Source organism: Bacillus pumilus, from assembly GCF_009937765.1.
GTDB classification, from domain to species: domain Bacteria; phylum Bacillota; class Bacilli; order Bacillales; family Bacillaceae; genus Bacillus; species Bacillus pumilus_O.
Map to the genome: position 1 here is coordinate 2306018 of NZ_CP047089.1, position 56997 is coordinate 2363014.

The 56997-nt window shown below is 40.6% G+C and carries 65 protein-coding genes, 1 other RNA gene and 1 riboswitch (2 of these 67 only partly in view); of the genes, 16 read left to right on the plus strand and 50 right to left on the minus strand.

Annotation, left to right across the window (positions count from 1 at the left end; all coding sequences use genetic code 11):
- The 4 genes in view from GPS65_RS11335 to cgeC are tightly spaced (at most 17 nt apart) and all read right to left on the minus strand, a layout consistent with a single transcriptional unit that may run on beyond the window.
- On the minus strand, window positions 1–935 hold the 5' portion of the coding sequence (locus tag GPS65_RS11335; protein ID WP_119125014.1) for a sigma-54 interaction domain-containing protein. The gene continues 442 nt to the left of window position 1, outside the view; only the first 935 of its 1377 coding nucleotides appear in the window; its start codon is at window positions 933–935; its stop codon lies beyond the left edge, outside the window.
- A 16-nt stretch (window positions 936–951) separates the two neighbouring features.
- Window positions 952–1080: a hypothetical protein gene (locus GPS65_RS19630; protein ID WP_260857661.1), complete on the minus strand. Its 129-nt coding sequence runs from the start codon at window positions 1078–1080 to the stop codon at window positions 952–954.
- A gap of 13 nt (window positions 1081–1093) precedes the next feature.
- Window positions 1094–2389 (minus strand): glycosyltransferase family 2 protein, encoded by a 1296-nt coding sequence (locus GPS65_RS11340; protein WP_119125015.1) that lies wholly within the window; start codon window positions 2387–2389, stop codon window positions 1094–1096.
- A 17-nt stretch (window positions 2390–2406) separates the two neighbouring features.
- On the minus strand, window positions 2407–2727 hold the full coding sequence (gene cgeC, locus GPS65_RS11345; protein WP_144457540.1) for a spore maturation protein CgeC: 321 nt from the start codon (window positions 2725–2727) through the stop codon (window positions 2407–2409).
- Between the two features lie 207 nt (window positions 2728–2934).
- Between cgeC and GPS65_RS11350 the strand changes: the two genes are divergently transcribed.
- Together GPS65_RS11350 and GPS65_RS11355 are read left to right on the plus strand one after the other, a co-directional pair.
- A complete protein-coding gene (locus GPS65_RS11350) occupies window positions 2935–3336 on the plus strand; it encodes a hypothetical protein (protein ID WP_012010286.1) in 402 nt (133 codons plus the stop codon).
- A 15-nt stretch (window positions 3337–3351) separates the two neighbouring features.
- Complete coding sequence (locus GPS65_RS11355; RefSeq protein WP_119125017.1) at window positions 3352–4314, plus strand: CgeB family protein; 963 nt, start codon at window positions 3352–3354, stop codon at window positions 4312–4314.
- A gap of 34 nt (window positions 4315–4348) precedes the next feature.
- Here GPS65_RS11355 and GPS65_RS11360 read toward each other — a convergent pair whose 3' ends face one another.
- On the minus strand, window positions 4349–5065 hold the full coding sequence (locus GPS65_RS11360; RefSeq protein ID WP_119125018.1) for an acylneuraminate cytidylyltransferase family protein: 717 nt from the start codon (window positions 5063–5065) through the stop codon (window positions 4349–4351).
- 243 nt (window positions 5066–5308) lie between these two features.
- Here GPS65_RS11360 and GPS65_RS11365 point away from each other — a divergent pair, with 243 nt between their 5' ends.
- Window positions 5309–6337, plus strand: a complete 1029-nt coding sequence (locus GPS65_RS11365) for an SDR family NAD(P)-dependent oxidoreductase (protein WP_119125019.1) — start codon at window positions 5309–5311, stop codon at window positions 6335–6337.
- A gap of 51 nt (window positions 6338–6388) precedes the next feature.
- Here GPS65_RS11365 and msrB read toward each other — a convergent pair whose 3' ends face one another.
- Together msrB and msrA are read right to left on the minus strand one after the other, a co-directional pair.
- On the minus strand, window positions 6389–6820 hold the full coding sequence (gene msrB / locus GPS65_RS11370) for a peptide-methionine (R)-S-oxide reductase MsrB (RefSeq protein WP_012010290.1): 432 nt from the start codon (window positions 6818–6820) through the stop codon (window positions 6389–6391).
- A complete protein-coding gene (gene msrA, locus GPS65_RS11375; protein ID WP_119125020.1) occupies window positions 6817–7353 on the minus strand; it encodes a peptide-methionine (S)-S-oxide reductase MsrA in 537 nt (178 codons plus the stop codon). The genes msrB and msrA overlap by 4 nt, the downstream gene beginning before the upstream one ends.
- A gap of 155 nt (window positions 7354–7508) precedes the next feature.
- Between msrA and GPS65_RS11380 the strand changes: the two genes are divergently transcribed.
- The 3 genes from GPS65_RS11380 to GPS65_RS11390 all read left to right on the plus strand — a co-directional run bounded on the left by GPS65_RS11380 (window position 7509) and on the right by GPS65_RS11390 (window position 9023).
- Window positions 7509–7922: a MarR family transcriptional regulator gene (locus GPS65_RS11380; protein ID WP_370339267.1), complete on the plus strand. Its 414-nt coding sequence runs from the start codon at window positions 7509–7511 to the stop codon at window positions 7920–7922.
- Between the two features lie 54 nt (window positions 7923–7976).
- Window positions 7977–8237 carry a hypothetical protein gene (locus GPS65_RS11385; RefSeq protein WP_012010293.1) on the plus strand — a complete coding sequence of 87 codons (261 nt, stop codon included), beginning with the start codon at window positions 7977–7979 and terminating at the stop codon, window positions 8235–8237.
- A 120-nt stretch (window positions 8238–8357) separates the two neighbouring features.
- Window positions 8358–9023 (plus strand): DUF4397 domain-containing protein, encoded by a 666-nt coding sequence (locus GPS65_RS11390; RefSeq protein ID WP_119125021.1) that lies wholly within the window; start codon window positions 8358–8360, stop codon window positions 9021–9023.
- A 32-nt stretch (window positions 9024–9055) separates the two neighbouring features.
- On the opposite strand, the gene ypmT is transcribed toward GPS65_RS11390, so the two are convergent.
- The 7 genes from ypmT to ilvA form a co-directional block, all read right to left on the minus strand.
- Window positions 9056–9253: a protein YpmT gene (ypmT, locus tag GPS65_RS11395; protein WP_012010295.1), complete on the minus strand. Its 198-nt coding sequence runs from the start codon at window positions 9251–9253 to the stop codon at window positions 9056–9058.
- A gap of 22 nt (window positions 9254–9275) precedes the next feature.
- The gene (locus GPS65_RS11400) at window positions 9276–9842 is read right to left on the minus strand and encodes a YpmS family protein (protein WP_012010296.1); all 567 of its coding nucleotides are present in this window, start codon (window positions 9840–9842) and stop codon (window positions 9276–9278) included.
- Window positions 9843–9851: 9 nt separating this feature from the next.
- Entirely contained in the window at window positions 9852–10613 is a 762-nt protein-coding gene (locus tag GPS65_RS11405) for an SGNH/GDSL hydrolase family protein (RefSeq protein ID WP_238389093.1), read from the minus strand.
- Between the two features lie 69 nt (window positions 10614–10682).
- Window positions 10683–11273: an SCO family protein gene (locus tag GPS65_RS11410; RefSeq protein ID WP_088001637.1), complete on the minus strand. Its 591-nt coding sequence runs from the start codon at window positions 11271–11273 to the stop codon at window positions 10683–10685.
- Between the two features lie 24 nt (window positions 11274–11297).
- Complete coding sequence (locus tag GPS65_RS11415; protein WP_012010299.1) at window positions 11298–12140, minus strand: DegV family protein; 843 nt, start codon at window positions 12138–12140, stop codon at window positions 11298–11300.
- Between the two features lie 187 nt (window positions 12141–12327).
- Complete coding sequence (locus GPS65_RS11420; RefSeq protein ID WP_012010300.1) at window positions 12328–12579, minus strand: YpmP family protein; 252 nt, start codon at window positions 12577–12579, stop codon at window positions 12328–12330.
- 36 nt (window positions 12580–12615) lie between these two features.
- On the minus strand, window positions 12616–13884 hold the full coding sequence (gene ilvA, locus GPS65_RS11425; protein WP_012010301.1) for a threonine ammonia-lyase IlvA: 1269 nt from the start codon (window positions 13882–13884) through the stop codon (window positions 12616–12618).
- Between the two features lie 181 nt (window positions 13885–14065).
- Between ilvA and GPS65_RS11430 the strand changes: the two genes are divergently transcribed.
- Both GPS65_RS11430 and trhA read left to right on the plus strand, forming a co-directional pair.
- Window positions 14066–15034 (plus strand): sigma 54-interacting transcriptional regulator, encoded by a 969-nt coding sequence (locus tag GPS65_RS11430; protein WP_012010302.1) that lies wholly within the window; start codon window positions 14066–14068, stop codon window positions 15032–15034.
- 14 nt (window positions 15035–15048) lie between these two features.
- Window positions 15049–15687: a PAQR family membrane homeostasis protein TrhA gene (gene trhA / locus GPS65_RS11435; RefSeq protein ID WP_012010303.1), complete on the plus strand. Its 639-nt coding sequence runs from the start codon at window positions 15049–15051 to the stop codon at window positions 15685–15687.
- 36 nt (window positions 15688–15723) lie between these two features.
- Here the strand turns inward: trhA and GPS65_RS11440 are convergent, their stop codons facing one another.
- The 12 genes from GPS65_RS11440 to GPS65_RS11495 all read right to left on the minus strand — a co-directional run bounded on the left by GPS65_RS11440 (window position 15724) and on the right by GPS65_RS11495 (window position 26530).
- Complete coding sequence (locus tag GPS65_RS11440; protein WP_119125023.1) at window positions 15724–16347, minus strand: lysophospholipid acyltransferase family protein; 624 nt, start codon at window positions 16345–16347, stop codon at window positions 15724–15726.
- A gap of 19 nt (window positions 16348–16366) precedes the next feature.
- On the minus strand, window positions 16367–16852 hold the full coding sequence (locus GPS65_RS11445) for a dihydrofolate reductase (protein WP_119125024.1): 486 nt from the start codon (window positions 16850–16852) through the stop codon (window positions 16367–16369).
- Entirely contained in the window at window positions 16849–17643 is a 795-nt protein-coding gene (locus tag GPS65_RS11450; protein WP_119125025.1) for a thymidylate synthase, read from the minus strand. Before GPS65_RS11450 ends, GPS65_RS11445 begins: the two co-directional genes overlap by 4 nt.
- Before the next feature lie 103 nt (window positions 17644–17746).
- Window positions 17747–18274 (minus strand): phosphatidylglycerophosphatase A family protein, encoded by a 528-nt coding sequence (locus GPS65_RS11455; protein WP_034660983.1) that lies wholly within the window; start codon window positions 18272–18274, stop codon window positions 17747–17749.
- Window positions 18275–18292: 18 nt separating this feature from the next.
- Window positions 18293–18910 (minus strand): YpjP family protein, encoded by a 618-nt coding sequence (locus tag GPS65_RS11460; RefSeq protein WP_012010308.1) that lies wholly within the window; start codon window positions 18908–18910, stop codon window positions 18293–18295.
- A gap of 233 nt (window positions 18911–19143) precedes the next feature.
- Window positions 19144–19932, minus strand: coding sequence for a class I SAM-dependent methyltransferase (locus GPS65_RS11465; protein WP_144500116.1), 789 nt, complete (start codon window positions 19930–19932; stop codon window positions 19144–19146).
- Window positions 19933–19998: 66 nt separating this feature from the next.
- The gene (locus GPS65_RS11470) at window positions 19999–20433 is read right to left on the minus strand and encodes a BrxA/BrxB family bacilliredoxin (protein WP_003215999.1); all 435 of its coding nucleotides are present in this window, start codon (window positions 20431–20433) and stop codon (window positions 19999–20001) included.
- Window positions 20434–20514: 81 nt separating this feature from the next.
- A complete protein-coding gene (gene ilvD / locus GPS65_RS11475) occupies window positions 20515–22191 on the minus strand; it encodes a dihydroxy-acid dehydratase (protein ID WP_012010311.1) in 1677 nt (558 codons plus the stop codon).
- A 307-nt stretch (window positions 22192–22498) separates the two neighbouring features.
- A complete protein-coding gene (locus tag GPS65_RS11480; RefSeq protein WP_161985423.1) occupies window positions 22499–23635 on the minus strand; it encodes a conserved virulence factor C family protein in 1137 nt (378 codons plus the stop codon).
- 30 nt (window positions 23636–23665) lie between these two features.
- Window positions 23666–24277: an HD domain-containing protein gene (locus GPS65_RS11485; RefSeq protein ID WP_144457550.1), complete on the minus strand. Its 612-nt coding sequence runs from the start codon at window positions 24275–24277 to the stop codon at window positions 23666–23668.
- 13 nt (window positions 24278–24290) lie between these two features.
- The gene (locus GPS65_RS11490; protein WP_003216059.1) at window positions 24291–24773 is read right to left on the minus strand and encodes a glutathione peroxidase; all 483 of its coding nucleotides are present in this window, start codon (window positions 24771–24773) and stop codon (window positions 24291–24293) included.
- Window positions 24774–24847: 74 nt separating this feature from the next.
- Window positions 24848–26530 carry a formate--tetrahydrofolate ligase gene (locus GPS65_RS11495; RefSeq protein WP_012010314.1) on the minus strand — a complete coding sequence of 561 codons (1683 nt, stop codon included), beginning with the start codon at window positions 26528–26530 and terminating at the stop codon, window positions 24848–24850.
- A gap of 137 nt (window positions 26531–26667) precedes the next feature.
- Between GPS65_RS11495 and metA the strand changes: the two genes are divergently transcribed.
- Together metA and GPS65_RS11505 are read left to right on the plus strand one after the other, a co-directional pair.
- Window positions 26668–27576, plus strand: coding sequence for a homoserine O-acetyltransferase MetA (gene metA / locus GPS65_RS11500; protein WP_012010315.1), 909 nt, complete (start codon window positions 26668–26670; stop codon window positions 27574–27576).
- Window positions 27577–27804: 228 nt separating this feature from the next.
- Window positions 27805–28956, plus strand: a complete 1152-nt coding sequence (locus GPS65_RS11505; protein ID WP_012010316.1) for a diglucosyl diacylglycerol synthase — start codon at window positions 27805–27807, stop codon at window positions 28954–28956.
- Window positions 28957–28989: 33 nt separating this feature from the next.
- On the opposite strand, the gene GPS65_RS11510 is transcribed toward GPS65_RS11505, so the two are convergent.
- Window positions 28990–29691: an AIM24 family protein gene (locus GPS65_RS11510; RefSeq protein WP_012010317.1), complete on the minus strand. Its 702-nt coding sequence runs from the start codon at window positions 29689–29691 to the stop codon at window positions 28990–28992.
- A gap of 258 nt (window positions 29692–29949) precedes the next feature.
- Here GPS65_RS11510 and cspD point away from each other — a divergent pair, with 258 nt between their 5' ends.
- A complete protein-coding gene (gene cspD / locus GPS65_RS11515) occupies window positions 29950–30150 on the plus strand; it encodes a cold-shock protein CspD (protein ID WP_003215784.1) in 201 nt (66 codons plus the stop codon).
- A gap of 45 nt (window positions 30151–30195) precedes the next feature.
- On the opposite strand, the gene GPS65_RS11520 is transcribed toward cspD, so the two are convergent.
- The 3 genes from GPS65_RS11520 to GPS65_RS11530 all read right to left on the minus strand — a co-directional run bounded on the left by GPS65_RS11520 (window position 30196) and on the right by GPS65_RS11530 (window position 31403).
- Entirely contained in the window at window positions 30196–30378 is a 183-nt protein-coding gene (locus tag GPS65_RS11520; protein ID WP_003215507.1) for a hypothetical protein, read from the minus strand.
- 169 nt (window positions 30379–30547) lie between these two features.
- On the minus strand, window positions 30548–30730 hold the full coding sequence (locus GPS65_RS11525; protein ID WP_012010318.1) for a zinc-finger domain-containing protein: 183 nt from the start codon (window positions 30728–30730) through the stop codon (window positions 30548–30550).
- A gap of 1 nt (window position 30731) precedes the next feature.
- On the minus strand, window positions 30732–31403 hold the full coding sequence (locus GPS65_RS11530) for a ribonuclease H family protein (protein WP_012010319.1): 672 nt from the start codon (window positions 31401–31403) through the stop codon (window positions 30732–30734).
- 94 nt (window positions 31404–31497) lie between these two features.
- Between GPS65_RS11530 and GPS65_RS11535 the strand changes: the two genes are divergently transcribed.
- Genes GPS65_RS11535 through GPS65_RS11545 form a run of 3 tightly spaced genes read left to right on the plus strand, consistent with a single transcriptional unit; the run spans window position 31498 to window position 32754 of the window.
- Window positions 31498–32187, plus strand: coding sequence for a queuosine precursor transporter (locus GPS65_RS11535; protein WP_012010320.1), 690 nt, complete (start codon window positions 31498–31500; stop codon window positions 32185–32187).
- A 1-nt stretch (window position 32188) separates the two neighbouring features.
- Entirely contained in the window at window positions 32189–32584 is a 396-nt protein-coding gene (locus tag GPS65_RS11540) for a reverse transcriptase-like protein (RefSeq protein WP_012010321.1), read from the plus strand.
- A gap of 44 nt (window positions 32585–32628) precedes the next feature.
- On the plus strand, window positions 32629–32754 hold the full coding sequence (locus GPS65_RS11545) for a hypothetical protein (RefSeq protein WP_012010322.1): 126 nt from the start codon (window positions 32629–32631) through the stop codon (window positions 32752–32754).
- A gap of 16 nt (window positions 32755–32770) precedes the next feature.
- Here the strand turns inward: GPS65_RS11545 and GPS65_RS11550 are convergent, their stop codons facing one another.
- The 6 genes from GPS65_RS11550 to GPS65_RS11575 form a co-directional block, all read right to left on the minus strand.
- Window positions 32771–33658 carry a 5'-3' exonuclease gene (locus tag GPS65_RS11550; protein WP_012010323.1) on the minus strand — a complete coding sequence of 296 codons (888 nt, stop codon included), beginning with the start codon at window positions 33656–33658 and terminating at the stop codon, window positions 32771–32773.
- 274 nt (window positions 33659–33932) lie between these two features.
- Window positions 33933–34196 (minus strand): YpbS family protein, encoded by a 264-nt coding sequence (locus GPS65_RS11555; RefSeq protein WP_012010324.1) that lies wholly within the window; start codon window positions 34194–34196, stop codon window positions 33933–33935.
- Window positions 34197–34237: 41 nt separating this feature from the next.
- Window positions 34238–37837, minus strand: a complete 3600-nt coding sequence (gene dynA / locus GPS65_RS11560) for a dynamin GTPase (protein ID WP_012010325.1) — start codon at window positions 37835–37837, stop codon at window positions 34238–34240.
- A 132-nt stretch (window positions 37838–37969) separates the two neighbouring features.
- Window positions 37970–38077, minus strand: a complete 108-nt coding sequence (gene fbpC, locus GPS65_RS19635) for a Fur-regulated basic protein FbpC (RefSeq protein WP_306172627.1) — start codon at window positions 38075–38077, stop codon at window positions 37970–37972.
- 64 nt (window positions 38078–38141) lie between these two features.
- Window positions 38142–38651: an isoprenylcysteine carboxyl methyltransferase family protein gene (locus GPS65_RS11570; RefSeq protein ID WP_144473310.1), complete on the minus strand. Its 510-nt coding sequence runs from the start codon at window positions 38649–38651 to the stop codon at window positions 38142–38144.
- On the minus strand, window positions 38648–39748 hold the full coding sequence (locus GPS65_RS11575; protein ID WP_012010327.1) for a type III polyketide synthase: 1101 nt from the start codon (window positions 39746–39748) through the stop codon (window positions 38648–38650). The genes GPS65_RS11570 and GPS65_RS11575 overlap by 4 nt, the downstream gene beginning before the upstream one ends.
- 569 nt (window positions 39749–40317) lie before the next feature.
- On the opposite strand from GPS65_RS11575, the gene GPS65_RS11580 reads away from it, so the two are divergent.
- A complete protein-coding gene (locus tag GPS65_RS11580; protein WP_012010328.1) occupies window positions 40318–41121 on the plus strand; it encodes a polysaccharide deacetylase family protein in 804 nt (267 codons plus the stop codon).
- Window positions 41122–41312: 191 nt separating this feature from the next.
- Here the strand turns inward: GPS65_RS11580 and pbuX are convergent, their stop codons facing one another.
- The 13 genes from pbuX to GPS65_RS11645 all read right to left on the minus strand — a co-directional run bounded on the left by pbuX (window position 41313) and on the right by GPS65_RS11645 (window position 55556).
- Window positions 41313–42632, minus strand: a complete 1320-nt coding sequence (pbuX, locus tag GPS65_RS11585; RefSeq protein WP_012010329.1) for a xanthine permease PbuX — start codon at window positions 42630–42632, stop codon at window positions 41313–41315.
- On the minus strand, window positions 42629–43213 hold the full coding sequence (xpt, locus tag GPS65_RS11590; protein ID WP_012010330.1) for a xanthine phosphoribosyltransferase: 585 nt from the start codon (window positions 43211–43213) through the stop codon (window positions 42629–42631). Before xpt ends, pbuX begins: the two co-directional genes overlap by 4 nt.
- A 117-nt stretch (window positions 43214–43330) precedes the next feature.
- Window positions 43331–43430: riboswitch (purine riboswitch) on the minus strand.
- A 136-nt stretch (window positions 43431–43566) separates the two neighbouring features.
- Entirely contained in the window at window positions 43567–45072 is a 1506-nt protein-coding gene (locus GPS65_RS11595) for a carboxypeptidase M32 (protein ID WP_012010331.1), read from the minus strand.
- A gap of 127 nt (window positions 45073–45199) precedes the next feature.
- Entirely contained in the window at window positions 45200–47137 is a 1938-nt protein-coding gene (locus GPS65_RS11600) for an ATP-dependent DNA helicase (RefSeq protein ID WP_119125035.1), read from the minus strand.
- A 74-nt stretch (window positions 47138–47211) separates the two neighbouring features.
- Window positions 47212–47409 carry a hypothetical protein gene (locus GPS65_RS11605; protein WP_041815644.1) on the minus strand — a complete coding sequence of 66 codons (198 nt, stop codon included), beginning with the start codon at window positions 47407–47409 and terminating at the stop codon, window positions 47212–47214.
- Window positions 47410–47538: 129 nt separating this feature from the next.
- Window positions 47539–48689, minus strand: a protein-coding gene (locus tag GPS65_RS11610; protein ID WP_119124387.1) for an IS3 family transposase whose coding sequence is annotated in 2 segments (ribosomal slippage) — window positions 47539–48416 and window positions 48416–48689 — 1152 coding nt in all. Because the reading frame shifts where the segments join, the coding sequence is not laid out codon by codon here.
- 115 nt (window positions 48690–48804) lie between these two features.
- Window positions 48805–49959 carry a THUMP domain-containing class I SAM-dependent RNA methyltransferase gene (locus tag GPS65_RS11615; protein ID WP_012010335.1) on the minus strand — a complete coding sequence of 385 codons (1155 nt, stop codon included), beginning with the start codon at window positions 49957–49959 and terminating at the stop codon, window positions 48805–48807.
- Window positions 49960–50069: 110 nt separating this feature from the next.
- An RNA gene (gene rnpB, locus GPS65_RS11620) (RNase P RNA component class B) lies at window positions 50070–50453 on the minus strand.
- Window positions 50454–50513: 60 nt separating this feature from the next.
- Window positions 50514–50819, minus strand: a complete 306-nt coding sequence (gpsB, locus tag GPS65_RS11625) for a cell division regulator GpsB (protein ID WP_012010336.1) — start codon at window positions 50817–50819, stop codon at window positions 50514–50516.
- Window positions 50820–50876: 57 nt separating this feature from the next.
- Window positions 50877–51437 carry an SLOG family protein gene (locus tag GPS65_RS11630; protein ID WP_222434062.1) on the minus strand — a complete coding sequence of 187 codons (561 nt, stop codon included), beginning with the start codon at window positions 51435–51437 and terminating at the stop codon, window positions 50877–50879.
- 49 nt (window positions 51438–51486) lie between these two features.
- Window positions 51487–51723 carry a spore coat protein CotD gene (gene cotD / locus GPS65_RS11635; protein ID WP_080984739.1) on the minus strand — a complete coding sequence of 79 codons (237 nt, stop codon included), beginning with the start codon at window positions 51721–51723 and terminating at the stop codon, window positions 51487–51489.
- Window positions 51724–52038: 315 nt separating this feature from the next.
- Window positions 52039–53286, minus strand: coding sequence for a ribonuclease H-like domain-containing protein (locus tag GPS65_RS11640; RefSeq protein ID WP_119125036.1), 1248 nt, complete (start codon window positions 53284–53286; stop codon window positions 52039–52041).
- A gap of 23 nt (window positions 53287–53309) precedes the next feature.
- Entirely contained in the window at window positions 53310–55556 is a 2247-nt protein-coding gene (locus tag GPS65_RS11645; RefSeq protein WP_119125037.1) for a DEAD/DEAH box helicase, read from the minus strand.
- A 160-nt stretch (window positions 55557–55716) separates the two neighbouring features.
- Between GPS65_RS11645 and GPS65_RS11650 the strand changes: the two genes are divergently transcribed.
- Window positions 55717–56835, plus strand: coding sequence for an NADH-dependent flavin oxidoreductase (locus GPS65_RS11650; RefSeq protein WP_238389159.1), 1119 nt, complete (start codon window positions 55717–55719; stop codon window positions 56833–56835).
- A gap of 47 nt (window positions 56836–56882) precedes the next feature.
- On the opposite strand, the gene GPS65_RS11655 is transcribed toward GPS65_RS11650, so the two are convergent.
- Window positions 56883–56997, minus strand: the final stretch of a protein-coding gene (locus GPS65_RS11655; protein WP_012010341.1) for a PTS sugar transporter subunit IIA. Its footprint extends 392 nt past the window's final position; the window shows 115 of its 507 coding nt (coding positions 393–507); the start codon falls outside the window, past its right edge; it ends in the stop codon at window positions 56883–56885.

The window sequence follows — 56997 nt, forward strand, 5'->3', positions numbered from 1 at the left end:
GACACATGCAGTCTATAAAATAAGTCTTCTCTTAAAATTTGCTTTTTCACCGCTTCAAATGGGTCCATATTGAGTGCAGTAATGAGTCTTACATCTACTTGAATCGCTTTTGCATCCCCAATACGGCGCACCACGCCATCCTCTAACACACGTAATAATTTTGTCTGTAGCGTGAGCGGCATCGCTTGCAGTTCATCAAGAAAAAGCGTGCCTCCATCAGCTAATTCAAAGAGCCCCTTGCGATCAATTGCGCCCGTATAGCTCCCTTTGACAGATCCGAACAATAAGCTCTCAAGTAACGACTCTGGGAGTGCTGCACAGTTTTGCGGAATGAACACTTGGTTTTTCCGGTCAGATTCATGAACGATGGCTTGAACGAGCACTTCTTTCCCTGTCCCTGTTTCCCCGTAGACAACAACTGATGACGGGTAAGCAGCAGCTTTTTTTGCCTTTTCAAGCATTTCATTTAAGAGCGGATCATTTGTTAAAAATGAAGAAAAATTGTGCATTTGTTCTACTCCAGCCGCATCGTGTATTCGTTTTTTTTGATCTAAACGATTCGAAAGGGCTGACAGTTTCGATACATCTTTTGCGACTTCGACAGCACCTATTAACTGGCTGTCTTCAATAATTGGCAATGTCGTGTTGACGGTCTCAATTCTTTCGCCGTTTTTATTCAAATAGGTTTGCAGCGAATGATATATGGGCTTCCCTGTTCTCAAAACATGCATCAGCGTACTTGTTTTTTCTGTTAATGAAGGATACACATCAAGGATGTACTTACCAATCACCTCTTCTTTTTGTAAACAGTCAAACTTAGCAGCATTATGATTGTAAAAGATCGTCATTCCTTGATCATCTACAACATGGATCGCTTCATCAATGGCTTCTAAAATTAATTCAAACCAATCCGCTCTTTCGACAACCTTCCCCATTCTTTCCCCCTCACTTTCAGTGCCGAAAAACCGGCATCCATTGCCGGATTTTCAGCGGCTTGATCAGCTTCATCACACGTTCTTCTGTCCTTTCATGTTTCGCTTTTTCCGTGCAACTTCCTGCTTTTTTTGTCAATAGCGTCAAAAAAGCACCCCTCTTATGAGGAGTGCTTTCGCCCTGATGTTTGATAAAGAGACATATCGAATTCTTGCAGCGATTCCATATACAGCGGTATGATCGGCTTTCCTTCTTGAAATAAAGTAAATTGGGAAGGGTATAAATTTATGGGCTGATGATAAAAAGCAAATCGCTTGACAACCTCAGGGTCAATCCGGCAAAAGGTGTGATGCATCAGTAAATACACCTCTTGTTTCCATTTAAAGAGCCTCCTGTTTGGCGGATGAAATACTGGAGACACTTGAATCATGCCTCCATCTTCATACATCTGAAGGCGTTCATTTGAAATCGTATAGATCTCCTTAGAGTGAAACTGAAAATATTGCACGTCACGCTTTGAAGCAAATCGCCTTTTTTTCTGATCTTCAATATAATAGAACGTCTTCCCATGATCTGCCGTGACAACTGTATAATTGGGTACTGCCAGCATATCTTTTATCTCATATTTCATCGCACATAACGAAGGAACCCGAATGGCGCGCCTATTTTTTTCGTTCACCCAGCACCTTTCAATTCTATGAAGATTCCCGCTTGCGATTTGGTAGTAGTCCCCTTCCTTTTCAATCACCGTTCCGTCAATGAGATCATACGGCATACTCGAAAACAAATGATGAAAGGAATGGGGCGTTTTATACGTTGTATCAAGCACATCTCTTAATGGATAAAACGCAGCAAATTGATTCAGCCTCATCCAAAAAACAGAATCTGCATGATGCCAGTGTTTCGCCTCATCATCCCAATATTGTCCGTATTTTTCATGAATGAGCGGAAGCAAACGCCTTCTGTGCATGACCGAACAATGATCCACTTGAAAGGACGCATGCTCCAATATTTGGTCTGCTTCACGCACAAAGCTCATCGTCTCGACTAATTGCTTATCAACATGCACGACCCGCTGCGAGGAATACACTATATCTATATGAGGCATCGACTGAAAAACATCCACCATTTTCTGCAAACGTTCTTGTTGATACACTGTATCATCTGTTAAATAACAAATGAGCTCACCTGTTATACGCGCTAACGCTTCATTAATGAGCGTCGCATACCGTACAGTTAACAGCCGTTTTGCAGGATGAACCGTGCGTGAATATAGATGAATGCGCTCATCTTCTAAATAGGTCTGGATCTTTTCGATGGTGTCTTGTTCTGAGCCATCATCCATAATGAGAAGCTCCCAATTTGAATACGTTTGTTCCATCATACTCTTTAGCACACGATCAATGAAATCAGGTTTATTGTAACTTGTTAAAATCACCGATACTTTCATGATCATTATCCTTTTTAATTAGATTAAAAAGCCCCCCAGCTGACGATGTTCACGTAAGGAACATTCACTCTTAGCTGATTTGTCGCGTTTTTAAAGACCGCTACTGAATCAAAGAGCTGCACAACAACTACGTTTTGAAGGACATCTCCATTGACTAAATGAACGCGTGGCACTGGAATGCCAAGTTCAAGCCATGGACGAAGTAATTCTTTAATGTCTGACACACTCTCTTCCTCACTTTCTTCTAATAGACGAAGAAGAAGTAAAATCAAGATGACTTCAAGTACTCCTTCTGCTTCTAGTAATTCTTCGTTCCAACCATTTAATAATTGATCAAATTCCATTCATAATCCCTCTCTCTTCACATTTAATCTTTACTAGAGTATGAGATTCACTTCATTTAGCCTCAGCATTTGAAAACATTTTTAAAAATGTGTGAAGTGATTAAATTTTAAAAAGAACAAGGAATCAGCGTTCTGCTTATACAAAAAAAAATAAACGGCATATACATAGGGGTGAGTTTGAATTGATGAAGAAAGGATGGGGAAAAAATGAACGACAAGCGTGCCGAATTAAAAAAAGAACTATTTAAAGTGTTTTTCAAACCACTTACTCGTGCATTAACAGTTAATCTTGAAGAAGGAGGAGTTCAAATGGAAGAGAAATTGAATGATTTATTAAGTGAAGTGGCAGCTGAGGCATCACCTTCAGATTCTGCTACAACACTCGATGTATCTCAGCCAGCAAGATGGATTTTTGCAAGACTTTCACCAGGAACTGTCATTAGCATTGTCACTGATTCAGGAGACTTAATCGGGCCAGTTCAATTCGTATCATTCGATGCGTCAACAGGTGTTGTCTTTGTTACACAAGAAAGCTCAGTCACACCAACAGGCTCTGCAACGACTTTATTAGATGTAGATAAAGTTGAAAGTGTTACGTTCACGTCTTAATGTGAGAGGGTCATCATGAAGCTTCTTTATATCAGCTCTGGCTACGGCGGAATCTATCACATGTTTGATCAATGGGTAGAAGAGAGCTTCATTGATTCCCCCTTTTCATGTGTAAAGATTAACCGAGAATCTCTACCCACTCACATGCACAAAATCCGGACATTTTCTCCGGATTTTGTTTTGATGATGATCGGTGATCATGTTCCGAGCGAAGTACTTCATCAATTCAAACAAGAAAAGATCCCGATCGTTTTGTGGATGACAGAAGATCCTTTTTATACAGATGTGTCAGCTGCTTGTGCACATGATGCGCGGCTCATATTAACAATTGATGAAGGAGCTTTGCCATTTTACAAGCAATTGGGCATAGGTGACGCCTACTACTTTCCCATTCCGGCAAATACACGTATTTTTCAAAAAAACGAATCGTCTGAAAAAATGTGCATCTACGACATTGCACTCATTGGCTATCCTTATCCCAATCGCACGAAAGCCATTGATACACTCTTACAGCAGAAAAAATGGCGCATTCTCGTAGCAGGTAAGGAATGGCATCGTCATTTAAATAAGTCACGAAGACATGATCGAGATCTCACATTAGTGACCAATTGGCTGAGTCCTCAGCAAATGGCGGGAATCTATCAACAATCAGCGATTGTTCTTAATCCGCACAGACCAGCTCAATTTGCCTATAACAAAAACAAAGCCATGATTCAAAATGTAAGCCTGAACAATAGAGCGTTTGATATCGCTGCAGCGGGAAGCTTTCAATTGACGGATCTACAACCGCCTCCAGCCTTTTCAAGCTTCGCTTTTTATAAAGATAAGGACGATATGCTAGAACAGGTTGAATATTATGGATCAAATGCCGTGAAAAGAAAAGCAATCGCACAAAACAATTACGAACAAGTCGTTTCCTGGAATACATTTGAGTCATTTCCACACAGACTTTATGAAATCGTAAAAAGCGCCCTATGACAGGGCGCTTTTCTCGTTGAAATTCATCTTATGCCTAACCCTCCGCATCTCTACGAGCCAATAAGACTTTCTCCGCTTTCTCAAGGTCTTCTTCCTGTTTCACCACAAGTGATTTTTGGGGATCCATAATATACGCTCCAACAGATCCTTCTAAAAAGGAATGAATGCATTCTTTTGCATATGGAACATGAAAAGCATACACTGCTCCATTTAAACGACCATACGTATATGGCTGCTCTTTTTTTGGCATGAAAAAGTAATGATTGTCCTTATATAAAGTGGCTTCATTATTCTCATGCAATGTCCATGTCTCATTTGGGTTTTCTAACGCCTCTGTAAAAGATGCCATGCAGTCATAACTTCCTTCTACTAAAAGCTCCAAGCACTTCTCTATATCTTCCGGCTGTCTTAAAGGAGACGATGGATGTAAATATAGAACAATATCAAATGTCTTCCCCTCACGCTCTAAATAAGCAAGCGCATGTTTCACCGCTATGAGTGACGGTGTTTGTTCTGTTACATGACTGTCTGGCAGTTCAATTACATGGGCTCCGTAGTGAGAAGAAATGATTTGCGTATTGACATCCTCTGTAGAGACGATGATTTCATCTAACTCAATCATTTGCAGTAACGGCTGAATGGTCCAATAGATGAGCGGCCGCTCCGCCAATACGCGAATGTGTTCATCATGCTGATCGCGCCTGCTTCTAAAAGCTGGTATCAAGGCTAATATACGATTTCCCCTATACATGTATTCCCTTCTCCCCTCGCGCAAAGCTCTCTTCATTTTCTCCTGAGCTGATCGCAGTACTGAAGTATTCAGGTCTCTCGTTTTTCTACTTATTCTCTTATCTCTCCATATTCTATTAACACGTCAAGCAGATGGTTATAATGTGTTCACCTAATTTATATAGAAAGTGGTTCTTTTCCTCAAACGGATACCACTCTTTCACATATGATGCAAAGTAGAGAAATGAGAGTTGGGGGATTAGATATGTCCAAAAAGATAGAAAAGAATTTGAGGGCTTTTTTTCGTGATAAAACAATATTAGTCACAGGCGGTACAGGTTCAATCGGCCGTCAAATTGTGAAAAAATTAACAGCATGCTTTCCAAAGAAGATTATCGTCTTCAGCAAAGATGACAGCAAACAATACATGATGAAAAATGAGTATGCAGATCACCCAGAAGTGGCCTTCGCTTTAGGGGATGTACGAGATGCAAGCCGAGTGAGACAGCTCGTCAAAGGCGTTGATATCATCTTTCATGCAGCCGCCTTAAAACAAGTACCTACTTGTGAAGACAATCCGTTTGAAGCCGTACAAACAAATATTATCGGCGGGCAGCACGTCATTGAGGCTGCGATTGAACATGAGGTCAGTCATGTTGTCAATATCTCAACTGACAAAGCAGTGTCTCCGACAAATGCCATGGGTGCAACAAAATTAATTTCAGAAAAATTATTTTTCCAAGCAAACGAATGTAATCCGAACCAAAAAACGATGTTTTGCTCTGTGCGTTTTGGCAATGTGCTTGGATCAAGAGGTTCCGTCATTCCCATCATGCTCCAGCAGTTGTTAAATGAAAAACCTTTGACTGTTACTGATCCTCTTATGACACGTTTTTTTATGTCCATCGAAGAGGCTGTCTCCCTCACACTTCAAGCAGCCATCATGATGAAAGGCGGAGAAACATTCATTCTCAAGATGGAGTCATTACAGCTTGCTGATCTCTTAAAAGCGTTTCAAGAATATGCTGATCAAATCAGTGTCGCATCTCCGGAGATTCTCGTTGTCGGGAAAAGACCTGGAGAAAAGCTTCACGAAGAGCTTACATTTCAGCACGAAGCAGATGCACTATTTGAGCATGAACAATTTTATGCCATTTTGCCAAGGCCCAAACGTCATCCTGACTTTCAAAAAGTCGACTTAACCAATTACACATCCAATGAAGCGCCTCTCATTACAAAAGAAAAGCTGTTCCACATCATTGAACAATTACATCACACGCATCATAAAAAATAAAAAATCGTCACATGGAAGCAGATGCTTTCCATGTGACGATTTTTCAATAGATCAATCAAATAGATGTTTCAAATCCCCATAGCCTTCTTTTTCAAGATCATCTTTTGGGATAAACTTCAAAGCGGCTGAGTTAATACAATACCGAAGACCATTTGGTCCAGGTCCATCAGGAAAGACATGGCCTAGATGAGAATCAGCTGTCTTGCTGCGTACCTCTGTCCGCACCATCCCATGGCTTTTATCCACTTTCTCCGCTACTTCCTCATCTTCAAGCGGCTTTGTGAAACTCGGCCAGCCGCAATGGGCATCAAACTTATCTAAAGAAGAAAAAAGCGGCTTGCCTGAGATGATATCGACATAAATGCCTTCTTCTTTATGATCCCAAAATTCATTTTGAAATGGCGGCTCCGTGCCATTATTCTGTGTGACTTCGTACTGCATACGGTTTAATTCTTTTAGTCGTTTTTCTTTATCGTTTGTCATGATTTATCACTCCAATGGGACTCAATAAAACCCGCTCTGCCAGAACCGACATGATAACGTTCATAATGCATTTTATTCTTTTTATAATAGTGCTGATGATACTCCTCTGCGGGATAAAAAGGAGCAGCATCTAAAATTTCTGTTACGATTGGCTTTTGGAAGATGCCGCTTTCGTTCAGCTTCTCTTTCGATGCCTCTGCAAGCTTTCTCTGCTCGTCATGATGAACATAGATACCTGTGCGGTAGGACTCTCCTCTATCACCAAATTGCCCGCCATCATCTGTTGGGTCTATTTGCTGCCAATACAGTTCTAATAGCTTTTCATATGGGAAAACGTCTGGATCAAACGTAATTTGAACCGCTTCTCTATGTCCCGTTGTATTTGTACATACTTCTTCATAGGTCGGTTTCACTGTATGTCCGCCAGTATACCCTGATTCAACTTTGATAATGCCCGGCTGTTCATCAAAAGGCTTAACCATACACCAGAAACAGCCTCCTGCAAATGTGGCTAATTCTTGTTTTTCAGACATATTAGTGCCCCCTTCATTTAAAAAATGGTATCATCATATTATAACATGATGAAAAATAATGAAAATGATACGACTTGTATACCTAAATGATCAAAAAGCATTTTGTCGTATTTTAAAATATAATGGGGGTTTAATGATTGGAACAAAGAAAAAAAATGATGTATGAAATGGATACCTTACTGAGAACCGTATTTAAGCAGATCCGTTATGAGATTAACAGCCTGCTCGAAAACGAATTATCTCGGAATGAATTTCTCATTTTAAATCTGCTTCGTGAGCAAGGGGCAAAAAAAGTAACGGAATTTGCGTCCATTTTAGGAGTGTCAGCAAGCCATATCACAGCTGTAACCGACACACTTGTAGAAAAGGGCTGGATCACCCGTATCCGTTCTAAAGAGGATCGCCGCATCATCAAAATCCACTTAACCGATAAGGGTAAGGAAATTACTGAGCATTTTGAGAAAAAGAAAACAGAATACTTTATGGAGCGATTTGAATCATTCGACGACGAGGAACTAAAAACAATGATCAAATTATTTAAAAAGCTGGATAAAAGTCAAAAGGATTAAGCATAGAATTTAGCGCTCTGGACATGCTACAGATAAAAAGAGGTGGAATGAACCATGACGAGCCCTTATCTTTGTCCAAACTGTAAAACGAACAGAACGCGCTTTAATTTGATTGAGCAGCTTTCAGAACCTGTGAAGCTTGACCCTGCGACCGGAGCAGTTGTTGAAAGATACGAAGGAGAGCAGCTTTCTCCTTTTCACATGAGCTATCAAGGTCCACAAATAAAAGTCCAGTGCGGTGTTTGTGGCCTCATTGAGGATGAAAAAACGTTCATTAAGCTAGCTGAATATCATCAATATTCTTCTCCTTCTTAACATGCGGGCCTGACGGAAAACGTCAGGCTTTTTTCTATGTCCCATTTGCCTATACAGATCACCTTTTACATGCATACGCTACAAAAAACACCATCGTATAAGAAAGGAGGGATTGATAACATGCAGCAGCTCTTTTATCATAAATATCCATATCGTCCACTCGCTGCGGGATTCGAGCACCCTCAGAGCAGTCCTGCAAATAAAGCCTTTATTCGGCTCTTTCACGCTGCCCCAGATCTTAATGAGCTCGCTGTATATGTGAACCGAAATGAGGTCTTGAAAAAAATACCTTACAGCCAATTAACAGCTTATATGGAGTGGGATGAGGGAATGTATGAGATAGAAGTGTTCAAGCTAGCTACAAAACAAAGAGTTCTTCATTCTCGTATGATAATTAAGCGTGACGAGATTTACACCTTATGCATCACAGGTGCACATGCAGGTTTTGCGCTACTCACAGAGCGGCAAGACCCTTTGATTCAACATGAGGACCTTTCAGCCCTTACCTTTGTCCATCTGTCTCCAGACCTTCCTTCCATTGATCTATATGAACGTGATCAAGGGATGCTGGCAAAGGAGCTTCACTATGTAAACGGCACTCACATTCATCATTTCTCTCCGAATAAATATCATTTTGAATTAAAAGCCGCCGGCACTCAAAGTATATTGCTTGATATTCCAAAAGTTCATCTGCAAGCTAATCGTGCATATCTCATTCTGCTTCATGGTTTTGCTAACGGAGAGCCAGAGCTTATGGCGAAGGTAGTCTTGTCTCAGCAAATATAAAAAAGAGCCTTTTCCATAGAGGAAAGGCTCTTTTACGAGACATCTTCAGCTTTTTCTTGCTTTTGAAAATCAAAAGCAAGAATCATGATACCTAGAAATAATGCACAATAGGCAATATTTAAGTAAAACTGATCGATATTTTCTGCTCGTAAATCAGTGGCAGCTGTAATGCCAAAGTATGCAGCAAATAAAAACGACAGTAAACTAAAATATTGATAGACTCGCTTCATGATTTCACTCCTGACTCACTTTCTATTGCTTTGGATGATAATAGGAGAACTCAATTTCATCGTTCTCTAGATCAATTTTGTTCGCTTTCACATACATATCATTCGTCAGTGGCATTTCTGAAAGGCGCACTTCAACCGTTTTTTGATCCGGTTTCACATGAACGAATTCTGGCAGTTCATAGAACTGGCCCATGTAGCTTAGAACAAAACTAACCGGAATGCTTAATTGACCAATTGAAAGACCATCCACTTTCAAAAGCACATCACCATTATCTTCAACAGTTGGCGTAAATGAGACGTTTGCATCAATCGTCGAAGAGAAAGCTTTAATGGCGCCTGTTACTTTCACATCTTGATCGATCGCCACATGAAAGTCTGGCATATCACTTGACCCTTGATTTTTCAAATAATCATTGATAAAGCTAGTGAGTGATTCTTTTGAGCTAGATATATTAAAAGAATACTCGCTTTTCAATTCTTTCGTTGAAGCGGATTGACCGCCTGGCAGCAACATTAAAATACCGCAGGCAAGTACAATCAATAGATTGATTGCAAGTAAAATAAAAAATAAGCTTTTCCACTTTTTCATACGTTCACCCTATTCCTTCGGCAGTCCTTCTTTTTTCACTTTGGAGAATAATCGATTTGCCATAAGAGAGTACCCCTTTTGGTTTGGGTGGAAATCATCATCTGCCAGTAATTTTTCATCAGAATCTTCCTCAAATAAATCTGCTACGTTGATCATTTTAGCGTTGCCGTCTTTTTTTAGTTCTTTTTTGGCGACGGCATTCCAGTCTTTGACGACTTCATCAATGTCTTTCAGCTCAGTGAGACTGAATTTAAAAGGATTATACATGCTTACATACATGATCTTCGCATGGTCATTATGTTCTCTCAGTTGAGCAAGAATGGTTTTAAAGCGCTCCTCAAAAGGCCCCTGCTCTTTTTGAAAAGGAGCAAACGTCAAATTGAGTACATTTTGACGAACGACATGCATTAAATCATTGCCGCCGATCGTAAAGAAGATATAGTCAGCATCTTTCAGACCCTCTTGCACCTTTTTTTCTTTTAATCTTTTTAATAAATCTACCGTTCTACTGCCTTTAATGGCATAGTTTTTTAATGTGACAGATTGCACGCCGTCCACCGCTTCTAGCTTATCACGGGTCATGCCTGCATATCCTTTTTTTTGTTGATCTCCGATTCCTTCTGTTAAGGAATCTCCAACCGCTGCGATGGTAATATGTTCTTTTACGTCTTGTGTGTCTTCTAGTTTATCCTTTATGCCAGCCTCTTGCGCGGAACATGCAGAAAGAACAAAAGCTAGAGACATCACAATCAAAATCAAACGAGCCTTCAAACGATGATGTCCCTCCTTTTTCTGATTAAAAAAGTGTATCATGTTTTTGCTCATTTGAACATCTTTATGCTAGCTTCGGATCAGCGTTTTGATGTCCTTGATGATGTCATCATATGGCGTGTTTTGTACACCATCATAATTTTTCATCACTTTTCCTTCTTGATCAACTAGAAAAAACAATGACTGATGAATCACTTGGTCTTCATCTTCAGGTTTCTTCACAATGGTTTTAAAGCTTTTCATTGCGAATTTTTCGATCGCAGACTGTGAATAGCCAGTGAGGAAATCCCAATTTTTAAAGGATAAAGGATATGCTTTTGCAAATTCTTTTAGCTTTTTCGGTGAATCTACCTCCGGGTCCACGCTAAAGGAAATGATACGTGCATCCAATTTTTCTTCTTTTAACCGTTTTTGCAGCTCTGTCATATGCGCGGTCATCGGCGGACAGATCGTTTCACAGCTTGTGAATATAAAATCTGCCACCCATACTTTCCCCTTTAAATCATCTAACGACACCTTTTGTCCATCCTGATTTTCATACTCAAACGGCTGTATTTGATAATTTAACGCATCTTTGATTTGTCCATTTGAACATGAGACTAAAAGAAGCACGCTTATGATCATAAGCGCACCAAGTGAGGCTCCCCTTTTGTTAAGCATGACACGTCCATCCCCTTTTTCAAATCAATCGGTATAAAAAGTAAAACCTATTGCGCCCTTTCCAGTGTGACACGAAATAATCGGAGTAGTGTAGGCGATGTCGACAAGAGCTTCAGGTGTATGATCAAGCAGCGCTGATTTGAGCTTTTCAGCGAGTTCTAATGCATCTGCATGCGCTATCCCAATGGCTTGAACTGTTTTTCCTTTCACCGCCTGTACATACTGTTTGGTTAAATAGCGGACAAGAGCAGAATAGCTTCTCACATTCGCTTCCGGCGTATATACCCCGTCTGTTAAGCTGGCAATTGGTTTGATGTGAAGAAGTGAGCCGATCAGCGCCTTCCCTCTTCCAATTCTTCCACCTTTCACGAGATTTTCTAATGTATCGATTGTGACAAATAGCTTTGTTTCAAGGCGGATTTTATCCATTTCTTTAATAATGTCTTCGCGGCTTGCACCATTTTGTGCAAGTTCGGCTGCTTTGGTGACTTGAAATCCTAATCCATAGGAAATAAAGTTTGAATCAATCACGGTAATGTTTCCGTCTACCATTTTCGAAGCGCTTTCAGCAGTTTGAACTGTACCACTCATTCCGCCCGTTAAATGGATACTAATGACTTCGCTTCCATCTGCCGTTAGCTTTTCATATAACTCGACGAATTGACCGATCGCAGGTTGAGACGTTTTCGGCAATTCTTCAGCGGCCTCCATTTTTTCAATAAATTCATCTGGCTGTATATTCACTCTGTCAATATAATCAACCCCAGAAATGGAGATATTGAGCGGAATTACGTGAATCGAAAGATCATTGATTTTTTCTTGCGGAAGGTCCACAGTAGAATCTGTTACAATTTTAATTTGTTTCACTATCGTCTCATCCTTGCTGTCTTAGTCTTTACATATGATATTACCTTATTTCACGCATAGTTGAAAACAACTGTCAGAACGTTTTTGAAATTGTCACATTTTCTTGGTTGCATGAAAAAAATCCTTGCCAAGCTGAGCAGCAGCCATTTCAAAACAGCCGCTCACTCCCTTTGACAAAGATTCCTTTTTACGCATTGTGTTTCAGTGTAGGCTCCTGATAGATCTGCTCATATGTGCTCCACTTGACGTTACGTTTCACATCCTCTCTGAAAGAGTACACAGCCCTCTTTCCTTTAGATACATAGACTTTTTTCAAGAAAGCTTCAAGTCTAAAGGTGAGCATGAAACAATGCGGCTCATCTCCCTTTAGTACAGGAACTTCTGTTACCTTGATCTGAGCTCCATCCATCCGTCTAAAACATATTGTTTTGAGCAGCACAAACGATCAATCCTCTTTTCCCATGTTCTGTTAAGCCTAAATAAATAGGTGGAATAAATCTTGATCTTTATTCACTTCAACATAATGGAATCCTTTTTTATTCATCCGTTCAATGAGCGCCGTATAGTCATCTCTTTCCTTCAATTCGATGCCAACAAGCGCAGGTCCTTTGCTTCGGTTATTCTTTTTCGTATATTCAAAGCGGGAAATATCATCATTTGGCCCTAATACTTCATCTAAAAATTCCCGAAGCGCACCTGCTCTTTGCGGAAAATTGACAATGAAATAATGTTGAAGCCCTTCATAAATCATCGACCGTTCTTTGATTTCTTGCATTCTGCCAATGTCATTATTTCCTCCACTGACAATACAGACAACATTTTTCCCTTTAATCTCCTCGCGGTGAGCATCAAGCGCTGCGATCGGAAGTGCACCTGCCGGCTCTGCTACAATCGCACATTGATTATAAAGCTCTAAAATGGTTGTACATACTTTCCCTTCAGGTACAAGACTAATTTTATCAACAACAGACTGTAGAGATGTAAACGTCTTTTCGCCAATCCGCTGAACCGCTGCTCCGTCTACAAACTTATCAATGGAATCAAGTGTCACAACCTTGCCCTTTTCATGGGAAGCATGGAGTGATGCTGCGCCAAGCGGTTCGACTGCGATGATTTCGGTTTCTGGGGCGATATTTTTAATATATGTACCCACTCCAGATAACAAACCTCCACCTCCAACACTTGCAAATAAAAAGTGAGGCTCCACTTCGATATCATTTAATATTTCTACAGCAGTCGTTCCTTGTCCTGCCATCACATCCAAATCATCAAACGGATGGATAAATTCACGCTTTTCTTCATCTCCGCATTTCACTGCTTCATGATATGAATCATCGAACGTATCTCCGGTTAAGATAATTTCAACATATTCTTTTCCGAAAAGCTCCACTTGAGATACTTTTTGCCTTGGTGTCGTAGCAGGCATAAAGATTTTTCCGTGGATACCTAGATATTTACAAGAATAGGCAACCCCTTGTGCGTGATTTCCTGCACTTGCGCAGACAATGCCGTTTTTTAGTTTATCTTTTGGAAGCTGGCTCATTTTATTAAAAGCGCCTCTTAATTTAAAGGAACGAACTACTTGAAGGTCCTCTCTTTTTAAGTAGACATTACATTCATATCGTTCAGAAAGTCGCTCATTTTTTTGAAGAGGTGTATGAATGACTACATCCTTCAAATTTTGATGGGCCTTTAAAATATCTTTCACTTGAATTAGCGTGTTTTCTTTGAGCAACGGTTTCATGTACAAGATCCTTTCTCTTTAACCTTATTTAATTTGTCATTATAACATGAATATTCAAAAAATAAACCAATAGATCATGGATCAAGTATAAATTTTATAAACTTTTTCGTTTCTCTGTACATTTGGTTTTATTGGGTGTTACAATTGAACCAATTAGAACCATAAAGAAAGGAATCACCCGATGACCACTCATTCGTTTACGTCTATATATGGAGAGCATCAAGAAATAAAGCGTGCCATTCACCTAGCAAAGCAATTCACAAAACACGAACAGCCAGTCTTGATCACAGGAGAAATCGGCACAGGCAAAACGCGATTTGCCTATGAAATTGCTCATGCATCGGCTTCAAACGCTTCACTGACACATCTATATTGTCCCATCCTAGATGAAGCTACGTTGCAGAAAGCCTTCACGGAAAAAACCCGTCAAATTCTTTATTTAGACGAAATTGCCTCATTAAGTATTCCAATGCAGCATCAGGTCATTCGTTTTCTAGAAATTTCTCCTGCAACAAAAATCATTGCCACTTCGTCTTTATCAATAGAGGCATTGAGGGTTTCATCTACCTTTTTACCTGAACTGTTTTATCGCTTAAATGTTTTCCATTTGCCTTTGCCGTCATTAGCAGATCGAAAAACAGACATTCCTGTGTTAACAACTGCTTTCTTTCAGGAGCTGAGCATGACACCTGATATTGATCCAAGTGTTTGGGAAACCTTGCAGGAGTATCCGTTTGAAGGAAACGTCCAGGAACTTAAAAATATCGTTCAATATGCTGCAGTCATTCTCGAGGGGCAAACGGTATTTTTACACCACCTGCCGCCCTTTGTGTTAACCCCTCTTTCACCAGAGGTAAAAGGAAAAAAGGAAGAACACCAGCTCACACTAATGGAAAAGCAAGAGTTTGTTTTCCTGCTAGAAGCTATTAAATCTCTCAATGAGAAAGGTGAAGCTGCTAGCAGGCGCATCTTGTCTGAGTTAAGCAAACAAGGCGACATCCCGCTGACCCCTCAGCAGGTGAGGAGCCGATTAGATGACCTTGAGAAAAAAGCATACGTGACGAAAGGAAAAGGCAGGGCCGGCACAAAGATTACACTTGAAGGTCTGTCATTCCTAAAGTCACTTGATGGTTATATACCGGTTCAATAAAAGGAGGACATCCATTGTTTACTGTAAAAGAAGAAATTGCAAACGCCATTACACATGGCATTGGTGTGATTTTATCCATTCCAGCCATTGTTTTTCTCGTGTTATTCGCTGTTCAATACGGCACTGTCACAGAGATCGTGAGCTTTTCAATATTTGGTGCATCCATGCTACTGCTCTATTTAAGCTCGACCTTGCTTCATAGCATTCGGCATAAAAAAACAAAAGATGTATTTGAAATTCTCGACCACTCGGCTATTTATGTATTGATCGCTGGTACATATACGCCTTTTTTACTCGGACCATTAAAAGGTGCACTCGGCTATACGCTTCTTGCGATTGTATGGGCTCTTGCTGCTGGCGGAATTGTCTTTAAAATCTTTTTCGTCAAACGGTTTATCATTGTATCTACCCTCGTTTATTTATTAATGGGCTGGATGATTATCATTGCCATCAAACCACTTTACATTGGGTTAACAGGTCCAGGGTTTGGCCTCTTACTGTTAGGCGGTCTATTGTATTCGGTAGGAACGATCTTTTATATTTGGCGGAAAATCCCCTATCATCATGCGATTTGGCACAGCTTTGTTCTGGGCGGTAGTGCATCAATGTTCTTCTGCATTCTGTTCTACTGTGTGAACATTCCTGCTGCATGAAAAAAACCAGCATCCACTTCTCGGATGCTGGTTTTTCTATGCCCGCTTTTGGGCGTAATCGCTCATCATGACAGGTGCTTTAATATGAATATCAACATTCACAGGATGCAGTCTTTTTACGACTTTACCAGTTAATAGACGATCTGTTCCACTTGTTTCAATCGGTACAACCGGACAATCACAATCTTCAGCAAGTGCCTCTGCCATGTGGCGCTGTGCTTCTGAAAGCAATACACTCTGACCAGATAAGATTCTTTCCTTCGCTTCTTCTAATAAGGCATCGTCAGATTGATTCTGGCGAATAACCGCCATCTTTTTCAGCCATTGTTTTAAAATGGGATATCGAAAAAGATTCGGCTTTGCCATAAAAGCAAGTGGTTTTTCAAGATGGCCAATTAATAATGTCATCGTAACTGGATTCAGTGCTTGCGTGATATAAATAACGGGCCCATCCGGCAGCTTCTTTTGCTGGTGAATGGTCATGACTGATCCTGACTGATCAATACAGCCCCGGGCAAACCTTTTCGCATGCTCATGTATGAGATGCATTCGTTTCGTATAGGAAATGCGCGGATCAGTTAATTCATGGGCATGCAAATGCCTCATACTTTTAAAAAAGGATACAACAACATAAATCGTTAAAAACCAATAACGAAACAACCGTACTCCTCCTACTCATTTATCCTTTTTTGTCATAAACGACAAATTCATAATTGTAGGGGTTCTTTTCGTCACGATGGCCTTTTTCGCGTGATACAACCGTCCATTTGTTTTCATCGTAATGAGGAAAGTAGCGGTCTCCTTCAAACGCATGGTGGATATGCGTGATATATAGACGATCCGCATATGGCATCATTTCTTCATACAGCTTAGACCCGCCAATGATAAATAATTCTGTCTCACCTTTTCCAATTTCCAAAATATCGGCAATGGAATGGACAACCTCGCATCCTTCTGCTTCAAAAGAAGAACTTGTTGTGAGCACGATATTACGGCGGTTAGGCAGCGCTCGTCCAATGGATTCATACGTTTTTCTGCCCATGACAATCGTATGGCCACCTGTGACCTTCTTAAAATATGCTAAATCAGCTGGTAAATGCCAAGGCATTTGATTATCTTGACCAATGACTCTGTCTTTTCCTGTCGCCACAATCATCGAAATCATACACTGACTTCTCCTTTAATGTGCGGATGCGGATCATAGTTCTCAAGTACAAAATCACCGAACGTGAAATCAAAAATGCTCTTCACATCTCTTGTGATGCGAAGCTGCGGAAGCGTGCGTTCCTCGCGCTCTAGTTGCATGTTCACCTGAGGAAGATGATTCTGATAAATATGAGCATCCCCTAGCGTATGAACAAACTCTCCTGGCTCAAGATTTGTGACTTTGGCAATCATCATCGTAAGAAGAGCATATGAAGCAATATTAAATGGAACACCTAAAAAGATATCTGCCGATCTTTGATAAAGCTGGCAAGAAAGCTTTCCGTTTGATACGTAAAATTGAAACAGACAATGACATGGTGGCAGCGCCATTTGATCAATTTCACCCGGGTTCCAAGCGCTGACGATTAGTCTTCTTGAATTGGGATTATGCTCGATATCGTGGATCAGCTTTGTGATCTGATCCACAGTCTCACCGTCTCCACTAGCCCAAGATCGCCACTGCGCTCCGTACACACGGCCTAGTTCGCCATTTTCATCTGCCCATTCATTCCATATACGGACACCATTTTCCTGAAGGTATTTGACATTTGTATCACCTTTTAAAAACCAAAGCAACTCATGAATAATTGATTTCAGGTGCAATTTCTTTGTTGTTAAAAGTGGAAATCCTTCCTGCAAATCAAATCTCATCTGGTAACCGAACGTGCTGATTGTGCCTGTTCCCGTTCTGTCACCTTTTTCATCCCCGTGCTGTAATACATGACGGCATAACTCTTTGTATTGTTTCATTTTTTTCATCCTTTATTTATGTTCTTGTTGTAGTTTACCTTATTTCTGCTTTTGTTTAAACCAAAAAAACACGCCTGCATGAGGAGCAGACATGTTTTTCTTTTTATACTTGATTCACCCGATCCTGCTCTTCGTCCTTAATATCTTGGTGTGAGTGAGCAATACGACTTGCTGCTGCTGCGGCAAGCGCAGCGACAAGGTCATCAAGGAAGGTATGCACTTCACCAGGGCGACCTTCATCTAATTCTCTGATAATACCAAATTTCTCTTTATCTAAATAACCGAAGTTGGTCAAACCGATTGATCCATATACATTGACAATGGAAAGCGGAATAATCTCATCAATTCCATAAAGCGGCTCATCTGTTTCAACTAAGTGCTGCAAAGGTTCTGGCAATAGCTTTTTTTCAGCCAGCTGATCAAGGGCAAGTCCTGTTAAAACCGCATGGACAATTTCCCTTTTATTCAACACTTTCTCAACATTTTCAATACAGACACTAAGTGGAAGGTTTGGATGATATTTTTCTTGAAGCTTTAGCACAATGTGTGCAATATCTTCAATTTTCACTCCACGTTCGTTTAACATTTGTTTTGTAATCTGCACCATTTCGTTCATTGTATACTTTTTCAATTGGCATGACATCTCCTTCTAGTGGCTCATCCAGCTCGGCGGGGTGTTTTTGTCCCAGTAAATATTACCGAGTTCATGATGCGTCTGGAATCCATCTTCTGCTGTATGGTAGTGAAAGTTAAACCAATATCCGCTGTGTGGCGGCTGATCTCTTCTCACATGGAAACGGAGCAAATCTTCTCCAGTCTTCCGGTTGTAGATGTGAAAGATTTTTTCACCATTTCCGCTTGAAGGCTGATCAGTTAACACAACATCTTGAAATTTTTCGTCATCTTTGAAATTTGTTAAAACATCGGTTAATACTTGTTCAATTTTCGGTTGAATCTCTTCTCTGTACTCGTCTTCAATGACAGGTGTGATTTTACGTCCGAATTTGAGAAAGGATTGATTTTCTGCACTTGATAGAACCTCTTCCTTATATTGCTCAAAGGGGTCTACCTGCTCTTCGCTTGCCTCTTGCGATCGTTCCCAGCTGCGCAATTCATCTGATGAATCATAAACCGCTGTATAAGGCGTTTTATCAGGTGAAGAAAGTTCAGATGGCTTGTCTGTCATCAAAGCCGACGGAGGAGAAACCAAACCAAAAGTTGCAATTGTAAAGAGCGCAACAAGCGTTTTTCTCATCCACATCTTCATGATATCTAATTCCTTCCATAAGTTATCATACTGCTATTCTAGCATATAATGAATTTTCAGTCATTCAATTTGGTCACTGATTTGAGACTTTCTTTTTCATAATAAAACGTTTACAATTACAGTACAGGCAACTAAAATTTGGGAGGAATGGGTATGCTTGAAGGCTTTTTCGTCACAGCTTCCTTGCTAACACTGTTTTATTTTGTCTATATGGAGATTACGGATTAAAGCCCTTAGTAAGGGCTTTTTTCTTTCTCGATATACCCATAATGAAATTGGGCTGTTTTTCGTTTGATGACCTGAAATTGGTAAGAGTCCGCTTTAAATCGTGTGCTTTTCCAATGATCTTTTAACACCACTCTTTTTCTTGCCACCCTCAACGCTTCAAGCACAGCTGCTTCATGATCAAAGTCATGCTCTGCTGCATGACGTAGCGGCGCTATACTTGTAGATTCTTGAATCGTTTCCTCAAACATTGGGTCAAAATAGACGACATCAAATGAACCGTCAGGATACTTCTTTAGCTGCTCGATACTGTCTCCGCTGATAACAGAAATCCGTTTCATCGCTTCATCTGCTTCCTCTATCCCCGTCTCCCACGTATTCAGTCCTTCTCGCACAAGTAATGCCGTAATGGAATTCTTTTCAATCCCGACGATCTTTCCCTTCCTGCCTACCGCAAAGCTTGCAGTCATCGCATCAGATCCTAAGCCAAGTGTGCAATCTAAAAAGGAATCGCCTGGCTTTAGCTGTGCTGCTTCAATTAAAGGATCCTTTTCTTCGCGCAAGAGCCGCTTCACCCTGAACATCGCTGAGCTTGGATGAAAGAAGAACTTTTCACCATTTGGCTGATACCATTCAAACCTTTCTTTCCCGACAACAAGGACATCTCCTCGTTTCAGCGCAAGCTGCTTGACAGATTGTTTGCGTCTTTCTACATACTCACCATGTAAATCTTCTGCAAGTGCCTTCGCTGTTTCAATCGTTTGTTCATTCGCTCTAAAGCTTGTAGTAATGAGCATATCGTTCCTCCATCATGATCAAGAAAAAATGCCCTGATCTGATCGCAGGGCATTTCAACACGTGTATTAGCAATGTTTTTCGAATGCAGTTAAGACATTTTTCATGATATCTTCCATTTCATGACCTTCAATTTCGTCACGCGGGATAAAATGAACGAGCTCATTTCCTTTTAAAAGGGCCATAGAAGGAGATGATGGCTCTTCACCAGTGAAATATTCTCTCATTTTTGCCGTAGCTTCTCGGTCCTGCCCAGCGAATACTGTGACAATTTTGTCTGGCGCTTTTTCTGCCTTCATCACAGCTTGAGTCGCTGCAGGGCGTGCTAATCCTGCCGCACAGCCGCATACAGAATTTACAACAACAAATGTTGTTCCTTCAGCTTCTTGCATCGTTTGTTCTACTTCTTCTTCCGTCGTCAGTTCTTGGAATCCTGCACTTGTCAGCTCTTGGCGCATTGGCACAACGAGCTGGCGCATATATTCTTCATATGCCATTGACATAAAAAAGCCCCCTCTAAAATCCTTTTGTTGTGAATAAAGGATACTATAGAGAGAGCCAATTTTCAAATGTTCTATTTCAGATTAAATTTTCATGATTCCGCCTGTATTGGCTGATGTCACAAGTTTTGAATATCTAGCAAGATAGCCAGTTTTCACTTTTGGTTCAAAGCCTTTCCAGTTTGCTTTTCTTTTTTCCCATTCTTCCTCTGGAACATCGACACTTAAAATGCGCTGCTCAATATCGACGACGACATGGTCACCATTTTCAACAAAAGCGAGCGGACCGCCTTCAGCTGCTTCAGGAGAGACGTGTCCGATAGACAAGCCGCGAGAAGCGCCGGAAAAACGTCCGTCTGTAATTAAAGCAACCTTTGGTCCAAGTCCCATCCCGACAATTTGTGAAGTAGGAGCAAGCATTTCTGGCATACCAGGTCCGCCTTTAGGTCCTTCATAGCGAATGATGACAACATGTCCTGCTTCTACTTTTCTATTAATAATGCCTTCAAGAGCTTCTTCTTGGGATTCAAATACGATCGCAGGCCCTTCGTGGCGTGTGATCCCATCTTGTACACCGCCCGTTTTAATGATAGCTCCATCTGGCGCAAGGTTTCCAAATAAAACGGCTAAGCCGCCCTTTTCAGTAAATGGCTTATCGATTGGATAAATGACATTATAGTCTTTGACTTCATGACCGGCAATGTTCTCACCAAGCGTTTTCGCTGTGACGGTCATTGTATCTAAATGAAGTGCGCCTTCTTTTTTGGACAATTCATTTAGCGCAGCTGTGACGCCGCCTGCTTCATGTAAATCCTCAATATAAACATCCGAAGCTGGCGCAAGTTTTGATAAATGAGGCACACGCTCTGCTACTTCATTGATGCGTTCAAGTGAATATTCAACACCTGCTTCATTTGCGATCGCCAGTGTGTGAAGAACAGTATTCGTTGACCCACCAAGTGCCATATCTAATGCAAATGCGTTATCAATGGCTTTTTCAGTCACAATATCACGCGGTTTAATATCCTTTTTAATGAGCTCCATCAGTTGTTTTGCTGACTTTTTCGCAAATTCTCTTCGCTCTGGTGATGTCGCCAAAATCGTTCCATTTCCAGGAAGAGCAATGCCAAGTGCCTCTGCTAAACAGTTCATTGAGTTTGCTGTAAACATACCTGAACAAGATCCGCAGGTCGGACAGCCGAACTGTTCTAATTCATTTAATTCCTCTTCGTTAATTTTACCTGACTGATAAGCACCGACGCCTTCAAATACAGAAGAAAGTGAAATTTTTCTGCCATCACTTGTTCTACCCGCTTCCATCGGACCACCGCTGACAAAGACCGTCGGAATATTGACACGCATCGCTGCCATCATCATCCCTGGTGTAATTTTATCGCAGTTAGGAATACAAACCATTCCATCAAACCAGTGAGCAGATACAACGGTTTCGACAGAGTCAGCAATGATTTCACGGCTTGGTAGTGAATATCTCATCCCGATATGACCCATTGCAATTCCATCATCGACCCCAATCGTATTAAATTCAAATGGGACCCCGCCAGCCTCACGAATAGCTTCTTTCACAATCTTTCCGAATTCCTGAAGATGGACATGTCCTGGGACAATATCAATATAGGAATTACATACAGCAATAAATGGTTTGCCGAAGTCCTCATCCTTTACCCCCGCTGCTCTTAGTAAGCTTCGGTGAGGTGCTCTGTCAATTCCTTGTTTAATCATGTTACTACGAAGTTCTGCCATCTGTTTAAAAAGCCTCCTATACTACAAGTCTTGTTGACTGTATGATTTTGAGTTGATTTTATTTTACAAATTTTCTGTTTATTCAGCCACCGATGAATGAACGATGACCAACATGTTTGCTGAAGCTAGCGCTCAGCAAGGTTCGTGTCATAAAATCTGACCTCCAATATTCTATATTGGTACTACTATATAGAGTTTTTTCGTATATTTCAACAATATTCAAAATAATTTTTCTAAAAAAATTTTTCTGTCTACGACTTTAAGAAAAACAAGCTACCAATGATAGGCAGCTTGTTCATAAGTCTCATCATTCTGATGCATTTTTTCCACTTTCTGTCATTTGCTTCCATACTGAGCCTTTCGCTTCTTCTCCGTGCTCAATACGCTCAATTGCCATTTTCACTTGAAGGCTGACTTCAAATTCAGGGTCTTGCTCAGCTTCTTTTAATGCGTCAAGTGCTGTTTCGTCACCTTCTTCATAAAGAAACATCGCTGCACGCCAGCGAACAAGTTTACTTGGATCCTTTAATGATTCAATCATTGCTTCTATAGCGCTCGGATCACCAAGGTCTGAAATGCAGTCTCCAGCGGTTCTGCGGACTGTCACTGTTTTGTCTTTAAGCCCTTTATATAGAATAGGCAAAATAGCAGGATCTTCAATCATTCCAGCATTCACAACAGCTTGTCTGCGAATGGAAGTTTTAGGGTCTTCCATTGCTTTCATTAAAACAGGGATATCCTTTTGTTCTGGCTGCATTTGCTCTAAATGGGCAAAACGCTTTTTCCAGTCTTCCTCGCGCAGCATATCTTCTGTTACATCATATGCCTTTCGGTTCACCTGTCGATCTACAGCTTCTTGTCCTTCTTTGACCGCTTCTGTTAAGCGGGCTAAACGCTCGTCGTCATAGGCTGCCTGCAGCTCTTCTGTGACTTCTTGGCCAATATCTGCAAAGTCACCAAAACGAACGCCATGTTCTTTCCACACACGTTCAAATACGACATTGTCTGAACTGCTTCTGAGCTTTAAAATAGCTGCTTGGAAGCGTTCAGGCATGCCGAATCGCTCTTCTCTTTCACCGTCGGTTAATTTAACTTGCATCGGAATTCCATTAAACATTTGGACAAACACTTTGACTTCGCCAAATGTGTCACCACCAGACTGCGATCCTTCCTGAAGGCCTTCTGTTTGTTGACCAAAGGCTTCTCTGACCTGCTGCAAAATGCCCTGCCAGTCAAACTTCGCATTACGCTCAACCGCTAAGAAATCTGCGACATGATAAACACCTTTTACACCTTCAATGTTTAAAATACGTTTAATCATCTCTGGCGCTTCTTCTTTTTGATCCTTTTTGTAGTTGTTGCTTTTACCGCCGGCAAGCGCTTCTGTCAAAATGACCTTCATCGTATTTGGACTTGGCGTCGGTTCTATCGCTGTTATTTTCATCTATACATCCTCCTTACACACATAAAGACCCTACTCATCTGTAAGGCCGCATTCTTCTTTCCATGTCTTGATAAACAGGCTCATCAAATCATGCCGCTCCTCAGCAAGCTGCTTTCCAGAACGAGTATTCATTAAGTCTTTTAATTTGAGCAGTTTTTCTTCCATATGCTTTAGTACGGAGCCCTGCTGCGTGTCCTTTGTATAGTGAGCTTCCCCTTTTGCGCCTGCATAAGTAAACACCCTCGCAATACCGGTTGCTCCTATCGCATCAAGCCGATCTGCGTCTTGAACAATGGCCCCTTCTAACGATATTGGTCTATTCTGCTTATGTCGATGACGAAAAGACATCGTTGTAATGATGTCCATGATATAACGAATATCCCGCGTATGAACTTCCCAAGAAAGGAGCTGAAGCTCAAGCTGCTTTGGTGAAAGTTTCCATTCACTCGACAGCTTTTCATCAATAATATCATGAACAATCGCTGCCATTTCAATCACAAACTGGGAGCCGCCTTCCTGATTAGCCATGTGGCAGGCAAGCTGCCGCACGCGATCAATATGAGCCGCATCGTGTCCAGTCGGTTCATATTTCAGCCGATCCGAAACAAAGGAGGCAGCTGCCTCCAATTGTTTTTTCTGCATGACGGTCAACACCTTATTTGTCCAAAAGAGCGATGATGGAGCTTTCTAATTCTTTTGGTGATGTTTTCGGAGAGAAACGCTCAGTGACTTCTCCGTTTTGATCCACGATAAATTTTGTGAAATTCCATTTCACTGTTTTCGTCCCAAGTACACCTTTAGCATGACTTGTTAAATGTTTGAAAAGCGGGTGCGCATTGTCACCATTAACATCTACTTTCGCAAACATAGGGAAGGTCACCCCATAATTCAAAGAACAGAATTCTTGAATGGCTTCTTCTCCTTCTGGCTCTTGGTTCATAAATTGGTTGCATGGAAATCCTAAAATTTCAAGGCCCTTTTCATGATATTGATCATATAGTTCTTGCAGTTGTTTAAATTGAGGAGTTAGTCCACATTTGCTTGCTGTGTTAACAATAATGAGGACTTTTCCTTTGTAATCTGCCATTGATTTTTCTTGACCGTTAATGGTCTTGACCTGAATATCATATATTGACATCTCATAGCCTCCTAGGATTCACTTTTTCCTATCGTAACATGCTTCTTTTATAAAATCGCTTTTTATGCTTCCGGTTAAAAGAGTCCTGTCACACTGCCGTCTTCTAATAAATCCATCTCGAGCGCCGCAGGTTTTTTAGGTAATCCAGGCATTGTCAGAATGCTTCCAGTTAAAGCAACAATAAATCCTGCTCCTACAGATGGCTTTAACTCACGAATCGTAATGGTGAAGCCTTTAGGTCTCCCAATAAGAGCTGGATCATCAGAAAGTGAATATTGCGTTTTTGCCATACAAACCGGTAAATGTCCCCAGCTGTTTTCTTCGATGGCTGCCAGCTGCTTTCTTGCTTTTGAAGTGAGTGTGACCCCGTCTGCCCCGTAAACCACTTTGGCAACTTTAGATAATTTTTCTTCGATGGAATCATCCTCTTCATACAAATAGGAAAAGCTGTTCTTCTTCTTTTCAATAAGTGTCGTGAGTTCTTCGGCAAGTGCTGTCCCGCCTTCGCCTCCTTCTTCCCATACATTCACAGCTTTGACTGGATGGTCATGTGCAAGGCACCAATCTTCTATCGCTTGAATCTCTTCTTTTGTATCCGTGATAAACCTGTTAACTGCGACGATATATGGAAGACCGAAGGCTTGCACTGTTTCAATATGCTTTTCTAAATTATGTATACCTTTTAATACAGCTTGTGTATTCTCTTCTTTGAGTTCTGTTTTCTTCATTCCGCCATGCATCTTTAATGCTCTGACAGTCGCCACAATAACCACTGCACCAGGCTTGAAATCACCAGCTCTTGTTTTAATGTTCAGGAACTTTTCTGCTCCAAGATCTGCTCCAAATCCAGCTTCTGTTACGACATAATCGGCTAATTTCGCCGCCATTTTGGTTGCAATTAAACTATTACATCCATGCGCAATATTGGCAAAAGGACCGCCATGAACAAGGGCCGGAGTTCCTTCTATCGTTTGTACAAGATTCGGTTTGAGTGCGTCTTTTAAAAGTAACGTCAGAACACCTTCATATCCAAGTGCACCAACTGTGACTGGCTCCCCGTCTCGATTATAGGCAACAACAATAGAAGAAAGACGTTTTTTTAAGTCAGTTAAGTCTTCTGCTAAACAAAGGATGGCCATCATTTCGGAGGCAACTGTGATGTCAAACCCGTCTTCTCTAGGATACCCATTTACCTGCCCACCAAGTCCGACTACGACCTGTCTTAATGCACGATCGTTTAAATCAAGCACTCGCTTCCATACAATGCGGCGCGCGTCGATGTCAAGTTCATTTCCGTGATGGATATGGTTATCAATGAACGCAGATAACGCATTATGTGCTGAAGTAATGGCATGAAAATCTCCTGTAAAATGAAGATTGATTTCTTCCATTGGCAGCACCTGTGAATATCCTCCACCTGCTGCACCGCCTTTTATGCCCATTGTAGGACCTAATGAAGGCTCTCGCATTGCAATGATTGCTTTTTTCCCAATTTTTTCGAAGGCTTGACCGAGTCCGACTGTGACTGTGGACTTCCCTTCACCTGCTGGTGTTGGGTTGATGGATGTGACAAGAATCACATGTCCTTCTTTTTGTTCTTTTAAACGGTCAAAAATAGTCAAAGATATTTTCGCTTTTGTGAAACCATAGCATTCTAATTCTTCGTCATGTAATTGCAGCTTAGCTGCGATGTCTTGAATAGGTCTCAGTTTTGCCTGTTGGGCGATGTCAATATCTGACAAATGCTTTGTGATCATAAATAAACGGCCTCCTTTTTTCGAGAAACAGCTTTGTTTTTGCTCTGTTTTTCATTGTAACATAATTGAAACATTGAAATATCGCCAGAAAGTTCCTATAATGAAGTGAAATTAGCTTTGGTTCAGGGGGTGGCGAGTTGCCTATAAACATACCAGTTCATCTGCCGGCAAAACAAATACTAGAGAGCGAAAACATTTTCGTCATGGATGAGACAAGGGCATTCAAGCAAGATATCCGTCCTTTGAATATCGTGATCTTAAATTTAATGCCAAAAAAAATACAAACTGAAACGCAGCTACTCAGAATGCTCGGAAATTCTCCTTTACAAGTGTACTTTACTTTTTTAATTCCAAGTACGCATACACCGAAGAATACGTCGAGAGAGCATCTAGATGAATTTTATACGACCTTTGAATCGATTCGCCATAAAAAATTTGATGGAATGATCATCACAGGCGCACCAATTGAGCATTTAGCTTTTGAAGAAGTATCCTATTGGAAAGAGCTGCAGGAGATTTTGGACTGGAGTAAAACGAATGTGACGTCTACTCTTCACATTTGCTGGGGTGCACAGGCAGGCCTGTATCACCATTATGGTATTGAGAAAATCAAACTTGCCGAGAAGAAATTTGGTGTATTTGAGCATCTTGTGAAAGAGAAAAAAGAAAGATTAGTCAGAGGTTTCGATGAATTATACTATGTCCCACATTCGAGGCATACAGATATTAATACAGAACAATTAAAAAACACGCCGAATTTGAAAGTATTGAGTGTCTCTGAAGAAGCGGGAGTTTGTTTAATTGTTTCAGATGATGATAAACAAGTATTTTTAACTGGACATCCTGAATATGATACAGACACATTGAAGCAGGAATATGAAAGAGATTTGTTGAAGGATGATACAGTCAAAAAACCTGTTCACTATTTTATAGAAGATGGTGACGCATTAGTCCCAGTGAATCGATGGAAAGCCCATGCCACTTTACTGTTTATGAATTGGCTCAATTATTATGTTTATCAAGAAACACCATACGTTTGGGAATAAAATAGACTGTAGTCTGATGATAAATGGTCAAAATGTGTTAAAATACAAATGGCTCTGTCTTCCATTATCAATTTAGTCTTCTTGTTTTTTAAAATTAGTTTAATTCTTTCGTAACGAACGATATGCTCTGACTGTTTATATGTTATCTTTATGTATATGTAGACCTATGAGATTAATAGTTTTCGTACGAAGTTTTGTTGTTGTTGATTACATTTGAGGTGAATATTCTTGAATACCAATAAAAAAATATTAATCTTGACCGCAAATTATGGAAATGGACATATGCAGGTGGCTAAAACACTGTATGATGAGTGCAAATCCCAAGGGTTTGAGCATGTTGTAGTTTCTAATTTGTATCAAGAATCAAATCCCATTGTGTCGGAAGTGACTCAATATTTATACTTGAAGAGCTTTTCCATTGGGAAACAATTTTATCGCTTGTTTTATTACGGTGTAGATAAAATTTACAATAAACGCAAATTTAACATTTATTTAAAGATGGGAAATAAGCGTCTTGATGAACTTATTCAATTACACAATCCAGATATCATTATTATTACATTCCCAATGATTGTTGTTCCTGAATACCGAAACAAAACAGGAAAAATCATCCCGACATTTAATGTGATGACAGATTTTTGTCTTCATAAGATTTGGGTACATGAAAACATCGACCGGTACTATGTTGCAACCGATTATGTGAAACAAAAATTAGTGGAAATCGGCACACATCCAAGCGATGTCAAAGTGACAGGCATTCCTATTAGACCACAATTTGAAGCAGACGTGCCAAAATCGAAGATTTATAAAAAATATGGATTATCATCAAACAAAAAAGTTCTTCTGATTATGGCCGGTGCTCATGGTGTACTGAAAAATGTCAAGGAATTATGTGAAGCATTGCTTCTAGACAGTGAAGTACAAATTGTTGTTGTATGTGGAAAGAACGCAGCGCTGAAACAATCACTAAGCGATCTTGAACAAACACATCCAGATCAATTGAAGGCGCTTGGATATGTGGAACAAATTGATGAATTGTTCAGAGTAACAGATTGTATGATCACAAAACCAGGTGGCATTACTTTAACAGAAGCAACAGCACTCGGTGTCCCAGTCATTCTTTACAAGCCTGTCCCTGGACAAGAAAAGGAAAATGCTCATTTCTTTGAGGATTATGGTGCAGCCATCGTCATCAACAGACATGAAGACATTTTAGAATCTGTGACCAACTTGCTTCAAGATGAAGAAAAGTTAGAAAGCATGAAACAAAACATGAAAAGTCTTCACTTAAAGCATTCTTCTCAAACCATTTTGGAAGATATCGTTGAGCAATCAGATCTCATCACGAATAACAAAACATATGCTCGCGCATTATCATAAAAAGGTGTCCGTCAATGACGGACACCTTTTTCTTTATCCTTGATTTCCATTTGCTGTGTACACTTCTTCAAACGGTTGCACGACAACAAATCCACTTCCGCTAAATTTCATTTGAATAGACTCGCCGCTTCCTCTACCAATAAAGGTTTTGAATGAAACATCTGTCACAAATTCCGTTTTTAAATCCCCTGACCATGCAACTGTCGCATTAGGATCTGTATAGACAGAGTCCCCCGGCTGAACAATCAATGTGAGCGGCTCATAATGACTCGTAATCGCAACAAGACCTGGTCCTTCTAATTTGACGTTAAATAATCCACCTGCAAGCATCCCCGACACTTTTTTCATCAATTTAATATCCCAGCGAACTGAAGGTTCAAATGCGAGCAAATCATTCCCATTCACAAAAATAGATTCCCCTTGAGCCAAACGCAGAATTGAGATTTTTTTGCCTTGATCTGCTACATATAATTTCCCATCACCTGTTGCCTTCATGAGTGAAGTGCCTTCTCCTGATAGCATTTTTTTGAACATCTTTGAGACACCATGTTCAAACACGCCCTCACGTTCAAATTTGATTTTGCCTCGGTACGAAACCATGGCCCCTGTTTTGGCCCAAATGGTATCCGTCAAATTAATTTCTAAAAGTCTTGGTGTTTCAAGTTCAAAAACCCCTTCTCCCTTATCTTCCTGCTGCGTATTCTGAACAAATTCTTCGAGTGTATAACGATTCATGATAGCACCTCTTTCTGTATTTTTTTTATATACGGACAAACTGTGCATAAAGTTTCAGAAAATGGGGACGGTTTAGCTATTATTGTTATTTATCCAAAAAATCAAACATTCTGCTCAAAATTTGGCTCTCCTGCTTGACGCTTTACTTTTAATGGTGTATAGTGGAACCATCATTTAGCAACTGCAAAGTCGTTAGGTGATGAAAATTTTTTTTAGTATGCCAAAAGGTATGCTACAGTACTAGGAGGAAAAAGCAATATGCAAAACGGTAAAGTAAAATGGTTCAATAATGAAAAAGGTTTCGGCTTCATTGAAGTTGAAGGCGGAGACGATGTATTCGTTCACTTCACAGCTATCGAAGGTGACGGCTACAAGTCTTTAGAAGAAGGACAAGAAGTTTCTTTTGAAATCGTTGAAGGTAATCGTGGACCTCAAGCTGCAAACGTAACAAAAATCTAATCAACTAAATCAATGATGCAAAATAAAGAGAGGCTTATGCCTCTCTTATTTGATTTTCAGCTGAATTTCAATTGCTAAAATATTTTGCTTTAGTCGTTGTTCAATTTCAGAAATATCTTTTTCGAGAAAAGGTCTTCCCTTCTTTGCTACATCTACAAGTTGCTCTAGATCGCTGTACACCTCTTGAAATGTTCGATGTAATACCGTTTCGAACTCCTTATTATTCATACCGGCCTTCCCCTTTTCCTCTAATATCCGTCACTTAGTCAAAAAGTAACTCAACCAAAACTTTCTATAGTTATATCGGCTCATTTTTCGGAATATGTTCTTTTTTTACACATTCTATCCGTTTTTTTTCAAGAACGGATGTTTGAGAAGGGAAAACCGGTGCATCCGTTTATTTTTTGAGTAGCGTTTTGCCATATTCTTTTATTTTCTCTCCAACGGTGCATTGCTGTATACAAAAGGAATGGGCATATTTTTTGCCAAATTCTTTTCGAAAATGCTTCTTAATCAAACAATCTGAACAATACGTGTCTTGAAGATCGGTCAATTCTTGTACTGCTGTTTTTTTATCCACATTATTCAGCTCCGTCTGCTTCTAATTTCAATGTACTTTCGATTGGGACGTCTGCAAGAACCTGTCTTGCAAGCTGATCCGCTTCTGCATTTTGTTTCCGATCGATGGCTTCATAGGTTGGCGTCAGCTTCAGCTCTTTTAAGTCCGCTTCAATTCGGTCTAGCCATTTGTTATGTACATCATCATAACAAGGCCATTCTCCTTTTAACTGATTCATGACAACAAGTGAATCTCCTCTAATCGTGACAGAATTTCTGCTTGCTCCTAGGTCTTTTAAAGTTTTTACTGCCTCAAATAAAGCCGCATACTCTGCTTCATTATTAGTGCTCCCTTGGAAAGGCTGATTTTTCCTCAATCGATAAGCGTCTTTTCCTAGCTTATAGTAGACGACAACACCAAGACCAGAGTCGCCTGTTTCTTTATGAAAACTTGCATCAAAATAGACTTGAAGCTCATCCGGTTCAAGCTTTAATTCTTCATTTAGCTTTTCAAGCTCTTTTATAGACCACATGGCCCCTTTTTCATCTTCAAATGATAGAAGTGACTGGGGTTCTTTTTTGTCGATATGTTTTGCTAACCTTAGGGCCTCTTTTAGCTCCAACCAATCTTCTTGATAAAAAGCAATGGCCCCAATCGATTTCACTTTCATTGTGTAGTGTGCTCTTAATTTCATTGATCACATCGCCTTCCCGTGCTTTTAAGGTAAACATACGTTATGCTATAATCAAAAAGTTACATTTTACAATCAGAAAGGAAGTTCATGTCACTTGTTTAATGAAGGTATTTGGATCTTATTTGCGATCATTAATTTTATCATTGTTCTTCTATTTTATAAAGGATTTGGCAAGATGGGCCTTTTCGTCTGGATTGGCTTTGCGACGGCAGCCGCTAACTTACAAGTGGTGAAAACCGTTGAATTGTTTGGCTTAACAGCCACACTTGGAAATATTTTGTACGGCAGTGTCTTTTTTGCAACGGATGTGTTGAATGAGAAATATGGACAACATGAAGCGAAAAAAGCGGTTTGGATTGGTTTTACGACCCTTTTAACACTAACTATTGTCATGCAGGAGGCATTGCTTTTTGATCCTGCTCCATCTGATATCTCACAATCATCGTTGGAAACCATATTTGGCTTTATGCCAAGGGTGGCACTCGGCAGTCTCGCTGCTTATATCATCAGTCAAATGCTAGATGTTTATGTATATTCGTTTATTCGCCGGATATTTCCCTCTGATGGTGCGCTCTGGATGCGCAATGCTGGAAGTACGATGATTAGCCAGCTTCTTGATACATTGATTTTCACGACCATTGCCTTTCTTGGCACGTATCCAACTCAAGTATGGATTGAAATCTTTATCACGACATATGTCATTAAATTTATCGTCGCTGCGATTTCCACACCATACGCTTATGCAGCGAAAAAAATGGTTCCACTTGATGAAAGGGTGAAGTAATTTGCCAGCTGAAATATACATTGATGGTGCAAGTGCAGGGAATCCAGGTCCTTCTGGCATCGGCATTTTCATCAAATATAATGGAAAGGCTGAATCCTTTTCCATTCCTCTAGGGTCCATGAGCAATCACGAAGCAGAATTTTCTGCTCTGATCGAAGGGATGAAAATCTGCGTGGAAAAAGGATTGCGTACCGTTTCATTTCGCACAGATTCACAAGTAGTTGACCGCGCAGCCAATGCAGGATTTGCTAAAAATCCAGCATTTCAGCATTTTATTAAAGAGATGATCGAGCTTCAAAGCAATTTTGATTTATTTTTTATTAAATGGATTCCGAGTAAGGAAAATCAAGTAGCAGATCAGCTCGCTAGAAAAGCGATTCACCTTTCTAAAGGATGAATCGCTTTTTTTCGGTTATGCTAATGTATGTGAGGTGATACTGATTGGATAAAGAAAATAAAGGTCGTGTCACAAATGGGACAACCCCACAAGGTGATGCGCAAACAAAAGATAAACAGCCACTATCTCAGCTAGAAAATAGCGCGAAGAAAAGCAATACAAAAAGATAAACCTAAGAGATCGGCTTTAGCTGATCTCTCTTATATTTAAGCGGTTCATCATCGGTTCGATTCCTTTGATTTGATGATGCCTTAGCATAGCAGCAGCACGTTCTTGATTGATGTTCATTTTCGCTTCATCAATTGGGCAGCTGAGCGGGACATCACATTTGATCTCTGCCAATAAACGAGAAAGCTGCAAATCTTCTAACCCTGCTTGCATTTTCTTTTGCTGTGCAGCCGTTAGTTTATGGACATTTTCTAACAAACCGTCAATCGTTTTATAGGTTTGAATAAATTTCAAAGCCGTTTTTTCTCCGATTCCTTTGACACCTGGATAATTATCACTTGCATCACCCATGAGTGCTTTCATATCAATGAGTGCCTTCGGTGAGATTCCCATTTCCTCTTCAAATAAGGCTTTTGTATAATGCTTATAATTGCCAATTCCTTTTTGCATCAAGGCAACAGTCACTTGTTCATTCAAAATTTGCAGTAAGTCTTTGTCACCAGTTAGGACAGTCACACGTGCTTCTTTTTGGTAAAGCGCAGCAAGAGTACCAATGCAATCATCTGCTTCAAAGCCCTTTAAACCAATGTTCACAATTCCTAGTTCTTCTGTAGCTTCTTTTGCTAAATCGAATTGCGGAATGAGCTCGACAGGCGCCTCTCCACGATTTGCTTTATAATCTTGAAACAATTCGTTTCGATAGGTTTGACTCCCCATATCCCAGCAGCTCACAATATGAGTTGGCTCAAATGTTTGTACAGCTGTTAATAAGTGTTTCAAATAGCCATTCACTCCATTTGTCGGCACACCGTGGTCATTTATCATAAAATTGCGATGGACGGCCGTGGCATAAAACGATCTGAACAAAAGCGCCATTCCATCTACAAGCAGTACGTGTTTACTCATTCTTATAAACTCCCTTTTCAAAACAATACTCCTATTCTATCACATAACGCAAAACTAGACATAAAAAAGGCGCCTTCTTCTTTTGGAAAAGAAGAGGCAGCCTGTTTACTTTTGACCGTATTGCATTTTTTTCGATTCTGCTTCTGCATAGGACGGCATGTCTTTTTGTTTAGGGTCACGCTCATCCTGCTGCTTTGTCTGTTGCTTTTTTTTCATGATCATTCCCCTTTCTCGCTACATTCATTAAGATGACCAAAAAAGCGAATGTTACTCTTTACTTCTGTTTCCGCTCGACATACTCCCTGACCATATCATTCGTCACAAGCTTACGCAATGGAACAATACCGCCTCGTGCAAGCTCATTCATCTTCGACGTAATGGCGTTGATCTCGTCTGTTGTAAATGGCTCGTTTTGCTCACATTTGAATACAGCCATCTCTATTGCTTGTTCTCTTTTCTGTTCAAGCTCAAGAAAAGACTGGATATGAGCATGCTGCTTTTGTGAGTGTGCGGAGATCTCTTCGTGTACGCTCGTCATTTTGTATCACTGCTTTCTTTTTTTATTTAGTCTACCATGAATCAAATGGATTTCAACTGGTTCTTCCATTCGTTTGTTTGTTCATAAACTTGTTCAATGACCGCCTGCTCTTTAGCATCTGTCGTGAGGCTCGTGATAAATGTTTGTTTTTGTTCATTTAGCTGGTCGAGCGCTTCTGTTTCATATCTTTCAGTAAACGTCTTCACCATCATGTCGTACCTGCTTAGTAATTCTTCTTTTTCTTTATCTGCCCATTTCGTGGTTACCTGATGAAGAATGTCTCGAATCCCTTCAATAAAAGCAGCCTTACCATTCTGTTCAAAGAAAACTTTCGCTGATTTTTGTTTCTTTAAGATCGGTTCGAATGGCGTCAGTTCAGCTTTGACTTCAATTTGTTTCAGTTCAGCATTTTTCTCTTCTGGCGGCGACAGTGAGAGAGAAAAATAAGGGTCATCTGCACATGCCGCCTGTAATCCTTTCTCCCATTCCTCTTGGAAGTATTGAAGAATAAACGATTCCATCCGGATATCAAGTGCCTTTAACTCCTGTACAAATTCAAATTCATAATCCTTTAGTGCCTTCTCAAGTGCTTTTTTCAATTGCTGTCCGAAATTCCCTTGGGATATTCCAGGATAGAAGGCTGTCTTTAACAGATCATTCGCAAATAGTGACAGGCGCTGCACAATATGATAGAGCTGCTCAAGTAAGTCCTTTTTCACACTTTCTGTCACTAGCTTAGATTGTTTTACATGACTCATTTGATCAAGAATCGCTTCATACGATGCATCTATCTTCTTCTTTTCCGCTTGCTTCTCATCTTCTGACTGATGCAGCGACGCATGCAGTTTGTCGACTGTTCTACATAACGTACCAGCTTCAAAATATAACAGCTCGATCGCATCTTTCGTTAATTCTTCCTCAATAAAATAGTCGAGCTGCTTTCTAAGCTTTGCGTATTGATTATAAGCCGTCTCTCCCTTCCCGTCGATCTCTTCCTTACTGGACACATGATGAAGGTTAGGGTTTCTTATGCCCTCTTTTGTAAGCTCATTTTTCACATAGTCAAAGACGGTGTCAAGCTCTGCTTGATCCTTTGCGAGATCCGCTGCATTGATAATAAAGAACATTTTATCCATGCTAAATGAATCTTTTACAAGCCCAAGCTTACGTAAAAATGACCGATCTGCCTTCGAAAAAGAGTGCTGGTAGTAAGTTAAATAAAGAAGCGCATCTGCGTCTTTCATATATTGAAAGGCGATCTCTGTATGACGCTTATTCATACTGCTAGCGCCTGGCGTATCAACAATAGTCAGCCCTTTATCTGTTAGAGGTGTACTCAAATAAACCGTCACTTCCTTCACTACACAAGAAACAGCTTCTTCTGCCACGTATGGCCTCAGTTCTTGAAGAGTAACATGAAGCGGCGTTTGCTTCGTAATGTGATCAAGGAAACGGGTATGTGCGTGTAAAAAATGTTCAACAATAATGCGGTGATCTTGTTCAAGCTGTCTTTTTTTCAGCGTTCGTTCGAGCTTTGATGGTAACGTCTCTCCCTTTTCGTCTGAGACCGGAAATCCTAGGATCTGATTGAGCTCCTCTAATATATCCTGTTCGGTTTTGAACACCACTTTGACACTTTCATGAGGGTGATCTTCCGTCGGCCGAGTCAGCTTATTAATGGTTGCCGTTGTTGGTGTGGGAGAGGATGGCAGCACCTTTCTCCCAACGAGAGCATTTGCAAAGGAAGATTTCCCCGAACTAAAAGCCCCAAATAAAGCGAGTGTGAATTCTTTCGCTTGCAGCCGTTTTGTTCGTTTTTCAAAGGACTTTCTTTGAGATTGGAGCGCATCTAATGGCAATAAAATCTGAGAAAGCTGCTCAAACTGGGCAATCGACTGTGCCGTCGTGACATGCTGTGACTGACGCATTTTAGGTTGCTCTATCTGCTTGTTCGGTTTTTCTTGGTCTCTCTCTTCAGGTGGAATGGTCGCTAGATCCTGCTTTAACTGGTCATGTTGCATTTGTCTCTTTTTCGCGTAAAACCAATCTTCTTCGATTTTTTCATCCGTTCCATTTTGCCATATATCCCATAGATGCTGAATATCTCGCTTCATTTGTTCATTTTTTTTGGTACACTGCTCGAGTGTTTGGAGCTCTTTTGCAGACTGAGCCCATTTTTCTTGCTGTTCTACCCTATCTTCCATAAGCTTGGCTTTCAGCGATTCCACCATTTGTTCAATCAGTGGCATCGCTTGTTGCTTAGCCTGTCTTCTCAAGGCTTCGCCAGCATCTTTTGCATATTGCAGTACGTATTCATTGGAGAACGTTGCTCCATGATGAATCACACTTTCAAGAAGTGATTCTTGTACAGGTGTTTCAAACGCCATCACTTGATTTAATAAGTCTTCACCAAGTTGATGTTTTTTGACTTCTTTTTTTAGTAGCTCAGCAATATGCCAGTCCACTTCTGCCTTCATTCTCGCTTTGACATCTGTTAAGAAGTCAGTAGCCCGCTTTTCTTTTTCCTGCTCCGTTTTATTTTTAGCAAAAAGCAACCCCACTTTAAAACCAGGTGCTTTTGATTCAATATAGTCACTTGCGAGTTCTCTCATTTTAAATGGCGTTAGGTTGGCATTTTTCAAAATGCTCTCGATTTCATTAGATACTTCTTCTTCTAACTGTTTGGCTCCATTTTCAATGAAGTGAATTTTCGCTTCCAATTCTTTTACTTCTTTTCTTTTTTCTTCGAGCTGTGACTCAAGCTCCTCACCTTGCAGGTCTTCTTTTAACGAGTCAATGTGTTCTTTTAAGACATGCTCAATTTTCTGCTCCGTATAAGCCCGAAGTGAGGCCTTGGGCAATGTCTGTAATTCTTGCAGTTTTTTGATTAAACAAATCATTTCATTTCTTGGATGGGTCTCATCGGTTACAGATGTAAAGTATAAATGATCTTCTTCAATGCCCTCTTTAAGGAGCATGTCAATCACTTGATTTTTGTAATCTTCAAATGCCGTCTCATGCTCATCGTGCCGGTCTACTTGATTCACGATGAAATATAGATTTGGCACTTTTTCTTTGATGGATCGAATGAAACGAATGTTTTCTTCAGAATGAACATGGTTGTAGTGAACAACATAAAAAAGAGCATCTGCTTGATGAAGAATAGAAGCAGCAGATAAAAAGTGTGCATGATCCGTTGAATCAATTCCTGGCGTATCAATCAGTGCCACATTTTCTTCAAGGCCTCTATAATCACCGCTAATTTCCACCATTTCAATCTGTTCTCCATCTTTACAAAAACGCTGTACAGCTTCTTTATCATAAGAGCCGCTCATTTTTGCAAAACGGCCATCAGAGGTGTGAAGCTGCACTTCACTTTCCCCTTTCCTCACAATGACCAAGTTTGCACTTGTTGGGATTGGACTCGTTGGCAAAATGTGATCATGAAGCAGATGATTCACAAGTGATGACTTTCCAGCAGAATAATGACCGGTAAATGCGATATATACTTCTTCTTCTGCTTCCTTTTTGATAATCGATGCAAGTTTGGCTGCTCGCTCATGATCATTCCTTTTGAGAAAGCTTTGATATAAAGCTCCAGCAGTTTGAACGAGCGAATCTCGAATAGACAAGTCTTTCATGACGATAAACCCCTTTGTTTTTAGAAAAGTCAGTTATGTATGTGATACCATTTTACACAAAATAAAGAGATTTTTCTTCTGATCTGAGGAAATAAAAAAATCTGCTACCCGATCAGTCGCAATTGACTGGAATCAGGAAGCAGATTTTTTGGAGACACCTTTTAATACGAAGCCAATTAATAGGCTATATACACACACCGTACCGAGCAAGAAAATCATTGTCATGTGATCACCGTCCATCCTTCATGATTGAGAATGCTTATCATTAATGAAAGTGTAGCACAATTGATAATGATTTTCAATATTAATTTAGCAAATACTGATTTAATGCTTTCTCCTCTGTTTGAATTCGTACAACCATCATCCATGCATTTAAACATGTAAACAAAATGGCAGTGACATACGCATCAAACAATAACGGGATCAATAAAAGCTCAATCGCCACGACTACATAGTTAGGATGTTTCAACCAACGATACGGCCCTTTTTTAACAATCATTGCATTTGGCACGACTAAAATCTTTGTATTCCAGTACGTCCCTAGGGAGCACAATGCCCAGTACCGAATGATTTGTGTAGCCATCAGGAAAAGGAGCAATACAAGAAAATACTGTGATGGACCTTTATGTAAAAGCTTTATCTCCACTATAAGTGAGAGAAAAAAAGCCGTATGCATTGCGACCATATAAGGATAATGACTCGCACCAAATTCAATGGCACCTATTGCTTTTACTTTCTTTTCATTTCTTTTGGCGACAAGCATTTCAATAAGCCGCTGACAAACGAAGAAACCGATGACAAGCCAAACAATCATGACAAGACCTCCTCCCACTTCATAAGCAGCAACTCTGAAGAAAAGCCCGGACCAAGTGCTCCGCAAAGTCCTAGCTCCTCCGCTTCAGCAGATTGATGTTCAAGGAAATGCTTGATGACATACAAAACTGTGGCAGAGGACATATTTCCGTGTTGTTTGAGTACTTCTTTTGAAGAAAATAGCTGATCCTCTCGTAAAGATAGACTTTCAACATACGCATCAATTACTTTTTTCCCACCAGGATGGGCTAGAAAAACGGACAGGTCTTTAGTTGAATATCCTTGCTCCTCTAAAAATTGATCCACCTGCTCTTTTAACCAGCCTGAAATCATCGATGGAATGTCGCGTGAGAAAATAACCCGAAAGCCGTCACTTGTAAAGTCCCAGCCCATCACATCCTCGGAATTTTTCATTGTGACGGATTGCGTGCTTAGTACTTTAGGGACCGTTTTTAAATGGGCATATTCAAGCGCAGCTTCTCCTCCAGTTAAAAGAACCGCTGCCGTCCCGTCTCCAAACAAGGAGGTGCCGATTAAATTGCTTTTTGATTGATCTTGCGGCTGAAACGTTAAACTGCACAGCTCACAGGCAACAACAAGTACCTTTGCTTCTGGAAACGCCCTTATGTATTCATAAGCCCGCGACAGCCCTGCTGCACCGCCTCCGCACCCTAGGCCCCAAATTGGTACTCGTTTCGTATAAGGAGAAAAAGGAAGGACGTTCATAAGTTTTGCATCTAGACTTGGGGTCGATAAGCCAGTACTTGAAATAAAAAACAATGCATCAATCTCTTCAACTGGGACTGGCTTTTTCAGAAACGTCTTATCTTGAAGACAATGTATGATTGCTTGTTTTGCATGAGTCAGGGCTTTTTCCAAATAGATATTGTTCTTCTCTTCAAAAGAGTGGTGCGTCTGATACCATTCAATGGGCTGCACAAACTGCCTACTTTTCATTTCTCCATTTTGAAATGCTCTCAGCAGCCGGTCAATATCTTTAAACGAACGTTTAAATTGAGACCTAGCAAAATCAGCAGCTGTTTTCTGATCCACGTGATGCTTCGGGTGACTCGTTCCAACTGAAAGAATGTACGCCATCGGCTTCACCTCTTTTTTCGGTTAATATCCCCTATTGAAAAAAGGATATACATGCCAAAGCGTCACAATTCAGTCAAAACATTTTCCTCCGTCTAACTTTTTGTCTTGACGACAATTGATAAATATTGGATAATATAGGTGAAAACATGATGTAGTTTTCCTCCTTCACAGGTTCGTTCCAAGCCAAGCGAACCTGCTTTTTTTATGCAAAAAAACACCTCTAAAAGAGAAGTGTTCAGACCGTAAGGCACCCACACCTTTCATGAGCACCCTTTTTTCAATGAAATCATCATGATACAACACTTTCATACGGAATCTCCCTTTCGCTTCGAATTAATGGTCAAATCTGCTGCTATCTTAGCGTATACATATTAACGTTTCGATCTCACCTTTTTTGCTGATCAACACAAAGTAACAACCATAAATTTTCTAATTTATATGAATTTTCTATATAAACAGGTTTTTCCCCACTATAAACTTAATCAATATGAGCACCAAGAAAAACAGTGAAAAAAGATAGAATCGACAACATGGTTCGGCTCAAAATTTAATTGACTGGAGTGATTGTCATGAAAAAGGTTTCCCAAAAAAAGACACCCTACAACACGATACTTCTCTCAAAGGTAATTGGTTTAGTGCTTCTTACACTGTTTCTCTTTTTTATCTGGGATATGTCTAAACCCCATTTACAGGCGACAAATGGGCAAGCAAAAGATCAGTCTACAAGAACATTGGATACACATTTTAAGACCAATCCAAACCAACAGGCAACGAATAAAACGGTCTTTTTAACATTTGATGATGGTCCCTCTGCTACATCAAATCAGCTGTTAAATGTATTAAAAGCACATCACGTGAAGGCGACGTTCTTTATGCTTGGACCGCAAATCCAAGCACACCAATCAACTGTGAAAAGACTTTATCAAGAAGGACATCAATTAGGTCTTCATGGCATGACGCATGATCTAAACCTCTTTTATCAGAACAGCGAGTCTCCCGCAAATGAAATGAGAGAAGCTCAGCGTATTCTTGCCTCTGTTACAGGCGTCTACAGCCGTCTTGTGAGAACCCCCTATGGCAGTGTTCCAAATTTAACATATCATCAAAAAGTACGTTTAAACCAAAGTGGCTTTATTTACTGGGACTGGACGATTGATAGCCTTGACTGGAGATATAAAAACTCACAATATGTTCCAGAGGTATTGAATCAATTGCAAATGTTTGAGAAAAATAAACCATGGGAACCAAAAGTTATTTTAATGCATGATCAACCCTCTACCACAAACTATTTAGATAGCCTAATTATCCAGCTAAAAGCAAGGGGCTATACATTTGCCGTCATTAACGAATCAATGCCGCCGGTACAACATTAATAGTGCTAATCACAAAAAGCCCGTATCCAAAAGATGCGGGCTTTCAGCTTGTAGACAAATCCTCACACGCTCTTTCCTAGGATCCTAGGGCTTCAAAAGTTTTTTATCAAGCTAAAAAGAAGACAAAGAGCTAAAATAAAAGGTCATTTTAGCTCTTTGTCCATAATCTGAACCCCTTCTCCAAGAGGGGTTTACATAACAGATTGCTTAGGCTCTTCCATCAGATCCTGCCCGCCTTCTTTTTTAAAAGGAATCATGTGATAAATAATATGAAGCAAAATAGCGGTAAAGCTGCCGGCCACGATGCCATTACTTGTTAATAATTTGATTGATTCTGGCAGATGGTCAAACATTTGCGGCACAACGGTGACACCTAAGCCGATCCCCACTGAGCATGCAACAATAAGTAGGTTTTCCTGTTTGGCAAAATCCACACGCGAGAGCATTTTAATACCGTAGGCAATGACCATCCCAAACATGGCTACCATTGCGCCGCCAAGAACTGACTTTGGAATAATCGTCGTAAATGCAGCAATTTTAGGAAAAAGTCCAAATAACATGAGCAATGCGCCTGTCACAACGATGACTTGATTTTTCTTGACCCCTGTCAACTGGATCAACCCAACGTTTTGCGAGTAGGCTGTGTAAGGAAAAGCATTAAAGATACCACCTAATAACACAGCAATCCCTTCTGCGCGATAGCCTTTCGCTAAGTCTTTCTCATTTAATGAGCGGTTTGTTAAATCACCTAATGCGAAATAAACACCTGTTGATTCGACTAATGACACAATCGCAACTAACGTCATCGTCATAATCGGTGCAAATTCAAAGGTAGGCATGCCAAAATAAAATGGTTCAATCATGCGAAAAACTTGCGCATTCGCCACCTCAGCTGTTTCCACTTTCCCCATAAATGCAGCAACGGCTGTCCCAAGGAGAATACCGATTAATATGGCGATCGCCTTCATAAAGCCAGTTGTGAATCGATAGAGCAGCACAATGATAAACAGCACAAGGAAAGCGAGGCCTAGATTTTCAAAAGAACCATAATCAGCACTTCCTTCTCCTCCTGCCATATTATTCATCGCTACTGGAATAAGGGTTATCCCAATAATGGTGACGACAGACCCTGTCACGACAGGTGGGAAAAATTTCACAAGCTTCCCAAAGAAAAAGGAAAGCAGAATGATGATACACCCCGAAGCGATAATACTTCCATAGATAGACGAAATCCCGTATTTAGAACCAATCGCAATCATAGGAGAAACTGCAGTAAACGTACATCCTAATACAACTGGCAAACCGATACCAAAGAAACGGTTTTTCCATAGTTGAAGAAGCGTGGCAGCCCCGCACATAAAAATATCTGCCGAAATTAAGTAAGTCAGCTGTGCAGGTGTGAGGCCAAGTGCATCTCCCACAATGAGTGGTACAAGAACGGCTCCAGCATACATCGCCAGCACATGCTGAATCCCTAGCGAGAGTGTTTTCGCTTTTTTAGCAGCACTCATGATTGTACCTCTCGTACAAACGTGACTTTCCCTTCCTCAAGTGATTCAATACGTGCAAGGGATTCGACGCGGTAGCCCATTTGAACAAGCGCATCTCTTCCTGGCTGGAATGACTTTTCAATGACAATACCAAATCCCGCTACTTTTGCTTTCGCCTGCTTTGCTATTGCGGCAAGTCCTTTAGCGGCTTCACCGTTCGCCAAGAAGTCATCGATGATTAATACACAATCTTTTTCACCGAGATGCGTATTTGAGACAGCGATCGTACTTTCTACTTTTTTTGTAAAAGAGTACACACTCGCTGTTAATAGGTTTTCTGTTAGTGTTAGTGATTGACGTTTTCGAGCAAAAACAACGGGTACTTGAAGAGCTAGTCCAGCCATCACAGCAGGTGCAATACCTGAAGACTCGATTGTGATAATTTTTGTAATGCCATCATGCTTGAATAATTTAGCAAACTCTTGCCCGATTTCATGCATTAAGACAGGATCAATTTGATGATTTAAAAAGGCATCTACCTTTAACACTTGATTTGACAGAACGATTCCTTCGTTCTCAATTTTTTGACGTAACAATTCCATCATTCTTCCTCCCAGCATATTGGCAAACATTTTCATTTTTCGCATAAAAAAAGCATTGCTGTCCATGAGGAGCAAGCAATGCGAAAACGATCCACGGATCTTCAACTCAAACAAGAGCTGTTTCATTTGCTCACTCATAGTCGGACAGTATCGGTGTCCGGTAGAAACTTGCGTGCCATCATCACGCGATTATATGAGTGTTATAGTGTTCAAATTATAACAAGATTTCAGACGCTTGGAAAGCACTTTTCTAGAAAAATACCGAACTTAAATAATAAATAAGATCAAAACGTTCGTTTTTAGAATATTCAAGCATCAAAAAAGCACCCTTTTGAGGAAAGGGTGCCATTTATTTAAGACAAATACAGTTTCGTATATTTATCAGTTAAATAATCGATTAAATATTGTACATTTAATTCCTCACCAGTCGCATCTTGAATGATTTCAGAAGGCTTTTTGCGTTTTCCATGCTGGTGAACATGAGTTGTGAGCCATTCTTTTATCGGTGCAAAAGACCCATTTTGAATCAACTCATCAAAATTCGGTAAATCTTTGATCATTTGGTTCTTTAGTTGCGCCGCATACATATAACCAAGGGCATATGAAGGGAAATATCCAAAGCTACCATCAGACCAGTGAACATCCTGCAAGATGCCAAGTGCATCATTAGGAGGCGTAATGCCAAGATATGCTTTATATTTTTCATTCCACAGTGCAGGCAGGTCTTCGACCGCCACTTCTTCATTGAATATCGCTTTTTCAATTTCATAGCGGATGATAATGTGAAGCGGGTATGTAAGCTCATCTGCTTCAATTCGAATATAAGTTGGCTTCGATTCATTCACTGCATGCACAAATTCTTCTAAAGAGACATCTTTGAACTGCTCAGGAGACGCTTCTTGAAGCTTTTGATAATACGTTTTCCAGAAGTCTTCATGTCTGCCAATAAAATTCTCAAAGAAAAGAGACTGTGATTCATGGATCCCCATTGATGTGCCGTCACATAATAACGTTCCACTCAGCGCCTCATCAATGTTTTGCTCATAGATGGCATGACCACACTCATGAATCGTGCCAAAAATCGCCATCCGAAAATCATGCTCATCATAACGGGTCGTCACACGAACATCCCCTCTGCTCAATGTCACAGCAAATGGATGTACTGTTGTATCCAGACGTCCTGCATCAAAGTCATACCCTAATTCTTTTAAGAAGAAAAGACTCAGTTCCTTTTGTTTGTCGATCGGAAAACTTTTCGATAAAAATGAAGTATCCGGTTTATGAGGAGAGGCTTCGATTTTTTTCACGAGAGGAACAATGGCATCACGAAGTGCACCAAACTTTTGATCGAGCTGTTCAACCGTCATATCTGGCTCATAGTTATTGAGCAGCACATCATATGGTGTTTTTTTCACGCCCCAATATTGAATAAAACGCTTGTTAAAATCAATGAGCTGTTTTAAGTATGGTGCAAAGAGGGAAAAGTCTGATTTCTCCCTTGCTTCTACCCAGACATGCTCTGCTTTTGATTGTAAAATCGAGTATTCTTTAAATTCTTCTTTCGGAATTTTGCTGTTTTCATCATACTCTTTTTGTGATAATTCGAGCGCCTTTTGTGTATCTTTTGACAGCTCATCTCGGTGTTTATTTAATGCGTCAAGAAGATCTCTCATTTCATCAGAAGTCTTCATATTAAAAATATCACTTGATAATTGTCCGATCGTTTCAGCTCTGAAATCGGCGCTTTTTTTAGGCGCCTGTGTTCTAGAGTCCCAGTAAAGTAAATGGAGCGCCTCCGTATAGTGGGCGATTTTTCCTAGTAATTGATAAAACGCTTTCTCTTGTGCTTCAAGACTCATACGTTTGTTCCCCCAATCGATAAAATATGTATGTACGTTTCAAGGCTACTTCAAGGAATGTTCTTTTGTCAATGAAAAAGGAGGATACGCAGATGGTATCCTCCTCTCTTTTCTCGTTATATATGATTTAGGATGTAATGATTGGCTTCACTGGCAGAACGGATTCAATTTTACTTTGAAGCTCTGCATTTTCCTTATGGTCAAAGTAAATATGGATGGTTCCTGCATCTTGGCTTGTCCGAATCAGTCTTCCAATACCTTGTCGCAAGCGCAGTAGCATATACGGAAGGTCGACTTCAGCACGAGCATCCTTTGCTTCATTCCGTTTCGCCTCAAATACGGGATCATGAGGCGGGTATGGAAGTCCCCAGATGACCACATTTGTTAATGATTGTCCTGGAATATCCAGCCCTTCCCAAAGGTGAACAGAGCATAACACAGATGTCTCATCTGCTTGGAACTTTTGAACAATTGTACTGATTTCTTCGTCTCCCTCAAAGTACACGTCGAAAGGCAGTGATTCATTCGATGCCTCAAGCTGCTTTCTAAAGAAATGAAGTTCATCAAATGAAGGGAACAAAATGAGAGACCGTCCCCCATTATCTTTCAGCTGAGTGATCACTTGCTGTCCTTTTGCTTCTTGCTCTTGAAGCTGCTGAATCCCGTGGAAATAAATCTTCATTTGTTCATCGTAATCATACGGCGAAGCGACACTCATTGATAAGTAATCTTTAATCCCAAGACTTTCAGCTAAATAATCAAAGGATTGATTTTCAGACAATGTAGCAGAAGAGAAAATGTATGGTCTTTTTTGCGAGAATACCTTTTCACCAAGCACCTCTGCGACAGTCTTTGGCATCACAACAAATGTTGTATCTAATTCTTGTTTTTCAAGCCAGCTAATCGCATTTTTTTGATAAAGTGACAGAGAATACGCCATTTGTTCAATGTACTCTTCTACAACAGACAATTCGTATTGATCAATTGTATACATCTCTGATTCAAATACGAGTGCTTCTCCGATTTTTTCAAGTAAATCACACAATTCACTTGCAGAACGCTTCACCTCATCCACACGTCCAATTTCAAGTCGATGTGAGCCCTTGATTTCTTTGGCATGTGTTTTTAAGAGATAGAAGAACTCATCGTTTGTAGAAAGTGCATCTTCAACGAGTTCGGCAAACTCCTCACGTATATCGTTATGAAGCAGGCGCTCTAAAAAGGTTTCGAGCATGGATTGCTTCACTCGGTATGTCAGTGCTTTTTGCGCGGCAAATTCAAGAAGGTGGCCTTCATCAAATACAACTGAACTATGTTCTGGAAGCAGCGGAAGCTGACCTTCGCGTTTGCGGGATTCCTTTGTCCACACATGCTCCATATAAAAATCATGAGAACAGATGATGAGGTCTGTTGCTTTCCGGTAATGATCTCTTGATAAATTCAAACCACAGCGATGACGCATATCACACGTCAAACAGTCCTGAAACGAGTCATAGCCAATACGTGACCATTCATCATTGGATAGCTCTGGGTACTCCTTCCGATCACCATACGGATAAAAGTTCTGCATCCCATGTGATTCATGAACAAACGAAGGAAGCGATTCATAAATATCGAGCCACTTCTCATCATCTTCACGCTGCATGGTTTTCTCTAATTTCTTTAAGCATAAATATTGGTCATGCGATTTACTTAATCTCGCATCTATTTGAATATCAAGGTGATTGGCAATTTTATAGATATCACCCTCTTGTTTCACTAGCTGTTCAATTAACGTTTCGTCTGCACAAGCAATAATCGCTGGTTTCCCTGTATACCTTGCATATGTGACCGCAAATAATAGATAAACGATGGTTTTGCCTGTGCCTACCCCAGCTTCGGCAAACATCACACTTTTTTCTTTAAAGGCTCTTTCTAGTTGAAAAGCCATAAATATTTGTTCATCTCGAAGATCAAAGCCCTTTTCTGGCAAAATGTCATAGAACACATCACCAATCCAGTTGCCCAGTTCTTCGTAAAAATTATGTTCTTTTGATAATGAAAAAGGCAAACGAGATGCTGTCACCTGCTTCAACCCCCAACTTTTGAATCATTCAGACATTCTATAGTAACATTTATGCTGGGGAATGACAATATTTTTTATGACCGCAAACGATGTTGATACGTTTCTTTCATTAAAAATGCATGCTCAGATCGCTCTATGTAAGCCTGAGCAAGCGCTAAATCTTCGATGGCTGCAGTTAGCTGAGCAGATTGTCCACCTTCTTGCCCTTTCATTTCTTGAGCAGTCGAATCGAGTGCTTTTTGGATTAACTGAAATTGATCATATTGAATCATAGAGACACCTCTTTTTTTAAAATCAAGTTCAGTTTATTCCGTCCCGTGAAGGTTTATACCTTTCTCGGGTAAAAAAAGCCACACCTTCTGGGACTGACCCCCGTTTTTGAGACAGGAATCAAAACACCTTTATACAGCCAATTGCCGATAGTTTATCGGTGATTGGTTGTTTAGTTTCGTTTGAATACGAATGTTGTTATAATAATAAATGTATTCTTTGACAGTGCGTTCTACGATGGTGGTCGTAGTACGATCAATCCTGTTAAGATAGAACGTTTCAGACTTTAGTGAGGAATGAAACGATTCGATGGAGGCATTATCAGCGGGCGTCCCTTTACGGGACATGCTCATGGTAATGCCTTTTATATGAACAGCTTTTTGATACTCGTAAGATGTATACACAGAACCTTGATCGCTATGTAACACGCAATTCTCAGGCAGTGCTGGGAGCTGATTAAGTGTGTTTAAGATAAAGTCTGTGTCCTGCTTATCACCAATCGTAAAAGCAATCACTTCTCCATTATATAAATCCAATATACTGGAAAGGTACAATTGTTTCTGTCCATAAGGCAAATACGTGATGTCCGTTACTAATTTTTCAAGAGGGCGATCAGACTGAAAATTCCGATCCAGTATATTACCGGCTACGGCATAAGGCTGCCCATTCTTCTTACGCTTTTTCATTTTAACCCGGCATTGCCACTGGTTTTTCTGCATGATACGTTGAACAGTTTTATGGTTAATACGCATTCTCATTTTTAGTATGGCTGTGATTTTCCGATAACCATATCGATATTTGTGCTTTCGGCACAACGTGCCGACCTGTTTCTCTAGTTGTCTTTTAGAATGAGTCTGAGTCAAATCCTTTTTCCATCTATAATACGAAGTACGTAAGATACCTAAATGGACACAGATGTCCTGTACCGTCATCGTTTTGCACAATTCTTCTACCAGTTTGATTGACGTTTCCTTATCAACTTCCTTTCCAATTCGTTGTACTTTTTTAAAACTTCATTCTGTTGACTCAAATAGCGATTTTCTGCCTGTAGTCTCTCTAATTCAGAAGAGTACTCGGGACCCTTTCCATAGGTATATTGTTTTCCAACAGGTTGTTCGAACCTGTGTGTATCCCCAGCTTTATGCCATCTCACCCATGTCTGAACCTGCGTCTTATTCTTGATATTCAATTTCTGCATGATCTCTTTCATAGGTACGCCTGCCAACCTCATTTCCACAGCCTTCTGTTTGACTTCAACCGGATAACTCACTCTTGTCCCCATAGAAAAAACACCTCCATGTTTTATTTCGGATCACAACGATCCTTTTTCAAACTTGAAGGTGTTTTTTATTTGTCTCATCTTATGGGGTCAGTTCCTCTGTAGGTGTGGCCATTTTTTATGATTCAGTTGTCTGTTTTCTAGGTGGGCGTTTTCCCCAGTATTGGTAATAGTCTGTTTTAATAAAACCATTAAACAGTTTTCTCTTTTTCGTTGCTTTTCTACCAAAGCACTCTTCGAACTTTTCGTGTGACGTTAAGATATAAATGGACCATGTGTCTAGGCTTTTAAATGCTTCGCCCATTCCTTGATACATTTTTTCAACAGCTGGTTTGTCACTGAGTCGTTCTCCATAAGGCGGATTTCCGACAATCACACCGTAATCTACTTTTGTTTGAAAGTCTTTCACTTGCATTTGTTTAAACTCAATCAATTCGCTGAGTCCTGCTTCTTCCGCATTCATTTTGGCAATGTCTATCATCCGGTGGTCGATATCACTTGCAATAATGTGGAGCGGCTGATCATAGTTTGCTTTTTCTTCCACTTCGTGACGCGCTTTGTTCCATACGTCTTCACCAATCCATTCCCATGACTCTGAAGCAAAATCTCGGTTAAACCCTGGGGCGATGTTTTGTCCAATCATGGCCGCTTCAATAGCGATTGTTCCTGATCCGCAGAAGGGATCAACAAACGGACGGTCAGGTGTCCAGTTCGTTAATAGCACGAGTGCAGCCGCAAGGGTTTCTTTAATAGGTGCTCCGCCTTGATCCATGCGGTACCCCCGTTTATGAAGACCTACACCAGATGTATCAAGCGTGAGGACAGCTTTATCTTTTAAAAGGGCAACCTCAATTTTATACTCAGGTCCTGTTTCTTCAAGCCATTCAGACTGTATGTTGTAAGAGGATATAAGCTTTTGCGCGATCGCCTTTTTGACGATACGCTGGCAATCCGGCACACTGGCAAGCTGTGATTTCACAGATTTACCGATGACTGGGAACGTGCTGTTTTTTGGTAAAAATGCAGCCCAGTCAATCGCCTTTGTGCGTTCAAACAGCTCATCGAATGTTTTTGCCGAAAATTCAGCGACTTGTACCTTTATTCGGTCTGCTGTACGCAGCCAAAGGTTCGCACGGCAAATCGCAAGAGCGTCCCCTTCAAAAATTACTTTTCCGTTGTCTACTGTGCAGTCGTAGCCAAGGTCTCTTACTTCTTTTGCAACAATCGCTTCAATCCCCATTGGAGCCGTTGCGATAAGTGTATAGGTTTTCATTGATTTATCACCTGTTTTCTCGTCCTTTTATGTATTCCAAGATAAAAGCTCTCCATATGTTGAAATAGGAGAGCTTTGTTTTCATCATGTTTATAATAACGGATATAACGTTCTGTAAGCCATGTTTTGTTCCATTGTACTGCAAACGGCAAATGCCTCGTACTCAGGTGGTAATCATCTATCTACAGAATACTCTGTCCTTCTCTCCGTTTGGTTCCTTTGAGAAAGTTCCCCTACCAAGTTTGGGTTTCTCGCTCGAGGGGTTTACCGCGTTCCACTCTCACCATTTCTAGTGAGACTTCGTCACTGTGGCACTTTCAAGGATACTTTGCCATATCCTAAAAGGACGTAGGCATTTTTCCTGCCGTCAGCCTTTCCCAGGCTGCCCTGGCTTATCTTTTCGCCAGGCACGAACACTACGGGCATCTCAGCACCGTGCGAGCATGGACTTTCCTCTGCAATGTCTAAATGCATTGCAGCGATTACCCGAACGTTAATCAACAAGCGTTATTATAAACGACAATGACATGACGCACAAGCTTTTTCAACAAGGCTCAATCATAAAGTTTGCTTCCGAAAACGTGTTTCTCAAGGTTAGATAGTCTTTTTAAAATATCAAAGTTTGTTGTATTAGACTGTGCAGGCTGTCTTTTCCCTTGCTCAACGGCTTCTTCAAGCTGTTTAGACAAATGGAGGTTTTCTTGTTGAAGCTTTTCGATTTCTTGGTTGAATGTCTCATAGTCTTTAATGACCATATCTAAAAATTTATCGACTTCTTCTTGTTTGTATCCTCTGACACCTGTTTTAAATTCTTTTTCTAAAATTTCTTTCGCAGAAAGCTTTACTTTATCAGCAAGCATCTTTTTCACCTCATATCGTGAATTCATAGTATATTTTTTCAGAAATACGTGACGTTGTCAAATTTTCTCTTGCTTTTCATCAAAAAACGGATCTTCCGCCTCAACTTGCGCTCTCAAATCATCCATTGTGATGTACATAATGGGGTAATCGGTATAGTTTTCCGCTTCTTTGATCATGTACTTTGGCGAGCCATCATGCTCCGGATCATACAGAGCGAGGAGTCCATCTGTTTTTTCAATAAAAAAACGGTTCTTTTGTTTAAATTGTGCCGGACTTTCATACGGTCTATGCGTGACACTTTCTACAAAATCGGCCTGTGCAAGAATTCCTTCATACAACTCTTTGTTTTGTTCATTCCAGCGCTCTTCCTGGTCATAAAATGGCGTAATGACAGCAAGTTTTAACGCTGGATACTCCTCTTGAAGCTCAAATACCACTTCGGCTGTCCATATTTCTGCCCCAAGCTGGCCTGATATGAGAACCCACTCCAGTCCATCTTCAATCAAAGCCGTCAGCCTTTTTTGAAGCTCCGCTTTTATGTATTGAAGTGCAGGCTCGTCTTGTTTGAATATTCCAAGCTCAAATGGCTTGTACCCTGTGACAGCAATAATTTTCATTTTTTCACCTGCTTTTAAAAAAAGGGACTTATAAAAGTCCCATTCCACTTTATCTGTTACAGCAAGGTCCACCGCAGTTAAAGTGTTGATGTGTTGCCGGGTCCACCTGAGAAAACGTATGCGGGAAGTAGTGAACATGTTTGAAATTTTGATGGTGAACATTTGTCACATGTTGCGGATGGATATGCGGCACAATTGTTGTGGAATCACTGTGTGTACAGCAATGATTCGTCGGATGAACAATTGGCTGTGTAACATTCGGCTGACAATGATGATGATGGTACATGTAGCATTCCCCTCTCCTTAATTTTCTTACATTAACAATGTATGAATTAAGAGGTGTACATGTACTAATGCATTAACCTATTTTAAAAGTTTGCAAGGAAAACATCCTTATAGTTTGAAAACACAAAAGCGACCAAAATGACAACAAGAAAAAACAAGTAGAAAAGACCCTTATACATGCTCTACGCTCCTCATTCAATATCTAACGTTATTTTACAGGATTCGTGACTTTTCTACAATAAAAGTGCTAAACAATTTTTATTTTCGGCCGAGAGCCGAACGTTGTCATGTTTTGCGCTTTCCCGGGCAATAATGTTTATTGCCCAGCTTTCCTCAAAAGCCGTTTTTTTCGCTTTTCAAGTTCTTCAGTTTCCCGCTGACTTAACGAGGAGAATGATAATAACGATTCAGTGATAGAAAGAGCTGATCTTGTATCTTTTTCACGATGTTCTTTATACTTCGCAAGCTCTATACCCGCTTTTAATGCTAAATGGACATCGCTTGATGCAAATAATCCCCCCCATATTTGAACCGCTTGATCCCACTTGTTTTGTCGTTTATATTGCATTGAAAGATCATAAGACGCCTGATTCGCATGCTCAAAATCAGCATTCGTTAATTCCTGCAAATGCTTTGTTGCTTCCTGTACATCCCGATGAGCAAGATGCCACCTAGCGAGCGCATACTTCTCATTGTGTTCCTTTACTGCATCCACAGATAGTATTTTTTTGGATAGATGAATGTAGAGACTGATTAACGATAAGACGTCTAATTCATTATGAGTCAAGATTCCTTCAATCAGCTTCGGGTTTTGTTCCTTTAAAAAATGAAAATAAATCATCGGTGCCAAAAACCCCGGCGTGTCGTTTTCACGCTGCACGTGCAGCTCTTCCTTTTCCACAACAGATAGCGCCATCCGTTCATATTTATGCTTCCACAATCGTCTAGATCCGTGCAAAAGATCAAAATGGCCGAATTCGGGAAGTGCTGGAATTTGATCTCTTAAAAGTGTATGTCTCGTTTTCACTTGCGGCCAGTCAAATGATTTACCATTATATGTAACTAGCGATTCAACATTTACTTCATCTAGAAAGCTTTTGTAAAGAGCCACTTCATTTCCTGGATTGGTGAGCAGGTGCTGTTTCACCACCACTTTGTCAGAAAAAACACGTGCGTGTCCAAGCAAGAAGATCATATTTCCCGTACCGCCAGATAATCCTGTTGTTTCAGTATCGAAGAAAAACAGTTCGTGCGGCTTGTACCCTTTAGCCGATAGCGAATGCTGGATGTCGCTTTCGTTCCATTGCTCAATGACTTTCGGCAGCTCCGCAAACGAATAGCGCCCATGCTGATCATCTAATGAATAGGTGACTTCCCGAATCAGACAAAAGGAATCCTCAAAATGATAAGGCGACACACCTAATGCTTCCCATTCTTTTAAAAATGGGATATTTTCTGAAGTCACAGGCTGAGGTTGTCCTTCTGATGTTTTCTGCCGGTTTTCGTGTGGCTGATTGTGCGATAGATGCTTTTTCATTCTGTTTAATTTCCCTTTTAAAGACATGAGCAGATGTCCCCTCCTTTCTCTTAAAATACGGACATCAATTCAACAATGCTGCTTTTTCCGTTGACCTCTTTCATTTCCATGCCAATGCAGGATGGACAGCCATTTTCACAGCGGCACCGCTCAATGAGCTGAATGGCTGCGCCTGCTATTTCATCGAAACGAGCTTGTACTTCCTTACTTAAACCGATTCCGCCAGGGTAATGGTCATATAAAAAGACCGTCGGTTTTCCGGTATGTGCCGCTTTAATTTGTGAAACCACATGAATATCAGAACGGTCACACATGACAAAAGCAGGTACAATGTGCTGAAGAACATTTGCGATGCCTAGCAGGAGCTGTTCAAGTGTCTTCTCTTCAAATCTCCGCTCTGCCTCGTGTAATTCAAACCAAGCCGCACTCGTATGAATTTCTTCTTCTGGTAAGTGAATCGGTCCAGACCCGATATTTTCACCAGTACTCAGACGGATTTTTTTAAATATTGTAGGCATTGCGTTGACGGTCACATCACCGAAGTGAACAGATACAGCTTCTTTCTCTGTCGTCTGATCGATTTCAAGTACCTTAAGTTGAACAGCTAAATTCGCATCTGTATAGTATTCTACATCTACTTGTTTCACATAAGCCTTCAGATGCTCGTAATCTAGCTTTTCCACTTGATACTGAACCCCTTCGTGTAAATAAATGGCCTCCTCATGGAGCAGCGTCATCGCACTGAAACGGTCCATCTCTCCAATAATCCGAACATTCGCCACATCTGATTGATCCACAATCACGACATTTTCCTGACTTGCAGACCGGAGGCTGATGCCATGTGCCGGGAATGACTGATCTGACCAATAATACCGATTCCCGCTAAAATGGAGAACGCCTTCCTCATGTAAGTATTGCAAAATCTCTTCTACGTCCATGTCGCCAAACTGTTCATCCTCCCGAAACGGAAGCTCGTAGGATGCACATTTTAAATGATCCACTAAAATAATGAGGTTTTCTGGGTTAATTCTGGCAGCTTCAGGCGGTCTATTAAAGAAATATTCAGGGTGTCTGACAATATATTGGTCAAGGGGTGAGGAACTTGCCACCATAATAATGAGTGCTTCCTCATGACGTCTTCCAGCACGGCCTGCCTGCTGCCATGTACTCGCTACACTGCCAGGATACCCGGTCATGATACAGACCTTGAGCTGACCTATATCCACACCTAATTCAAGTGCGTTCGTACTGACGACACCTAGAATGTCTCCTTCTCTCAATCCTTTTTCAATCACGCGCCGCTCTTTTGGTAAATAGCCTCCGCGATATCCACGAATTGATTTTGGACCGATCTCTTTTTTCACTAGCTCTTGAATATGACTTAAAATCACTTCAACTCTTACTCTGCTTCTAGCAAAAACAATCGTTTGGATTTTTTCCTTTAAAAAAGTTTTAGCGAGTTGATTAACGACAGTGGCGGCACTTTGTCTAATATTTAGTGGTTTATTCACAACTGGCGGATTGTAAAACACAAAATTCTTTTTACCGCTAGGTGCCCCGTTCCGCTCAATCAAATGCATCTTGCTTCCCGTTAGCTGCTGCGCAAGCTCTTTTGGATTCGCAATTGTTGCGGACGTACAAATGAAAATTGGATCACTTCCATAAAATGCACAAATTCGTTTTAACCTGCGAATCACATTCGCCACATGACTACCAAATACGCCTCGATATGTATGTAGCTCATCTATGACAATATACTTCAAATTCTCAAACAAGCTGACCCATTTTGTATGATGAGGCAAAATGGCTGAATGTAGCATATCTGGGTTTGTGATAACAATGTGTCCTGCATGTCTGACTCGCTGCCGAATGGCAGGAGAGGTATCCCCGTCATATGTTTCACTATGAATCGGAACATCCATCTCGTGGATGATCTCGTTAAGTTCACTCTTTTGGTCTTGTGCGAGCGCTTTTGTTGGGAATAAATAAAGGGAGCGACTTGTCTGATCTTCGACGATCGACTGAAGGACTGGCAGGTTGTAGCAAAGTGTTTTACCTGAAGCTGTTGGTGTGACAGTTACGACATGCTCCGCGTCCATCACACGTTCAAAGGCTTCCTTTTGATGAATGTAGAGTTCACTCACGCCTCGTTTCTCAAGCGCCTTTTTCAGCTTTTCGTTCACTCTTTCAGGCAACGGAGAAGTCTGTGCAGGCTTCGCTTCAATTTCATGCCAATGTTCTACCTGTTCGTCTTTTTTTAATTCTTCTATGAGTTCGTTCATTGTTTTCTTTTTCATATCGCATCACCTCTCTTACATAGTGTACCGAATATTTGTTTGCATGACTAGGCGGCAATTTTTTGATTCGCAGCTTATGAGCAAATACTTTGAAGTGTTGTAACAGTATCTATTACACTTCTATAGTGAAATGATTTTATCAAGGAAGAAGATGATGAGAGTGAAAAACGAATTTAAGCCTTTATTTGAACCATTTACGTTTCCAGGAGGTGCATCGATTGATGGCCGGTTAGTTGTTGCGCCAATGACACACTTCGGTTCTCACGAGGATGGCACTATTTCTAAAGAGGAAATTGATTTCATTACAGCTAGATCTAGTGATATGGGCATGGTGATCACAGCATGTGCGAACGTGACTCCAGATGGTAAGGCATTTGAAGGACAGCCTTCTATCGCAAGAGATGAAGATATACCTGGCCTGAAAAAACTAGCTTCTGCGATTCAGGCAAAGGGAACAAAAGCCATCATTCAAATTCATCACGGCGGCTCTCAGGCTCTCCCTCACCTAGTTCCAAATGGTGATGTAGTTGCGCCAAGTGACGTGTTTAAAGATGGAAAACAGATGGCACGTGCTTTAAAAGAAGAGGAAATTGTCCATATTATTGCCTCTTTTAAAGAAGCGACAAGACGAGCGGTCGAAGCAGGATTTGACGGTGTGGAAATCCACGGTGCAAACGGTTATCTATTACAGCAATTTTACTCCCCGCATAGCAATCAGCGGACAGATCAGTGGGGAGGAAATGAAGAAAAGCGTCTAGCTTTCCCTATCGCTGTTGTGGATGCAGTAAAAGAAGCAATCGAAAAGCATGCGACAAAACCGTTTATCTTTGGATATCGATTATCCCCTGAAGAACCAGAAACGCCTGGTTTAACGATGACAGAGACGTTTACCTTAGTCGATGTTCTTAAAACGAAAAACCTTGATTATTTGCATATCTCTTTAATGGAGATTGACTCTAAAGCAAGACGCGGTGCAGATACGGATAAGACGCGTATGGAGCTGCTCAAAGATCGCTGTGGCGATACTCTTCCGCTCATCGGTGTAGGCAGCGTCATTACAGCCGAAGATGCACTAAGTGCCTATAACCAAGGAATTCCGCTTATCGCTGTCGCACGTGAACTGATCGTCGACCCAGATTGGGCAAAGAAGATTAAAGAAGGCAGAGAAAGCGAGATTGAAACTGTCATTAAACGAAGCCAAAAAGGTCAGTATTTGATTCCAGAAGGATTGTGGTCTGTTATGGAAGCGAGTAAAGGCTGGGTTCCGATGGAAGATTAATGTCATCAAAAAAACTACCCTCATACATTTGGGTAGTTTTTTTTCTATTATTTTAACTTAACGGTAAAAAGCTTAGATGTCTGTTTTTCAACAGTTCCCTTTGGTTCTTTATCGAGTTGCTCGATCAAGTCACCATTCATAATGACAATCGGCGTCACTGTG

Excerpts from the sequence above, each read along its gene's own strand:
- GPS65_RS11340 (WP_119125015.1), bottom strand. The coding sequence starts at position 2,389 with ATGATCATGAAAGTATCGGTGATTTTAACAAGTTACAATAAACCTGAT.
- cgeC (WP_144457540.1), bottom strand. The coding sequence starts at position 2,727 with ATGGAATTTGATCAATTATTAAATGGTTGGAACGAAGAATTACTAGAA.
- GPS65_RS11350 (WP_012010286.1), top strand. The coding sequence starts at position 2,935 with ATGAACGACAAGCGTGCCGAATTAAAAAAAGAACTATTTAAAGTGTTT.
- GPS65_RS11355 (WP_119125017.1), top strand. The coding sequence starts at position 3,352 with ATGAAGCTTCTTTATATCAGCTCTGGCTACGGCGGAATCTATCACATG.
- GPS65_RS11360 (WP_119125018.1), bottom strand. The coding sequence starts at position 5,065 with ATGTATAGGGGAAATCGTATATTAGCCTTGATACCAGCTTTTAGAAGC.
- GPS65_RS11365 (WP_119125019.1), top strand. The coding sequence starts at position 5,309 with ATGTCCAAAAAGATAGAAAAGAATTTGAGGGCTTTTTTTCGTGATAAA.
- msrB (WP_012010290.1), bottom strand. The coding sequence starts at position 6,820 with ATGACAAACGATAAAGAAAAACGACTAAAAGAATTAAACCGTATGCAG.
- msrA (WP_119125020.1), bottom strand. The coding sequence starts at position 7,353 with ATGTCTGAAAAACAAGAATTAGCCACATTTGCAGGAGGCTGTTTCTGG.
- GPS65_RS11380 (WP_370339267.1), top strand. The coding sequence starts at position 7,509 with ATGATGTATGAAATGGATACCTTACTGAGAACCGTATTTAAGCAGATC.
- GPS65_RS11385 (WP_012010293.1), top strand. The coding sequence starts at position 7,977 with ATGACGAGCCCTTATCTTTGTCCAAACTGTAAAACGAACAGAACGCGC.
- GPS65_RS11390 (WP_119125021.1), top strand. The coding sequence starts at position 8,358 with ATGCAGCAGCTCTTTTATCATAAATATCCATATCGTCCACTCGCTGCG.
- ypmT (WP_012010295.1), bottom strand. The coding sequence starts at position 9,253 with ATGAAGCGAGTCTATCAATATTTTAGTTTACTGTCGTTTTTATTTGCT.
- GPS65_RS11400 (WP_012010296.1), bottom strand. The coding sequence starts at position 9,842 with ATGAAAAAGTGGAAAAGCTTATTTTTTATTTTACTTGCAATCAATCTA.
- GPS65_RS11410 (WP_088001637.1), bottom strand. The coding sequence starts at position 11,273 with ATGCTTAACAAAAGGGGAGCCTCACTTGGTGCGCTTATGATCATAAGC.
- ilvA (WP_012010301.1), bottom strand. The coding sequence starts at position 13,884 with ATGAAACCGTTGCTCAAAGAAAACACGCTAATTCAAGTGAAAGATATT.
- GPS65_RS11430 (WP_012010302.1), top strand. The coding sequence starts at position 14,066 with ATGACCACTCATTCGTTTACGTCTATATATGGAGAGCATCAAGAAATA.
- GPS65_RS11445 (WP_119125024.1), bottom strand. The coding sequence starts at position 16,852 with ATGATTTCGATGATTGTGGCGACAGGAAAAGACAGAGTCATTGGTCAA.
- GPS65_RS11450 (WP_119125025.1), bottom strand. The coding sequence starts at position 17,643 with ATGAAACAATACAAAGAGTTATGCCGTCATGTATTACAGCACGGGGAT.
- GPS65_RS11460 (WP_012010308.1), bottom strand. The coding sequence starts at position 18,910 with ATGAAGATGTGGATGAGAAAAACGCTTGTTGCGCTCTTTACAATTGCA.
- GPS65_RS11465 (WP_144500116.1), bottom strand. The coding sequence starts at position 19,932 with ATGCTCATTACTACAAGCTTTAGAGCGAATGAACAAACGATTGAAACA.
- GPS65_RS11470 (WP_003215999.1), bottom strand. The coding sequence starts at position 20,433 with ATGTCAATGGCATATGAAGAATATATGCGCCAGCTCGTTGTGCCAATG.
- ilvD (WP_012010311.1), bottom strand. The coding sequence starts at position 22,191 with ATGGCAGAACTTCGTAGTAACATGATTAAACAAGGAATTGACAGAGCA.
- GPS65_RS11480 (WP_161985423.1), bottom strand. The coding sequence starts at position 23,635 with ATGAAAATAACAGCGATAGAACCGACGCCAAGTCCAAATACGATGAAG.
- GPS65_RS11485 (WP_144457550.1), bottom strand. The coding sequence starts at position 24,277 with ATGCAGAAAAAACAATTGGAGGCAGCTGCCTCCTTTGTTTCGGATCGG.
- GPS65_RS11490 (WP_003216059.1), bottom strand. The coding sequence starts at position 24,773 with ATGTCAATATATGATATTCAGGTCAAGACCATTAACGGTCAAGAAAAA.
- GPS65_RS11495 (WP_012010314.1), bottom strand. The coding sequence starts at position 26,530 with ATGATCACAAAGCATTTGTCAGATATTGACATCGCCCAACAGGCAAAA.
- GPS65_RS11510 (WP_012010317.1), bottom strand. The coding sequence starts at position 29,691 with ATGAATCGTTATACACTCGAAGAATTTGTTCAGAATACGCAGCAGGAA.
- cspD (WP_003215784.1), top strand. The coding sequence starts at position 29,950 with ATGCAAAACGGTAAAGTAAAATGGTTCAATAATGAAAAAGGTTTCGGC.
- GPS65_RS11520 (WP_003215507.1), bottom strand. The coding sequence starts at position 30,378 with ATGAATAATAAGGAGTTCGAAACGGTATTACATCGAACATTTCAAGAG.
- GPS65_RS11530 (WP_012010319.1), bottom strand. The coding sequence starts at position 31,403 with ATGAAATTAAGAGCACACTACACAATGAAAGTGAAATCGATTGGGGCC.
- GPS65_RS11550 (WP_012010323.1), bottom strand. The coding sequence starts at position 33,658 with ATGAGTAAACACGTACTGCTTGTAGATGGAATGGCGCTTTTGTTCAGA.
- GPS65_RS11555 (WP_012010324.1), bottom strand. The coding sequence starts at position 34,196 with ATGACGAGCGTACACGAAGAGATCTCCGCACACTCACAAAAGCAGCAT.
- dynA (WP_012010325.1), bottom strand. The coding sequence starts at position 37,837 with ATGAAAGACTTGTCTATTCGAGATTCGCTCGTTCAAACTGCTGGAGCT.
- fbpC (WP_306172627.1), bottom strand. The coding sequence starts at position 38,077 with ATGGACGGTGATCACATGACAATGATTTTCTTGCTCGGTACGGTGTGT.
- GPS65_RS11570 (WP_144473310.1), bottom strand. The coding sequence starts at position 38,651 with ATGATTGTTTGGCTTGTCATCGGTTTCTTCGTTTGTCAGCGGCTTATT.
- GPS65_RS11575 (WP_012010327.1), bottom strand. The coding sequence starts at position 39,748 with ATGGCGTACATTCTTTCAGTTGGAACGAGTCACCCGAAGCATCACGTG.
- GPS65_RS11580 (WP_012010328.1), top strand. The coding sequence starts at position 40,318 with ATGAAAAAGGTTTCCCAAAAAAAGACACCCTACAACACGATACTTCTC.
- pbuX (WP_012010329.1), bottom strand. The coding sequence starts at position 42,632 with ATGAGTGCTGCTAAAAAAGCGAAAACACTCTCGCTAGGGATTCAGCAT.
- xpt (WP_012010330.1), bottom strand. The coding sequence starts at position 43,213 with ATGGAATTGTTACGTCAAAAAATTGAGAACGAAGGAATCGTTCTGTCA.
- GPS65_RS11595 (WP_012010331.1), bottom strand. The coding sequence starts at position 45,072 with ATGAGTCTTGAAGCACAAGAGAAAGCGTTTTATCAATTACTAGGAAAA.
- GPS65_RS11605 (WP_041815644.1), bottom strand. The coding sequence starts at position 47,409 with ATGATTCAATATGATCAATTTCAGTTAATCCAAAAAGCACTCGATTCG.
- GPS65_RS11615 (WP_012010335.1), bottom strand. The coding sequence starts at position 49,959 with ATGAAAACCTATACACTTATCGCAACGGCTCCAATGGGGATTGAAGCG.
- gpsB (WP_012010336.1), bottom strand. The coding sequence starts at position 50,819 with ATGCTTGCTGATAAAGTAAAGCTTTCTGCGAAAGAAATTTTAGAAAAA.
- GPS65_RS11630 (WP_222434062.1), bottom strand. The coding sequence starts at position 51,437 with ATGAAAATTATTGCTGTCACAGGGTACAAGCCATTTGAGCTTGGAATA.
- cotD (WP_080984739.1), bottom strand. The coding sequence starts at position 51,723 with ATGTACCATCATCATCATTGTCAGCCGAATGTTACACAGCCAATTGTT.
- GPS65_RS11640 (WP_119125036.1), bottom strand. The coding sequence starts at position 53,286 with ATGTCTTTAAAAGGGAAATTAAACAGAATGAAAAAGCATCTATCGCAC.
- GPS65_RS11645 (WP_119125037.1), bottom strand. The coding sequence starts at position 55,556 with ATGAAAAAGAAAACAATGAACGAACTCATAGAAGAATTAAAAAAAGAC.